The organism is Vibrio sp. T9, from assembly GCF_003123985.1.
Classification (GTDB): Bacteria; Pseudomonadota; Gammaproteobacteria; order Enterobacterales; family Vibrionaceae; genus Vibrio; species Vibrio diabolicus.
In genome coordinates this window covers 516,169-573,839 of record NZ_NIGY01000001.1, presented here as the reverse complement: position 1 = coordinate 573,839, position 57,671 = coordinate 516,169, and the positions used below count along the sequence as shown (strand labels likewise).

The 57,671-nt window shown below is 44.5% G+C and carries 55 protein-coding genes, 1 riboswitch and 1 other annotated feature (2 of these 57 only partly in view); of the genes, 40 read left to right on the top strand and 15 right to left on the bottom strand.

The annotated features are described in order from the left end of the window. From CBX98_RS02565 to CBX98_RS02555, 3 genes are all read left to right on the top strand, one after another. Window positions 1-65, top strand: the final stretch of a protein-coding gene (locus CBX98_RS02565) for an efflux RND transporter periplasmic adaptor subunit (protein WP_109168511.1). Its footprint begins 1,075 nt before the window's first position; 65 of the gene's 1,140 nt are visible here — the last part of the coding sequence; the start codon falls outside the window, past its left edge; its stop codon occupies window positions 63-65. A 2-nt stretch (window positions 66-67) separates the two neighbouring features. Further along, window positions 68-3,229: an efflux RND transporter permease subunit gene (locus tag CBX98_RS02560; RefSeq protein WP_109168510.1), complete on the top strand. Its 3,162-nt coding sequence runs from the start codon at window positions 68-70 to the stop codon at window positions 3,227-3,229. Window positions 3,230-3,421: 192 nt separating this feature from the next. After that, window positions 3,422-3,877, top strand: a complete 456-nt coding sequence (locus CBX98_RS02555; RefSeq protein ID WP_012841967.1) for a MarR family transcriptional regulator — start codon at window positions 3,422-3,424, stop codon at window positions 3,875-3,877. 46 nt (window positions 3,878-3,923) lie between these two features. Here the strand turns inward: CBX98_RS02555 and CBX98_RS02550 are convergent, their stop codons facing one another. Continuing rightward, entirely contained in the window at window positions 3,924-4,880 is a 957-nt protein-coding gene (locus CBX98_RS02550; RefSeq protein WP_109168509.1) for an AEC family transporter, read from the bottom strand. Between the two features lie 600 nt (window positions 4,881-5,480). Here CBX98_RS02550 and trpS point away from each other — a divergent pair. Continuing rightward, window positions 5,481-6,503, top strand: a complete 1,023-nt coding sequence (trpS, locus tag CBX98_RS02545) for a tryptophan--tRNA ligase (protein ID WP_109168508.1) — start codon at window positions 5,481-5,483, stop codon at window positions 6,501-6,503. Window positions 6,504-6,587: 84 nt separating this feature from the next. Here trpS and CBX98_RS02540 read toward each other — a convergent pair whose 3' ends face one another. Together CBX98_RS02540 and CBX98_RS02535 are read right to left on the bottom strand one after the other, a co-directional pair. Continuing rightward, a complete protein-coding gene (locus tag CBX98_RS02540) occupies window positions 6,588-7,544 on the bottom strand; it encodes an ATP-dependent dsDNA exonuclease (protein WP_109168507.1) in 957 nt (318 codons plus the stop codon). Further along, on the bottom strand, window positions 7,541-8,869 hold the full coding sequence (locus CBX98_RS02535; protein ID WP_109168506.1) for a sphingomyelin phosphodiesterase: 1,329 nt from the start codon (window positions 8,867-8,869) through the stop codon (window positions 7,541-7,543). Before CBX98_RS02535 ends, CBX98_RS02540 begins: the two co-directional genes overlap by 4 nt. A 292-nt stretch (window positions 8,870-9,161) precedes the next feature. Between CBX98_RS02535 and CBX98_RS02530 the strand changes: the two genes are divergently transcribed. Further along, window positions 9,162-9,428, top strand: a complete 267-nt coding sequence (locus tag CBX98_RS02530; RefSeq protein ID WP_109168505.1) for a hypothetical protein — start codon at window positions 9,162-9,164, stop codon at window positions 9,426-9,428. A 155-nt stretch (window positions 9,429-9,583) separates the two neighbouring features. Further along, on the top strand, window positions 9,584-11,212 hold the full coding sequence (locus CBX98_RS02525) for a methyl-accepting chemotaxis protein (RefSeq protein ID WP_109168504.1): 1,629 nt from the start codon (window positions 9,584-9,586) through the stop codon (window positions 11,210-11,212). A 129-nt stretch (window positions 11,213-11,341) separates the two neighbouring features. On the opposite strand, the gene CBX98_RS02520 is transcribed toward CBX98_RS02525, so the two are convergent. Together CBX98_RS02520 and CBX98_RS02515 are read right to left on the bottom strand one after the other, a co-directional pair. Beyond that, complete coding sequence (locus CBX98_RS02520; RefSeq protein ID WP_109168503.1) at window positions 11,342-12,112, bottom strand: tRNA isopentenyl-2-thiomethyl-A-37 hydroxylase MiaE; 771 nt, start codon at window positions 12,110-12,112, stop codon at window positions 11,342-11,344. A 97-nt stretch (window positions 12,113-12,209) separates the two neighbouring features. Further along, entirely contained in the window at window positions 12,210-12,974 is a 765-nt protein-coding gene (locus CBX98_RS02515; RefSeq protein WP_005390808.1) for a hypothetical protein, read from the bottom strand. A gap of 313 nt (window positions 12,975-13,287) precedes the next feature. Between CBX98_RS02515 and cysB the strand changes: the two genes are divergently transcribed. After that, window positions 13,288-14,262: an HTH-type transcriptional regulator CysB gene (gene cysB / locus CBX98_RS02510; protein WP_006742885.1), complete on the top strand. Its 975-nt coding sequence runs from the start codon at window positions 13,288-13,290 to the stop codon at window positions 14,260-14,262. 53 nt (window positions 14,263-14,315) lie between these two features. Further along, window positions 14,316-15,512: a methyltransferase gene (locus tag CBX98_RS02505; protein WP_104971490.1), complete on the top strand. Its 1,197-nt coding sequence runs from the start codon at window positions 14,316-14,318 to the stop codon at window positions 15,510-15,512. Window positions 15,513-15,619: 107 nt separating this feature from the next. On the opposite strand, the gene ald is transcribed toward CBX98_RS02505, so the two are convergent. Continuing rightward, window positions 15,620-16,744 carry an alanine dehydrogenase gene (ald, locus tag CBX98_RS02500; protein WP_005378241.1) on the bottom strand — a complete coding sequence of 375 codons (1,125 nt, stop codon included), beginning with the start codon at window positions 16,742-16,744 and terminating at the stop codon, window positions 15,620-15,622. Window positions 16,745-16,900: 156 nt separating this feature from the next. Between ald and lrp the strand changes: the two genes are divergently transcribed. From lrp to CBX98_RS02460, 8 genes are all read left to right on the top strand, one after another. Beyond that, window positions 16,901-17,395 carry a leucine-responsive transcriptional regulator Lrp gene (gene lrp / locus CBX98_RS02495; protein WP_005378234.1) on the top strand — a complete coding sequence of 165 codons (495 nt, stop codon included), beginning with the start codon at window positions 16,901-16,903 and terminating at the stop codon, window positions 17,393-17,395. Window positions 17,396-17,547: 152 nt separating this feature from the next. After that, the gene (locus CBX98_RS02490) at window positions 17,548-20,601 is read left to right on the top strand and encodes a DNA translocase FtsK 4TM domain-containing protein (RefSeq protein WP_109168502.1); all 3,054 of its coding nucleotides are present in this window, start codon (window positions 17,548-17,550) and stop codon (window positions 20,599-20,601) included. 74 nt (window positions 20,602-20,675) lie between these two features. Continuing rightward, complete coding sequence (gene lolA / locus CBX98_RS02485; protein ID WP_109168501.1) at window positions 20,676-21,302, top strand: outer membrane lipoprotein chaperone LolA; 627 nt, start codon at window positions 20,676-20,678, stop codon at window positions 21,300-21,302. Further along, window positions 21,303-22,658 (top strand): replication-associated recombination protein A, encoded by a 1,356-nt coding sequence (locus CBX98_RS02480; RefSeq protein WP_277949503.1) that lies wholly within the window; start codon window positions 21,303-21,305, stop codon window positions 22,656-22,658. A gap of 91 nt (window positions 22,659-22,749) precedes the next feature. After that, a complete protein-coding gene (serS, locus tag CBX98_RS02475; protein ID WP_109168500.1) occupies window positions 22,750-24,057 on the top strand; it encodes a serine--tRNA ligase in 1,308 nt (435 codons plus the stop codon). Window positions 24,058-24,263: 206 nt separating this feature from the next. Then, on the top strand, window positions 24,264-24,995 hold the full coding sequence (locus CBX98_RS02470; protein WP_085343595.1) for an ATPase: 732 nt from the start codon (window positions 24,264-24,266) through the stop codon (window positions 24,993-24,995). Beyond that, a complete protein-coding gene (locus CBX98_RS02465) occupies window positions 24,989-25,429 on the top strand; it encodes a hypothetical protein (RefSeq protein ID WP_109168499.1) in 441 nt (146 codons plus the stop codon). Before CBX98_RS02470 ends, CBX98_RS02465 begins: the two co-directional genes overlap by 7 nt. Before the next feature lie 137 nt (window positions 25,430-25,566). Further along, window positions 25,567-25,833 carry a DksA/TraR family C4-type zinc finger protein gene (locus CBX98_RS02460; RefSeq protein WP_109168498.1) on the top strand — a complete coding sequence of 89 codons (267 nt, stop codon included), beginning with the start codon at window positions 25,567-25,569 and terminating at the stop codon, window positions 25,831-25,833. 40 nt (window positions 25,834-25,873) lie between these two features. On the opposite strand, the gene bioA is transcribed toward CBX98_RS02460, so the two are convergent. Next, window positions 25,874-27,154: an adenosylmethionine--8-amino-7-oxononanoate transaminase gene (gene bioA, locus CBX98_RS02455; protein WP_109168497.1), complete on the bottom strand. Its 1,281-nt coding sequence runs from the start codon at window positions 27,152-27,154 to the stop codon at window positions 25,874-25,876. Between the two features lie 130 nt (window positions 27,155-27,284). Between bioA and bioB the strand changes: the two genes are divergently transcribed. From bioB to bioD, 4 genes are read left to right on the top strand one after another with little or no spacing between them, the layout of a single operon-like run. Next, window positions 27,285-28,337, top strand: coding sequence for a biotin synthase BioB (gene bioB, locus CBX98_RS02450; protein WP_047008583.1), 1,053 nt, complete (start codon window positions 27,285-27,287; stop codon window positions 28,335-28,337). Further along, complete coding sequence (gene bioF, locus CBX98_RS02445; RefSeq protein ID WP_172605910.1) at window positions 28,324-29,475, top strand: 8-amino-7-oxononanoate synthase; 1,152 nt, start codon at window positions 28,324-28,326, stop codon at window positions 29,473-29,475. The genes bioB and bioF overlap by 14 nt, the downstream gene beginning before the upstream one ends. Further along, the gene (gene bioC, locus CBX98_RS02440; protein WP_046874764.1) at window positions 29,475-30,281 is read left to right on the top strand and encodes a malonyl-ACP O-methyltransferase BioC; all 807 of its coding nucleotides are present in this window, start codon (window positions 29,475-29,477) and stop codon (window positions 30,279-30,281) included. Before bioF ends, bioC begins: the two co-directional genes overlap by 1 nt. Continuing rightward, window positions 30,278-30,964 (top strand): dethiobiotin synthase, encoded by a 687-nt coding sequence (bioD, locus tag CBX98_RS02435; protein ID WP_005390831.1) that lies wholly within the window; start codon window positions 30,278-30,280, stop codon window positions 30,962-30,964. The genes bioC and bioD overlap by 4 nt, the downstream gene beginning before the upstream one ends. A gap of 76 nt (window positions 30,965-31,040) precedes the next feature. Here the strand turns inward: bioD and CBX98_RS02430 are convergent, their stop codons facing one another. Next, the gene (locus CBX98_RS02430; RefSeq protein ID WP_162860661.1) at window positions 31,041-31,244 is read right to left on the bottom strand and encodes a hypothetical protein; all 204 of its coding nucleotides are present in this window, start codon (window positions 31,242-31,244) and stop codon (window positions 31,041-31,043) included. 471 nt (window positions 31,245-31,715) lie between these two features. Between CBX98_RS02430 and htpX the strand changes: the two genes are divergently transcribed. The 9 genes from htpX to CBX98_RS02385 all read left to right on the top strand — a co-directional run bounded on the left by htpX (window position 31,716) and on the right by CBX98_RS02385 (window position 38,949). Next, the gene (gene htpX, locus CBX98_RS02425) at window positions 31,716-32,585 is read left to right on the top strand and encodes a protease HtpX (protein ID WP_005390832.1); all 870 of its coding nucleotides are present in this window, start codon (window positions 31,716-31,718) and stop codon (window positions 32,583-32,585) included. Window positions 32,586-32,809: 224 nt separating this feature from the next. Continuing rightward, window positions 32,810-33,229 (top strand): nuclear transport factor 2 family protein, encoded by a 420-nt coding sequence (locus CBX98_RS02420; RefSeq protein ID WP_005390833.1) that lies wholly within the window; start codon window positions 32,810-32,812, stop codon window positions 33,227-33,229. Further along, a complete protein-coding gene (locus CBX98_RS02415; RefSeq protein WP_109168495.1) occupies window positions 33,226-33,951 on the top strand; it encodes an SDR family oxidoreductase in 726 nt (241 codons plus the stop codon). Before CBX98_RS02420 ends, CBX98_RS02415 begins: the two co-directional genes overlap by 4 nt. A 12-nt stretch (window positions 33,952-33,963) precedes the next feature. Continuing rightward, complete coding sequence (locus CBX98_RS02410) at window positions 33,964-35,274, top strand: NAD(P)/FAD-dependent oxidoreductase (protein ID WP_109168494.1); 1,311 nt, start codon at window positions 33,964-33,966, stop codon at window positions 35,272-35,274. A gap of 1 nt (window position 35,275) precedes the next feature. Then, window positions 35,276-36,094 carry a DUF1365 family protein gene (locus CBX98_RS02405; RefSeq protein ID WP_074191109.1) on the top strand — a complete coding sequence of 273 codons (819 nt, stop codon included), beginning with the start codon at window positions 35,276-35,278 and terminating at the stop codon, window positions 36,092-36,094. Further along, window positions 36,088-37,344 carry a cyclopropane-fatty-acyl-phospholipid synthase family protein gene (locus CBX98_RS02400; RefSeq protein WP_109168493.1) on the top strand — a complete coding sequence of 419 codons (1,257 nt, stop codon included), beginning with the start codon at window positions 36,088-36,090 and terminating at the stop codon, window positions 37,342-37,344. The genes CBX98_RS02405 and CBX98_RS02400 overlap by 7 nt, the downstream gene beginning before the upstream one ends. Before the next feature lie 6 nt (window positions 37,345-37,350). Continuing rightward, complete coding sequence (locus CBX98_RS02395; RefSeq protein WP_109168492.1) at window positions 37,351-37,863, top strand: DUF2878 domain-containing protein; 513 nt, start codon at window positions 37,351-37,353, stop codon at window positions 37,861-37,863. Then, window positions 37,823-38,416 carry a chalcone isomerase family protein gene (locus tag CBX98_RS02390; protein WP_046874770.1) on the top strand — a complete coding sequence of 198 codons (594 nt, stop codon included), beginning with the start codon at window positions 37,823-37,825 and terminating at the stop codon, window positions 38,414-38,416. The genes CBX98_RS02395 and CBX98_RS02390 overlap by 41 nt, the downstream gene beginning before the upstream one ends. Window positions 38,417-38,427: 11 nt before the next feature. After that, the gene (locus CBX98_RS02385; RefSeq protein ID WP_104975083.1) at window positions 38,428-38,949 is read left to right on the top strand and encodes a DUF3833 domain-containing protein; all 522 of its coding nucleotides are present in this window, start codon (window positions 38,428-38,430) and stop codon (window positions 38,947-38,949) included. 116 nt (window positions 38,950-39,065) lie between these two features. Here CBX98_RS02385 and purB read toward each other — a convergent pair whose 3' ends face one another. The 3 genes from purB to mnmA form a co-directional block, all read right to left on the bottom strand. Beyond that, window positions 39,066-40,436 (bottom strand): adenylosuccinate lyase, encoded by a 1,371-nt coding sequence (gene purB / locus CBX98_RS02380; protein ID WP_005390853.1) that lies wholly within the window; start codon window positions 40,434-40,436, stop codon window positions 39,066-39,068. Between the two features lie 148 nt (window positions 40,437-40,584). Beyond that, window positions 40,585-41,202 carry a high frequency lysogenization protein HflD gene (gene hflD, locus CBX98_RS02375; RefSeq protein WP_046874772.1) on the bottom strand — a complete coding sequence of 206 codons (618 nt, stop codon included), beginning with the start codon at window positions 41,200-41,202 and terminating at the stop codon, window positions 40,585-40,587. Window positions 41,203-41,212: 10 nt separating this feature from the next. After that, entirely contained in the window at window positions 41,213-42,337 is a 1,125-nt protein-coding gene (gene mnmA, locus CBX98_RS02370) for a tRNA 2-thiouridine(34) synthase MnmA (protein WP_005390857.1), read from the bottom strand. 188 nt (window positions 42,338-42,525) lie between these two features. Between mnmA and CBX98_RS02365 the strand changes: the two genes are divergently transcribed. Together CBX98_RS02365 and CBX98_RS02360 are read left to right on the top strand one after the other, a co-directional pair. Continuing rightward, window positions 42,526-42,795, top strand: a complete 270-nt coding sequence (locus tag CBX98_RS02365; RefSeq protein ID WP_005390859.1) for a hypothetical protein — start codon at window positions 42,526-42,528, stop codon at window positions 42,793-42,795. A gap of 117 nt (window positions 42,796-42,912) precedes the next feature. Then, window positions 42,913-44,217, top strand: a complete 1,305-nt coding sequence (locus tag CBX98_RS02360; RefSeq protein ID WP_005390861.1) for an inosine/guanosine kinase — start codon at window positions 42,913-42,915, stop codon at window positions 44,215-44,217. Between the two features lie 127 nt (window positions 44,218-44,344). Here the strand turns inward: CBX98_RS02360 and CBX98_RS02355 are convergent, their stop codons facing one another. Then, the gene (locus CBX98_RS02355; RefSeq protein ID WP_005390863.1) at window positions 44,345-44,752 is read right to left on the bottom strand and encodes an H-NS family nucleoid-associated regulatory protein; all 408 of its coding nucleotides are present in this window, start codon (window positions 44,750-44,752) and stop codon (window positions 44,345-44,347) included. A gap of 582 nt (window positions 44,753-45,334) precedes the next feature. Beyond that, window positions 45,335-45,517: riboswitch (Lysine riboswitch) on the top strand. A gap of 109 nt (window positions 45,518-45,626) precedes the next feature. On the opposite strand from CBX98_RS02355, the gene tet(35) reads away from it, so the two are divergent. After that, window positions 45,627-47,228: a tetracycline efflux Na+/H+ antiporter family transporter Tet(35) gene (gene tet(35), locus CBX98_RS02350; RefSeq protein ID WP_005390865.1), complete on the top strand. Its 1,602-nt coding sequence runs from the start codon at window positions 45,627-45,629 to the stop codon at window positions 47,226-47,228. A gap of 326 nt (window positions 47,229-47,554) precedes the next feature. Here tet(35) and CBX98_RS02345 read toward each other — a convergent pair whose 3' ends face one another. After that, window positions 47,555-48,508, bottom strand: a complete 954-nt coding sequence (locus tag CBX98_RS02345) for a sigma-54 dependent transcriptional regulator (protein WP_005390867.1) — start codon at window positions 48,506-48,508, stop codon at window positions 47,555-47,557. 365 nt (window positions 48,509-48,873) lie between these two features. Further along, window positions 48,874-49,011, top strand: a sequence feature (His leader region). Between the two features lie 53 nt (window positions 49,012-49,064). Between CBX98_RS02345 and hisG the strand changes: the two genes are divergently transcribed. The 8 genes from hisG (at window position 49,065) to hisIE (ending at window position 56,235) form a co-directional block, all read left to right on the top strand. Then, window positions 49,065-49,961: an ATP phosphoribosyltransferase gene (gene hisG / locus CBX98_RS02340; protein WP_005390869.1), complete on the top strand. Its 897-nt coding sequence runs from the start codon at window positions 49,065-49,067 to the stop codon at window positions 49,959-49,961. Between the two features lie 5 nt (window positions 49,962-49,966). Then, window positions 49,967-51,259: a histidinol dehydrogenase gene (hisD, locus tag CBX98_RS02335; protein WP_109168491.1), complete on the top strand. Its 1,293-nt coding sequence runs from the start codon at window positions 49,967-49,969 to the stop codon at window positions 51,257-51,259. A gap of 18 nt (window positions 51,260-51,277) precedes the next feature. Next, window positions 51,278-52,318 (top strand): histidinol-phosphate transaminase, encoded by a 1,041-nt coding sequence (hisC, locus tag CBX98_RS02330; RefSeq protein WP_006743044.1) that lies wholly within the window; start codon window positions 51,278-51,280, stop codon window positions 52,316-52,318. A gap of 65 nt (window positions 52,319-52,383) precedes the next feature. Beyond that, window positions 52,384-53,457, top strand: a complete 1,074-nt coding sequence (gene hisB / locus CBX98_RS02325; protein WP_109168490.1) for a bifunctional histidinol-phosphatase/imidazoleglycerol-phosphate dehydratase HisB — start codon at window positions 52,384-52,386, stop codon at window positions 53,455-53,457. A 26-nt stretch (window positions 53,458-53,483) separates the two neighbouring features. After that, window positions 53,484-54,098, top strand: a complete 615-nt coding sequence (gene hisH / locus CBX98_RS02320) for an imidazole glycerol phosphate synthase subunit HisH (RefSeq protein ID WP_006743042.1) — start codon at window positions 53,484-53,486, stop codon at window positions 54,096-54,098. 12 nt (window positions 54,099-54,110) lie between these two features. Next, the gene (hisA, locus tag CBX98_RS02315; RefSeq protein ID WP_009698177.1) at window positions 54,111-54,848 is read left to right on the top strand and encodes a 1-(5-phosphoribosyl)-5-[(5-phosphoribosylamino)methylideneamino]imidazole-4-carboxamide isomerase; all 738 of its coding nucleotides are present in this window, start codon (window positions 54,111-54,113) and stop codon (window positions 54,846-54,848) included. Further along, complete coding sequence (hisF, locus tag CBX98_RS02310) at window positions 54,830-55,603, top strand: imidazole glycerol phosphate synthase subunit HisF (RefSeq protein ID WP_004749837.1); 774 nt, start codon at window positions 54,830-54,832, stop codon at window positions 55,601-55,603. Before hisA ends, hisF begins: the two co-directional genes overlap by 19 nt. Further along, the gene (hisIE, locus tag CBX98_RS02305; protein WP_005390893.1) at window positions 55,600-56,235 is read left to right on the top strand and encodes a bifunctional phosphoribosyl-AMP cyclohydrolase/phosphoribosyl-ATP diphosphatase HisIE; all 636 of its coding nucleotides are present in this window, start codon (window positions 55,600-55,602) and stop codon (window positions 56,233-56,235) included. The genes hisF and hisIE overlap by 4 nt, the downstream gene beginning before the upstream one ends. 283 nt (window positions 56,236-56,518) lie before the next feature. Here the strand turns inward: hisIE and CBX98_RS02300 are convergent, their stop codons facing one another. Then, on the bottom strand, window positions 56,519-57,034 hold the full coding sequence (locus CBX98_RS02300; RefSeq protein WP_109168489.1) for a YchJ family protein: 516 nt from the start codon (window positions 57,032-57,034) through the stop codon (window positions 56,519-56,521). 80 nt (window positions 57,035-57,114) lie between these two features. Further along, window positions 57,115-57,671, bottom strand: partial view of an EAL domain-containing protein gene (locus CBX98_RS02295; protein WP_109168488.1) — the end only. The gene runs 658 nt beyond the window's last position; the window shows 557 of its 1,215 coding nt (coding positions 659-1,215); the start codon falls outside the window, past its right edge — the gene reads right to left on this strand; its stop codon occupies window positions 57,115-57,117.

Here is a 57,671-nt window from a genome sequence, read left to right as displayed (position 1 = left end):
CTGCTGGGCTACAAAAGGTAGGTCCAGGCAGTCCTGTAACTATCCAAAACGGTGAACAGGAGTAATCATGGCACGATTTTTTATCGATCGTCCGGTATTTGCTTGGGTTCTCGCGATTCTAACGATGTTGGCGGGGGTAATGTCATTATTCAATTTACCCGTCTCGCAATACCCAACGATTTCACCGACAACGATCACCATCAGTGCACGTTATCCAGGTGCATCAGCGAAAACCGTTGAAGACTCGGTAACGCAGGTTATCGAGCAAAATATGACGGGATTAGATTATCTTCGCTACCTATCATCGAGCAGTGATGCATTCGGTAATGCGACAATTACCCTGACGTTTGATAGCGAAGCTGATCCTGATATCGCGCAAGTACAGGTGCAGAACAAGCTGCAATTGGCCTTGACGTCATTGCCGATGGAAGTACAAAACCAAGGTATCGTCGTGAATAAATCCAATACGGCATTTCTCATGGTTGTCGCGGTTTATTCTGAAGATCCTGACTTTACAGAAAACGATATCGGTGACTTTGTTGTAACGAATATTCAAGACCCGATAAGTCGTGTAACTGGCGTAGGACAAGTGCAGGCGTTTGGTGCGCAGTATGCGATGCGAGTCTGGCTGGACCCATTTAAGCTTACGCAGTTCAACTTGACCGCAATCGACGTAGCAAATGCTATCAGTGAACAGAACGCGCAAGTTTCTTCAGGTCAACTTGGTGCAGCACCTGCGCAGGAAGACCAGCTGTTGAATGCAACGATTTCGTCTGCAAGTCGTTTGAGCAGTGTGGAAGAGTTCCAAGACATCATTCTTAAGTCTGACGCCAGCGGTTCGAATGTTTATTTGAAAGATGTAGCTCGCGTTGAACGTGGGGCAGAAAGTTACGACATTCGAGGCCAATATAATGGCTTCCCAGCATCGGGTTTAGGTATTTCATTAGGTACTGGTGCAAATGCGCTTGAGACAGCCAATGCGGTGAAAGAGCGTTTAGAACAACTGAGTGCAACGTTCCCAGAAGGGTTGCAGATTGCTTACCCATTTGAAACGACGCCATTCGTCAAAGCCTCGATTCAAGAGGTGGTTAAAACGCTGTTAGAAGCCATTCTTCTTGTGTTCTTAATCATGTACCTGTTCTTGCAGAACTTCCGTGCGACGATCATTCCAACGATCGCAGTGCCTGTCGTATTGCTCGGAACCTTCGCTATTTTGTACGCGACTGGATTTAGCGTAAACACGTTAACCATGTTCGCGATGGTTCTGGCTATCGGTTTGCTGGTGGACGATGCCATCGTTGTGGTGGAAAACGTCGAGCGTGTGATGCATGAGGATGGATTAGAGCCCAAAGAAGCGACCAAAAAATCGATGGGGCAGATCACTGGTGCTCTGATTGGTGTGGGTCTGACGCTTTCTGCGGTATTCGTCCCTATGGCGTTTATGTCTGGTTCTACAGGGGTTATTTACCGTCAGTTCTCGATAACGATTGTGGCGGCGATGACACTTTCAGTTTTGGTAGCGATAATTCTGACTCCAGCATTATGTGCAACATTACTGAAAAAAGGCGATGCTGAACTTCTAGAAAAGAAAGGCTTCTTTGGCTGGTTTAACCGCAAGTTTGATGCGATGACAGCTAGCTATGAAACCGGCGTTGCTAAACTCCTCAAGCGCACAGGTCGTATGTTGGTTGTATTCTTGGCAATGAGTGCAGGTGCGGGCTGGCTGTTTATGAACCTTCCGACGTCATTCTTGCCGGATGAAGACCAAGGCACGGTATTCTCAATGGCCATTTTGCCGCCTAACTCAACGCAAGAGCAGACGGAAAAAACACTTGAGAAAATGCGCGACTTTTACCTTGTGGATGAGAAAGACAACGTGAAATCCGTCTTCTCCGTTGCGGGCTTTAGTTTTGCAGGCCAAGGCCAAAACATGGGGATGGCATTTATCGGTCTGAAAGATTGGTCAGAGCGTGAAGCGCCGGGTGCTGATGCAGCTTCCATTACGGGTCGAGCGATGGGGTACTTCTCAACCATCAAAGAAGCACTGGTGTTTGCATTTGCACCTCCTGCGATTCAAGAATTGGGTAACTCGACAGGCTTTGATTTCTATCTTCAAGATTCGTTGAACAAAGGTCACGACGCATTAGTCGCTGCGCAAGGTCAACTGCTTGGCATGGCTGCACAAAACCAGAAACTTGTCGGTGTTCGTCCGAACGGCCAAGCAGATGCGCCAATGTACAAAGTGAACATTGACCACGTTAAACTGCGTGCTCTGGATGTTAGCATTAATGACGTCAACCAAATCCTGTCAGCTGCATGGGGCGGAGCGTACATTAACGACTATATTGATCGCGGTCGAGTGAAAAAAGTCATGATGCAAAGTGATGCGGAATACCGTATGCAGCCAAAAGACTTCGATTCGTGGTACGTGCGCAACTCAAAAGGTGAGATGGTGCCTTTCTCTGCCTTTGCGAGCGGAGAGTGGACGTATGGTTCACCTCTTTTGCAGCGTTTTGATGGTTTGCCAGCGATGAATATCCAAGGCGGCGCAGCTCCTGGCGTCAGTACTGGTGAAGCCATGGCAGAAATTGAAGCAATGGTAGAAAAATTACCAGAAGGCTTTACGGTGAACTGGAATGGTATTTCGTATGAAGAGCGCCTTTCCGGAAACCAAGCGCCAATGTTATATGCGCTGTCTATCCTCGTCGTATTCTTAGTTCTCGCCGCTTTGTATGAAAGTTGGTCAGTACCTTTCGCCGTGGTGTTAGTTGTGCCTCTTGGTGTGCTTGGTGCTGTGCTCGCGGTAATGACGCGAAGTATGGACAACGATGTATTCTTCCAGGTGAGCTTATTAACGACGGTCGGCTTGGCAACTAAAAACGCCATTCTGATTGTTGAGTTTGCGAAAGATTACTACGAGAAAGGCGCTGGCCTTATCGAAGCTACCCTGCATGCCGTTCGTGTTCGTCTGCGCCCTATTATTATGACATCGCTTGCCTTTGGTCTAGGTGTAGTACCGCTTGCTATCAGCTCTGGCGTGGGCTCAGCAGGTCAAAATGCGGTAGGTACTGGTGTACTTGGTGGCATGATCAGTGCGACGATCTTAGGTATATTCTTTGTGCCAATCTTCTTTGTGGTGGTTGAGCGATTGTTTGATCGACGTGCGAGAAAAGAATCGGAGGCAGAGCTGTCAGAGACTAATCCTAAACCGGCTCAGCAAAGCGAGTAAGACTTGGCTGCTGTAACTGAGTTATACTGGTGATAATAAACACGATAAAAGGGCGCTTCGGCGCTCTTTATTTTATGTTTTCACTTGGTGGTTACCGTCTTTGACGCAAACTTGAAGGGGGAGCGTTTTGCCTTATGCAGAATCTGCTTACTCCTTCCGACCGAATGAAAGCCTAAAGAAGAACAAACGACGATGAAAGATCAGAAAATCTCCCCAATTTCCGTTTTGGATCAAAGCCCTATGTTTGTCTGCGGTGTGATGCAGCGAATGTATCGCAACCGTGCTCAAGCTGAGCTCTCTCGGCAAAATTTAATGACACTCGAGATGGCAAGTGCACTGGCCGCTTTGGAAGAGTTTCAACCCATGAGTCAGCAAGCGCTGGCTGACGCGGTTCGAACTGAGCGAAGTGTAGCAAAGCGAATGGTGGATAATTTGGAAAAGCGAGGGTTTGTTCAAGTTTCTAAAAGTAAATCGAATCAGCGTCTCAAAATGCTCAGCATGACAAAAGAGGGGGCAAACGCTTTAAAGCAAGTGCATCAAATCATGACGAACTTACAGAAAGAATTTTTTGCTTGTTTGTCTGAATCAGAAGCGAGTGAGTTTTTTCGTTTGGTAAGAAAGCTCACTTTTGCAAATCACGACCAGTAGCTTATCTTAATGCTATCTAACGCGCCTTTACTTTATCGGTGATCAATTATATTAAGTCGTAAAACTTAAGAAATAGAATGCCCAACGTACACGTGATGGTAGAAAGTACCGTAGTGAGTGCGATGATATTTGCGGCTAATGTGGCATTGCCTCCCATAGAACGTGCCATGACATAACTGGCTGCTGCCACTGGGGAAGCGTTCATAAAGAAAAGAATACCTAACTCAATTCCTCGAAAACCTACTAAGTAAGCACCAATAGTGATCATTACGGGTGCCACGATCAGCTTGTAACTGCTTGCAAACCAAGATGAACCTTTCTCTTTTCTCATCAAGCTAAAATCGAGTGAGCCGCCCGTACACAACAGCGCTAAAGGTAATGTCATTTTGGACAAGTAGTCCCCTGCATCAATAACAACATTCGGTACTGGAATAGAGAGCAAATAGAAAGCCATCCCTAGGACGATTGAGATTATCAGTGGATTCCTCGTCAGTGTTCGGCCCATCATTTTTGCGGCTTGTGGGACAGAAGTTGCGCCCTTGGGAGATAAGCAAATAACCGCTTGGACGTTATAAAGAAACGTGGTGACCGCGACATAAAGCGCTGCTAACGCCACACCTTGAGAACCATACGCATTGGCAACGTAAGCGATGCCAATAATACCTGTGTTTGCTCGAAACCCACCTTGGATAAGAACACCTTGGTCAGGCGATGCTTTGAACAGAAGCTTGACCGAAAGGTAGGTGAAAATGAAAAACGAAATGCTAGCGATGACGCCGAAATTGACAAAGCCACTCGCCGCGGAAAAATCGTGTTCTGAAGCCACAATACTGACAAATAACATCGCAGGTAGCGTAACTTGAAACACCAGTTTAGAGCCCACTTCGATAAAATTATCGTTGATCAGTCCAATGCGTTTGAACACCACGCCAAGTATTAACATCAAGCAGATAGGGCCGGTTATCGACAAAGAGAATTGCAACTGATGTAGAACAGCTTCCATGTAAGTACCCGCAGCAAAAGAAAAATATTCCTGCTGTCTATTAAGCCATAAACTCTGGGAGACAGGACAGAAAAGTGATGAAATTTTCCTCTTTTGTTGGTTCCAGAACCATTTGCATTCCAAGTTATGGACGAGGTCCCAGTTTAACAAAGCTGCACTGGTTCTATGCGCGATATGTTGGTTTACTACTTATCGTGATGCATCCACATGCGTATTAAATAAAAGGGTTGGTCATTGTGGTTATGGATAGGAGTTCATCGATGAAAAGGAAACACAACAAAACCGTACTTTGTGCATTTGTCTCAGGTTCGGTGTTTGGTGCAGCTTTAGTCATTGCGATGTCTTTACCAATGTAATCGTTTCTGTAGGCTCTTTGAATACTTACGCTAATTCAATACAAAAACAGATTGAGTTCAGCTTGATGTACTGTTAGTTTGAAAACATGAAAATACACGTTAGCCCTTCATCAACAGTCTTCTTTTGGTGGCGCTCTAAATAGAGCGGCACGGAATACTCACATTCTTAAGCTGCTGGATGGTAGCTAAGAGTGTTTGATCTTTTTATCTCCAGTAGCGATCTATTAAATACTTGGAGATAAATATGAACACCATTCAAAGTACATCACAACGTGAAATTATCCTGACCGGCGATCGAGCGACAGGTCCGTTACACCTCGGGCACTATGTCGGTTCATTGCAACAACGAGTCAAATTGCAAACGGAGCATGAGCAAACGATCTTGGTCGCGGACATGCAAGGGTTGACGGATAACGCGCATAACCCATCAAAGGTATCCTCTAATATTCTCAATGTCGTTGCAGATTATTTGGCTGTTGGTATCAACCCCGCTCAAACTACGATCACGTTGCAGTCTCAAATTCCAGCGTTAGCAGAGTTAACGATGTATTACAGCAATCTTGTCTCTATTGCGCGTTTAGAGCGTAATCCCACGGTTAAAAATGAGATACAGAGTAAAGGCTTTGAACGCTCTATTCCTGCTGGCTTTTTAACGTATCCAATTTCTCAAGCTGCCGATATTACGGGGTTCCACGCGACGTTGGTTCCGGTAGGTGATGACCAACTGCCGATGTTGGAGCAAACTAATGAAATCATAAGAAAAATAAACCACCTAGGTGGAAAAGAGGTTCTTAGAGAATGCCGTCCATTACTTAGTGATGCACCTCGTTTGCCGAGTACTGATGGCAAAAATAAGATGTCTAAAAGCATGGGGAATGCAATCAACCTAGGGGCGTCTGAAAAAGAGATTTCTGCGGCGGTGAAATCTATGTATACCGACCCCAATCACCTGAAAATTGAGGACCCTGGCCAAGTCGAAGGTAATATAGTATTTACCTACCTCGATGCTTTTTATCCTGATAAAAATTATGTCGAACAGCTAAAAGAGCATTATCGACGCGGTGGGTTAGGTGATGGTTTGACCAAGAAAGTGTTAGAAGAATGCCTACAAGAGATGCTTCGTCCTATTCGAGAAAAGCGTGCCATGTATCTAAATGACAAAGCACAGCTGATTGATATTTTAAAACAAGGCAGTCAGCGTTCTCGTGAGAAAACTGAACAAGTGCTATTTGATGTGAAAGATGTATTTGGTTTGAATTTGTTCTGAATTAAAAGTAGAGAGTTGAACATAAGGCACGATGACTTATTAGCAACGTGCCTTTTTTAGCTCCCAGTCAGTCAAAGCTGATTGTTAAGAAGAAAAAAATTCACGACGAAAATCCGCTACTTCTTGTTGGTAATAGCTTTGCCATTCCGGTTCTGACAAATTCGAATGGCTTGTGGCTCTCTCTTTTCTGAGTCTGGACTCAAGTTGTTGCAATGCTTGTTGGTAATCTCTGACTTGCTCTTTTTGCTGGGCAATTTGTTGCTGACGATCGTGAATCTCTTCGCTTTCGTCCTTCGTTAAGTAAGTTTTTTGCAGCTCTGCGATGATGGTTTGGCGATCTGGAAAGCTCATGCTATTGGGTATTAGGGCGACTGCACGCTCATATTTTGCTTGGTCGTTTGTAAGCCCGATAGCCTCTGTATTTTCTTGCCAGTCTATGATGAGTTGCTCGAAAGCTTGCAAAAAGCTTTCTGGACTTTGCGTGTTGAGCTGTTGGGCCTCTAAATTGAAATCGTATAGGGCGAACTCATCCGCGAAAATAACATCAGCCAACTCGCCCCAAATGCCTCTTGCCTCGGCTTTAAGTTGTGCAATACGTGAGGCTAGTGGTTGTTGCTCATCAAACAACAAATTACCCACACTTTCTTGCCATTGACTGTTGAGTTGATGGTAGCTCGCCAAAAGTTGAAATCGTGCTGAAGATAAATAAGGCTCGAGCAAGGCTAACTGTTCCTCACAGTCGCGGTTCGACATGCACTCATGCCAAAATGACTCAAGCTCTGCGACGAGTTCTCTCCCTTTGAGCAGAGTTAATCTCTCAGTCGTTATTTGAACCGCGGAAGGGAGCTCTGCGGTCTGTGGTGAAGCATCTGCACTGGGAGCGATATTGCTTGTTTTTAGTGATGTACTGGGGACGTTCTTATTTTTTGTCTTTGGAGCAGAAGCGGACACGGCTGCTTCTTGCTGCCCATCTTGACTGAAAGTTAAAAACATCATGCCCGCCATAATGGCGGACATGATTATCAACGCGATTTTCTTCATGGCTTGATTGTTGCGCTTACTGGGAAATGGTCAGAAAGGTTGTAGTGTTTCCATAAACTCTCTGCGGTTGTGCGCGGCACGTCTACACGGTTGTCATTGAATGATTTCACCCCGTATTCACTACTCACCATGACATAGTCAAGGTATTCCACGTTTTCGCCGCCTGATAACGCTTCACCTGCGAAGTTATTGATACGGGGATCAAAGGTTGACTCCGTGTAACCTGAATACTGAGGTTCGATGGCGCTTAAGTTGGCGATCATTTGTTGGTAGTCACCAGGGAACTTTCTTTTGTTTACGTTAAAGTCGCCGCTGTATACCACCGTTTCGCTTGAAGGAATGTTGAGAGATTTAGCGAGTGCACGGATTTGTTTGAACTGGCGCTGACGATACTCGCGAGCGGTGTCTGTATCGAAAGATGCGGTATGGGTAGCAAACACATGGTAAGCCTGACCACCTTTAATAATTTCCGCATAATTAACGCCTTTGTCGGCAAAGCAGTCTGTGCCAGAGCAGTCGGGGAAGACGTATTGCGCTTCATTCACGATAGGATAGCGACTGACAATGATCACCCCACCATCATGAATATTAACGCCTGCTTTATCTAACATCTCAGTTTGGTACGGATATTCCTTAGCTAACTCACGTAGGAATGCTTCACGACCGCTTGCAAACACTTCTTGCAGCGCTAATACATCATAACCTTTGACGTATTGAGGAATCAGTTCGTAACGATCACCGATGTGCGATGCAATAGCCGTAAGAGCCCAGATGTTGTATGTCATCAACTTAAGGTTTTGTTCTTCGTTATCGACGGATTCATTTACTTTGCTTGGTGTGATGGTGTAATAAAGATCGTCGTATCGAGCGGTACTGTCTGACTTAAATGCCAGTTCGGTTTCTCGGATGCCAAAAGCGTTAGTGTTGGCACGATGAATATTACGATCATCTTTAAGAGATAAATCTACATCGGCCGCCGATAAGCCATATTCAATGGTTGAATTATACCAATGACCTTCCATGACCTGATTGAGTGTTATGCTTTCACCTTTAGGGCTAGAAACCACAGTTTCAAAACGGTAAGTTTGGTTGGATTTCACGCCTTCCCAACGATTGAAGCTCAATACAGGTTTGGTTTCCCACGGACCAAGTACTTGTACATGTTGCTGCCACTCTTCTCCGTATTGAAGTAAATCACTGCCTTCGTGCTTTACTTGAATAGTTAAAGGCTGATCAGAGTTATTGGTTAGATAAACATCTGTATCTGCAATGCTTGGCAATGCCACCAAGCCACTTAATAAAAGACCCCACTGCGATAATTTCATCTTATTTTTCCATCATTTGAACTAGAGCAATCATTCTTGTTTATAAATATTACTTGCACGTTAAATATGGATGACATCGAAGCCAGTACTGAAAATTGTTATCAGAATGTGATCTTTATTCAATGGTGAGGAGTCGGGGTAGAGAGTTAATGGCTGCCTAAGCGGCTGTAAATAATAGCGATGGTTAACGAATCGTACTCACTGCAATCAAGTTGTCATCTTTGCTCTATAAGTTGTGCGGCGTCATTCATCCAGCCACATGGCTAGAACTTAAATTGATAGATGGAGCACCATGGCTAGAGCAGTAAATCCAATCGATGAAACCATCATTAAATTACTACAAGAGCAAGGTTTGATTAGAAGCGAAGCAGAAGCTCGTTTAAAGAAAGAGGTATACCGCTTGCAGCCTAATGAGATTGAAAAAGTCAAAAATTATGCCCAGCACTTTGGCATCAACGCTAAAGAAAAACTCATCGATGAGATCTTAGAGTTGCGCCGGGAAGCGCTCATAAAAAAATGCAGACACAATACGGAGCATGCGAGCCTATCTCTAAAATAGCACGTGATAAAAATATCAATTACTGGTCAAGATTTGATCTCTCAGGCCGATGTATATAAGAGCGCTCAATGATATCGAGCGCAAAAAACAGTGTGTTTTAGAGGTTAAGCTTTCACTTAAGTGAGAGGTTTGGAAAGGCTGCAGGGAGAAAGTGCATGCGTATTAAAGACTTAAGTGTCGTAAAGAAAATATCGGTTAGTTATTTAACCGTTTTTGCCGTGTTTGGTTTAGTGTCAGTAATGTTGGTGCAAGGTTTGTTAACACTGAATAAAGACATCTCAGTGCTAACAGATAAAAGCTTACCTTCTGTTGCGATTTTGAAAGGTATCCAAGTTGATATTACTAAAGTGCGCAAAGATGAGTTCTCTTTATTGCCAAACGCAAATCACCCCAAAATTGGTGAGTGGTTAAAAGGCCTCGACCAATGGCGTTCTGATGTGCAGGCTGGTATTGCAGAATACGAAAAGCTCGATCTTAATCAGCGTGAAACGCAGTCTTTTAACGTTTTTAAAGAAACTTGGAATCAATACATCAAGGAAACGAAGACTTACAACGCACTGCTAAGCCAAGGTGATGCTGAAAGTGCAAATGATGTGATTTTATCGAGTTTCAATACTTACTCAAAAGCGTTGAGCAGCTTGGATGATACCCTCGCGTTGAACGATGAGTTGGTGAATTTGATTGGCGAAGAAGTACAAAATGAAGCGGCATTTACACAATACAGCGCTGCTGTTGGTGCGCTTGTCGTCGCATTGGTCATGGTGATGTCTGCCATGTTGCTTTCTCGAGTCATTTGCGGGCCTGTTGATCGAGCATTGGAATTCGCTTCTAAAATCGCCAAGGGTCAATTGAATAATCAAATCGACGAAAGTGAATTGAGCAAAGACGAGTTAGGAACGTTGCTCAAAGAGCTTGTCGGTATGCAAACAAACTTACATTCGCTGGTTTCTGAGATTAATGACTCAACGATTCAGCTAACGGCAGCAGTAGAGGAGGTGAGTGCTATTTCTTCTCAGACCGCTTCTGGTATGCAAAATCAACAAATTGAACTTAGCTCGGTGGCTTCTGCGATGACAGAAATGCAAGCTGCTGTAAGTGAAGTGGCACAAAATACCGAAGTTGGCGCGACCTCCGCTTACTCGGCAACGGAAGTGGCAAAGCAAGGAACGGCGACGTTACAACAAACTATTGCAGTAATTGAGCGTGTATCACATACGATCCAAGAGTCAGATGAACTGGCACGTGAGCTTGAATCTAGCTCAAACAATATCAATGTGGTCGTAGATGTGATCCGCGGGATTGCGGAGCAAACAAACTTGTTAGCACTGAACGCCGCAATTGAAGCTGCTCGGGCCGGTGAACAAGGACGTGGGTTTGCTGTTGTGGCAGATGAGGTTCGTTCTCTGGCGCAACGCACTCAAGACTCCACTTCACAAATTGTGGAAATTGTTAATCAACTACAAGAGAGCAGCAGCAAAATAGGGCATTCAAGCCGTGATTGTCAGGAGGGTATTTCTCAGTGTGTTGAGCAAGTCAATGACGCTGATAACCAGATAAAAGAAATTGAACATTCTGTCGATAACATAGCGCAAATGAGCACACAAATCGCAACGGCGTGCAGCGAGCAGAATTCTGTATCCGAAGAACTGAATCGAAGTGTGGAGCATATTAATAGTGCTTCAACAGAGATGGCTGAGGGAGCTTCGCAAACGGCTGTAGCTTGCCAGCAGATCAGTAGCCTAGCGCACAACTTGAAAACTCGAATGGGTTCATTCCAGCTCTAGTTATTTTGTTTCAGCTTTATTCCTAACCTCATTGCTACAAAAAATAAGCCGGACGAAATATCCGGCTTATTTATTCTCTGTCTATATAAATAAGTTCAGAGCATGCTCAATCTTGGGAGAATATGCTCGCTAGGCTGGAATACCACTATGGAACTTAAAATCTGTATCTGGCGTAGAAATTAAATCCGCCTCAACTCGGCCAAAATAGGTTATGCGTTCGCTGATGTCTTTGCCCGCGATTTGCTCTGCCAATACTAGATAATCTTGATAGTGGCGTGCTTCTGAGCGCAGTAAAGAAACGTAGAATTTTGCGATATCGTCATCCATATGTGGTGCTAGTTTGGCAAAACGCTCACAAGATCGGGCTTCGATGTACGCACCAATGATGAGCTTATCGATCAGCGTTTCCGGTTCATGAGTCTTCATATGCGAAATGAGCCCTTTAGCATAGCGACTTGCTGGAATATTTTTATACTCAATTCCACGACTTTCCATGATCTCTAAAACTTGATAAAAGTGGTGTAACTCCTCTTTAATCAAAAGCACCATTTTATCGATCAAATCTTGGCTGTATGGTGAGTTTGACTTAGCCATGATCGCTTTGGAAATATTGCTCTTACCTTTTAAAGTTTCTAGTGAGCCTACATTGCGATAAGCAAAATCTTCATAGGGTTTAAACCAGTCAAGTAGAGCATGTGAACTGGATTGGTCAACGGCATACTTACGAATTAAAAACATCGCAGATTGGCCAGCTTTTAGCTCACACAGTAGGTGGTCTAATAAAATGGTTTGAAGGTTTTCTGGTTTCTTTGCTTCCTCTACCCATTCATCAGGTGTGCTGCATTGCAGAAATTGGTTAATGGGAGCAAGAAGATCTTGATAGGCGTCTAGATTCATCATTTTAGTTTTAGTACTTCACATTCTAATTGGGCATATCCGCTATCTTACGGATAGAAAAAAGGCTGCGATTGCAGCCTTTATTGACCTTAAGTGAATGTTACCACTTTTTCTTCTCGCCGAAGAGTGCTTCCATGTCATTGTCGCGCTCTTTATCGGCGATCTGCTGCATTTCAGCATCACTTTTATCTTGGCGTTTTTTATCTAGGTCGCCCAACATGTCTTCAAGCTTCTGTTTCGCTTGAATCGAGTAGGGATCGCTCTTTGTACTCAATGCATCGATACCTTTGCGTAGCAGTTGAAGTGCTGTGCCAGGTTGACCTCGAGCAATAGAGTCGTTTGCTCTTTTGATGACGTTTTCGATGTTGATACGAATCTGCATCGTTTCTAAACGCGCATTTTCAGCGACATAAGTCTGGGTGTCGATACGGCCTTTATTGTGTTCGTTACGGATAGTATCGCGAAGGCGCTTCACCAACTTAAGCATGACGATGGCTTGTTTATCACTGCTCGGCATTTTGAACGTGGTACTCTCGCCAGTGGGACCATTCTCTTTCAGTTGATCAATCTGTTGCTTCATGTTTTCGATACGTTGAGCAAGCTGCTTATTCTTCGGGTCAAGCTCATGCATGCTTTCTAGCGCGTCAAGAATACGATTGTTTAGACATAGCAACAGCTCCTTGCTAAAAGGGATATGGTGCGCATGACCAATCAACTCTTCAGTGCCATCAATCAAGGCAACATAGCGTGCGGACTCCTGTCTTTTCGCAGTCTCTACCTTGACCTTATACTGCAACATAATGTTATAGCCTAGGATCAACACCAGTAGGATGGCTACCAAAGCGATTATTAAACCAATATTCATATCTTTGCGTCTGCTTTACTTTTCTACGGCTAGCGTTAAAGAATACATGAATCTTATCTTACTCGGCACCCTATTTGTTTGATTATTTTGTCTCTCCCACGTTTTAGCTACTGATAGAAGTCACATCATAGAACTTCAGTCATTTATTGGCTCAACTTTGTGCATATTGTTTCTATGTTGAGGATTATCAGTATGTGATTGAGGTATAAGTTAGAAATTACTGTTCATTTCGATTTGAACGCGTTATAACTAATTATTATATCGCTCGTCCGAGTGGCCAATAAATTATCTCATGAACAAGTAAGGGATTACGATGAAACTGCAGCAGCTGAAGTATATTGTTGAGGTTGTAAACCATAATCTGAATGTATCCGCAACGGCAGAAAGCTTGTATACCTCTCAGCCAGGTATCAGTAAACAGGTTCGGTTGCTGGAAGATGAGTTAGGCATTCAGATTTTTGAACGTAGCGGTAAGCACTTAACACAGGTGACACCTGCTGGTGAAGAAATTGTACGTATTTCCCAAGAGATTCTGGCTCGCGTAGAAAGTATCAAAGCTGTAGCAGGGGAGCACACCCACCCAGAAATGGGGACACTGAATATCACTACGACACATACGCAAGCGCGTTATGCTTTGCCGGATGTCATCAAAGGTTTCACTTCTCGCTACCCAAAAGTGTCATTACACATGCATCAAGGTACGCCGTCACAAATGTCTGAGGCGATTGCCAAAGGTACGGCGAACTTTGCGATTGCGACAGAAGCGCTTCACTTATATCAAGATGCCATCATGCTGCCTTGTTATCATTGGAACCGTTCAATTGTCGTGCCTAAAGATCATCCATTAGCGAAGAAAGACAAAGTAACGATCAGCGATCTTGCCGCTTATCCATTGGTCACTTATGTGTTTGGTTTTACGGGCCGTTCAGAGTTAGATACCGCATTTAATCGTGAAGGTTTAACCCCGAGAGTGGTATTCACTGCAACTGATGCGGATGTTATTAAAACGTATGTTCGCATGGGTATTGGTGTCGGCGTAATTGCTAGCATGGCTGTGGATGAAGAGCAGGACAGCGATTTAGTCGCAATAGATGCGAGCCATTTATTCGGGGCTAGTACGACAAGTATTGGTTTCCGTCGCGGTACATTCCTGCGCTCATACATGTTCGATTTTATGGAACGCTTTGCTCCTCATTTAACTCGCCCAGTGGTAGAGCAGGCGATTTCGTTGAAATCTAATGCAGAAATCGAAGAGATGTTTAAAGACATCGAGCTCCCGGTGAGATAACACTTCATTGATGCTTCGATTCCCTCTACAATGCGCTCGTTGTAGGGGGAGCTATGAAAACGCAATTTCAATTTATTAATGACTGTTTATTGGAAAACGAATCGCTATGGCGGTTTGAACCATTTAAAAGTAGCATCCACATCTCATTACCTTGGCAAGAGCAACACCCTCAGTTGTGCCAGTGGTTAGTGTCTCTTTCTCCCTCTCAAATCGAAGAGTATAAAGCGGAACCTGAACTCGCCTTAAAAGCGATAAGCGCGTTCGTGCCTCAACTCGAACAACTCGCTTATCACACGCGTTTAGAGTCTTTAACCTTAAATGGTTTGGCACTTGCTCGTGGTTTAGACAACGGCATTCCCGGACGTAAGCTGGAGCAAATCAGCTCGATGGGTGAAGCTGCAATTCAACAACACTGTGGCGAAGAATGGTTAGAGTGGTGTTCAGGGAAAGGTTATTTAGGACGAATCCTGGCAACACAAACCGATCAGCCTGTGACCAGTTTCGAATATCAACAAGCACTGTGTGATTCGGGGCAACAAGCTGCGAATGAACACCATTGGAAAATGACGTTTATTCAAGGTGACGCGTTCGATAGCAAAGCAAAAGCGGTATTCAAGCCAACGCAACACGCGGTGGCACTGCATGCGTGTGGCGACCTCCATGTTCGTCTAATGCAGTACGGCAGTGAGAATGGGATTGCTGCGATGACCATCTCACCTTGTTGTTATCACTTGATTCAGTCGGAACAATACCAGCCGATGTCGAAACCGGGGAGGGTTTCTTCTCTCTCATTGTCTAAGCAAGAACTGCGTATCCCGTTACAGCAAACTGTGACAGGGGGAGAGCGTGTACGTCGCCATCGTCAGCAGGAAATGGTGTTTCGTCTTGGCTTCGATTTGATTACTCGACGAGCGTTAGGCATGGCAGAGTACCAACCTGTCCCCAGTATTCGTAAGTCGCAATTAAGTGAAGGCTTTGAATCTTTGTGTCGCTGGGCGGCGGAGCAGAAAGGTATCGTTCTTTCTCAAGAAATCGATTTCGATCATTTTGAAAAGTTAAGCGAACAACGTTTCTGGCAAATGGAGAGAATGAGCTTAGTGCAACTGGTTTTTCAACGTCCATTGGAGATCTGGCTCGCATTGGACAAAGCACTTTATCTTGAAGAACGTGGTTATCGTGTTAGATTGTCAGAGTTTTGCCCTAAATCAGTTACACCTAGAAATATTTTAATTTGCGCATATAAGAATTAGTTATTTTTTATAGCTAAACGCTCTATATGAAAAAGCCCACTTATACGTGGGCTTTTGTAAACAAAACGTGACAAATTGTGTTTTATTTTTTGTGTTTTATTTTGTCATTAATTGAACATAGCGATAGCTTGAGTTGGTTCAACGTATTCCAAGTCAAAGCTTTCTGCTACTTCTTTACATGTTACTTTTCCGTGAATAACGTTTAGACCTTCAAGGAAGCCTTTGTCTTCTAGAAGTGCCTCACGGTAGCCTTTGTTTGCGAGTTTCACAATGTAAGGGAGTGTTGCATTGTTCAATGCGAAAGTTGAAGTACGTGCAACCGCACCAGGCATATTTGCTACGCAGTAGTGAACCACTTCATCCACGATGTAAGTTGGATCTGCGTGGGTTGTTGCGTGAGATGTCTCGAAACAGCCACCTTGGTCAATAGCCACGTCAACCACTGCCGCACCAGGTTTCATCTTAGCAATGTGCTCTTTTGTTACCAGCTTGGGCGCTGCTGCTCCAGGAATTAGAACTGCACCGATAACAAGGTCAGCTTCTAGAACATGCTTCTCGATAGCGTCTTCAGTAGAATAAACCACTTTAGCGCGACCTTGGAATTCTTCGTCAAGCTTACGAAGTGTATCTACGTTGCGGTCTAGAATGGTTACGTCAGCGCGAAGACCAACAGCCATACGAGCTGCGTTTGCACCAACAACACCACCACCAACGATGACGACTTTCGCTGGCTCAACACCAGGTACGCCACCTAGTAGCAGACCACGACCGCCGTGTGATTTTTCCAATGTTTGCGCGCCAGCTTGGATAGACATCCGACCTGCCACTTCTGACATTGGTGCTAACAGTGGCAAACGACCCATATTATCTGTTACAGTCTCATAGGCTATACAGACAGCTTTGCTCTTGATTAGCTCATCAGTTTGTGGAAAATCTGGTGCTAGGTGTAAATAAGTAAATAAAATTTGCCCTTCGCGGAGCATTGCTCTCTCTACTGCTTGGGGTTCTTTTACTTTTACAATCATGTCTGCTTGCGCGAATACGTCTGCAGCATGAGGGAGAATGGATGCGCCGACAGCGATGTAATCATCGTCTGAAAAACCAATGCCGGCACCTGCATTGGTCTCAACTAAAACTTGGTGACCATGTGAGATGAGTTCTCTCACGCTTGCTGGGATCATACCAACACGATATTCGTGGTTCTTGATTTCCTTAGGTACGCCAATGATCATCCTGTATCCTCTTTCTATAATGGTTGTATTAACTGTTTGTAGGGTGTTATTGTCGAATTAATAACTAGTATAGTTATAGATTTGTAAAATTTGGCACCAAATATTAAAAAGTTGTAGTATATTTTTTTGCAAGGAAGTAATAAGGTGGAATAAAAAATGGCAGACAACTATAAAAAGCCGTCCAAGGAACTAGACCGTATCGACCGCAACATTCTTAATGAACTGCAGAAAGACGGTCGTATTTCAAACGTTGAGCTTTCAAAACGTGTGGGACTTTCTCCAACGCCATGTTTGGAGCGTGTACGTCGCTTAGAGCGTCAGGGTTACATCACAGGATACACTGCATTATTGAATCCGCAGTTCCTGGATGCGTCACTATTAGTATTCGTTGAGATTACACTAAACCGTGGTGCGCCGGATGTATTTGAGCAGTTTAACTCAGCTGTTCAAAAGCTAGACGACATACAAGAGTGTCATCTTGTATCAGGTGACTTTGACTATCTTCTTAAAACCCGTGTATCAGATATGGGTGCTTACCGCCGACTATTGGGCGATACGTTACTACGCCTACCTGGCGTAAATGACACTCGCACATACGTTGTAATGGAAGAAGTGAAACAATCTAACCAGCTTGTGATCAAAACTCGTTAATTTCTTGCAAAGAAAGCGGTATATGCTTCCGCTTTCGCCAGAGAGTAATTGGGTTTTTCTCTTTGATATGGTTAAATCAATTTACCGAGCGGCTTGATGCCGCTCGGAATGTTTTGCAATTTCCTATTTCATTTCCATATTCAAGTTGATTTATGTTCAAAGAGAACGCAAAGAAAGTCGAAACCATTATCAAAACCAGTGAAGAGCCCCAGTCTTCACGCTTAAATGGCTTCCAACGCTTAAAAGAGTGCTGCTTTATCGTTGGCGTTCTTAGCTCGGTATTGCTTGCGGTTGCACTATTTACCTTCAGTCCGGCCGATCCTTCCTGGTCCCAAACCGCATGGGGAGGGGAGATCGACAATGCTGGTGGCCTTTTCGGCGCTTGGCTTGCGGACACACTATTCTTCACATTTGGCTCTCTCGCTTATCCAATCCCTTTCTTGCTAGCTGCGGCTGCATGGGTGATTTGCCGTAAACGAGGAGAAGATGAGCCAATTGATTTCATGTTATGGGGTACGAGGTTACTCGGCCTTGTCGTCCTTATAATGACTAGCTGTGGTCTAGCCGATATTAATTTTGATGATATTTGGTATTTCTCGTCCGGTGGGGTCGTCGGAGATGTGTTGTCTAGCCTAGCTTTACCTACATTGAATGTACTTGGCACGACATTGGTACTGCTGTTCTTATGGGGAGCGGGTTTTACTCTCTTTACTGGCATCTCATGGCTTAACATCGTTGAGTGGCTTGGAGATCGTGCATTAGCGCTAATTGCGGCGCTTGCAAATAAGATAAGAGGCTCTGAGCAAGAAGTTTTAGAACCTCAGCTAGATGAGTTCGTGGAAGATAAAGTCTCTACGCCTAGACATAACGTAGACCATGACATTGATGATGAGCCGCTTCCTCATTTAACGGCGTTCGATGTCGATGAGCCGAAAGAATCGGCGCCTGCACATGAGTATCCTATTTATATGCCGCAAGCTAAACCTGAGAAGCCAGCGGAACAAATGATGGTGGAACCAACGCCACCACAATGCAAGGCTACGGTTAATGCTGCGCCAGTTTATGCTCAACCTGAGCACCAAACGCAACCTGTCCATGCGGTGAATACTGATAACGTTGATCCGCTTCTGGAGCGTACCAAGCAGCTGAATGTCACGATAGAAGAGCTTGAAGCTGCAGCGCAACAAGCAGATGACTGGGGAACTGAAGAACAGGTAGCCCCATCATTTGCAGACACTTACTCTTCCTATGTAGAGCAACATACAGCTACAGAAGAACCGAACAGTGTTGAACCAGATTATGCGGAGTACGAACAATTTGAAGCAGAGCAAGTACAGCAGCCAAGTATTGAGCATCCTGTGCATGAAGAGCCTGTAATTGATTCCGCTGCGCTAGATAGCATCACGGAGCAAACAGAATCGAGTCAACACATTGAACCTACGATCTCTGATTTTGACGTGTTAGACGATGAAGACGAAGTGGAGTCACAGTCTGTACAACAAGTACAGCCAGCTCCAGCAACACCTCATCAGCAAGTGGCAACACCTTCAACAACATTTGAACCTGCACTTCAAAAAGCGGAGGTTGAAGAGGTTCAAGACGGCGACGAAGATGTAGCGGCATTCCAAGACATGGTGTCTAGTGCGCAAGCCAAAGTAGCAGCGACACAGAACCCATTTTTGGTACAGAAAGAAGAAAACTTGCCTGTTCCAGAAGAACCACTTCCAACGCTCGAGTTGCTTTACCATCCAGAAAAACGCGAAAACTTTATCGACCGTGATGCGCTAGAGCAGGTCGCTCGATTGGTTGAGAGCAAGCTAGCGGACTACAAAATTAAAGCCGACGTGGTGGGGATTTATCCTGGTCCAGTGATCACTCGTTTTGAGCTTGATTTGGCGCCGGGGGTAAAAGTAAGCCGTATTTCTGGTCTTTCAACTGACTTAGCGCGTGCATTGTCTGCAATGGCTGTACGTGTTGTAGAAGTAATCCCTGGCAAGCCTTACATCGGTTTGGAACTGCCAAACATGAGCCGTCAGACGGTCTATTTATCTGATGTAATCAGTAGTCCTCAGTTTGAGCAAGCAACGTCACCCACAACGGTTGTGTTAGGTCAAGACATTGCGGGCGAAGCTGTTGTGGCCGATCTTGCGAAGATGCCTCACGTGCTAGTAGCAGGTACAACTGGTTCTGGTAAGTCGGTGGGTGTGAACGTGATGATTTTGAGCATGCTATATAAAGCAGGTCCAGAAGATGTGCGCTTCATCATGATTGACCCGAAAATGCTAGAGCTTTCTATTTACGAAGGTATCCCTCATCTTCTTTCTGAAGTTGTGACTGATATGAAAGACGCATCAAACGCTCTACGTTGGTGTGTGGGTGAGATGGAACGTCGTTATAAATTGATGTCGGCATTGGGCGTTCGTAATGTGAAAGGCTTTAACGAGAAGTTGAAGATGGCGGCAGAAGCGGGTCACCCAATTCATGATCCATTCTGGCAAGAAGGCGACAGTATGGATACGGAACCGCCATTGTTAGAAAAACTGCCTTACATCGTTGTTGTTGTCGATGAATTTGCTGACCTGATGATGGTGGTTGGTAAGAAGGTAGAAGAACTGATTGCACGCTTGGCACAAAAGGCGCGTGCGGCAGGTATTCATTTAATTCTTGCGACTCAGCGTCCATCGGTGGATGTTATCACTGGTCTGATTAAAGCGAATATTCCAACTCGTGTTGCGTTTACGGTATCGACTAAAACAGACTCCCGTACGATTCTAGACCAAGGTGGTGCAGAATCACTGCTTGGTATGGGTGATATGTTGTACTTACCACCAGGCTCAAGCCATACGACTCGTGTCCACGGTGCATTTGCATCAGATGATGATGTTCATGCTGTTGTAAACAACTGGAAAGCGCGTGGTAAACCGAACTACATTGAAGAGATCATCAGCGGAGATCAAAGTCCAGAAAGCTTATTGCCAGGTGAGCAAATGGAAGCGGATGAAGATGTGGATCCACTCTTCGATCAAGTCGTTGAGCACGTAGTTCAGTCACGTCGAGGCTCTGTTTCTGGTGTACAGCGTCGATTTAAGATCGGTTACAACCGTGCCGCCCGTATTGTTGAGCAACTCGAAGCGCAAGGTATCGTGAGTGCACCGGGTCACAACGGTAACCGCGAAGTTTTAGCTCCTGCGCCGCCAAAAGATTAATGAACTTGTTTTACTCACTTCAGTCCAACTGAGGTGAGTAACTTTAGGTCTTTGACCCTCTGATAGGTATCTGAATGAAAAAACGATTTTCAGCGAAACTTTTCTCAGCGCTAGTTTTAAGCGTTTCTTTCTTCTCAGCTGCGAATGCAGCATCTCCCAAAGATGAACTCAATAAACGTCTCGCAATGAACGAGGGCTTCAGTGCCGATTTCTCCCAGCAAGTGATCAGCCCTGAAGGTGAAACGGTAATGGAAGGTGAGGGCACGGTTGAAATCGCTCGTCCAAGTTTGTTCCGTTGGAGTACAACATTCCCTGATGAGAACCTACTGGTTTCTGACGGTAAGACATTGTGGTACTACAGCCCATTCATCGAGCAAGTGAGCATCTACTGGCAAGAGCAAGCAACAGAGCAAACTCCGTTTGTTTTGCTAACGCGTAACCGAGCAAGTGATTGGAATAACTACAAAATATCTCAAAAAGGTGACCAGTTCACTCTCATTCCTACCGCAGTAGACTCCACACAAGGTCAATTCCAGATTAATATTGATGCAAAAGGCGTAGTGAAAGGCTTTAACGTCATTGAGCAAGATGGTCAGAAAGGGCTGTTTACTTTTAGTAATGTTAAGCTTGGTAAACCAAAGGTAGACAGATTTACATTCACAATTCCAGATGGCGTGGAAGTGGATGACCAAAGGAATTAATTGGTAGTGAGTAATTACACGTTAGATTTCTCAGGGGACGAAGATTTTCGTCCCCTTGCTGCTCGTATGAGACCACAAACTATCGAACAGTATATTGGACAGCAGCATATTTTAGGTCCGGGTAAACCCCTACGCCGAGCGCTAGAGGCCGGACACATTCACTCGATGATTTTGTGGGGACCACCTGGCACAGGTAAAACGACATTAGCGGAAGTGGCAGCAAACTATGCCAACGCCGAAGTTGAGCGTGTATCTGCGGTGACGTCTGGCGTTAAAGAGATCCGGGCTGCGATCGACAAAGCGCGTGAGAACAAAATGGCAGGTCGCCGCACTATCTTATTCGTGGATGAGGTGCATCGCTTTAACAAATCGCAGCAAGATGCGTTTTTACCGCATATTGAAGACGGTACGGTTACGTTTATCGGTGCGACCACAGAGAACCCTTCGTTTGAGTTAAACAACGCATTACTCTCGCGTGCTCGCGTTTACAAGTTGACTTCTCTTGGCCAGAGCGAAATATCGCTGGCGCTTGATCAAGCGATTAACGACAAAGAGCGCGGCTTGGGTAATACACCAGCACATTTCGCCGACAACGTTCTAGATCGCTTAGCAGAGCTAGTGAACGGCGATGCTCGCATGTCTCTTAACTACCTTGAGCTGCTATACGATATGGCAGAAGACAATGCGCAAGGTGAAAAAGAAATCACGCTTAAGTTGCTTGCGGAAGTGGCGGGAGAAAAGGTCTCTCGCTTCGATAACAAAGGTGATATCTGGTACGACTTAATCTCTGCGGTTCACAAATCTATTCGTGGATCAAACCCAGATGCCGCTTTGTATTGGGCTGCTCGTATGATAGCTGCAGGTTGTGATCCACTTTACATTGCCCGTCGATTACTTGCGATAGCATCGGAAGATGTCGGCAATGCGGACCCTAGAGCCATGCAAGTTGCACTCTCCGCGTGGGACTGTTTTACACGCGTTGGTCCAGCAGAAGGTGAGCGTGCGATTGCTCAAGCTATTGTTTATCTCGCGTGCGCTCCAAAGAGTAATGCGGTTTACGTTGCTTGGAAACAAGCGCTCACAGATGCTCATAACTTACCTGAATATGAAGTGCCGCATCACCTTCGAAATGCCCCCACCAGTTTGATGAAAGACATGGGTTATGGCGCAGAATATCGATATGCTCACGATGAGCCGGGTGCCTATGCAGCCGGTGAGCAATATTTGCCACCAGAAATGGCGGATCGTAAGTACTATCAGCCAACAAATCGCGGTCTAGAAACCAAAATCGGCGAAAAGTTAGATTACTTGGCTAAATTAGACGCAAATAGCCAACAAAAGCGCTATGAAAAGTAGGCGTTTTTGGATACATTTGTTCAGTAAATTTTTTTAACGCGTACGCTTGGAAAGTGCGCGTGATTTCACAACAAAAAGCATAGGATTAACAATGCTGGATTCTAAATTACTTCGTACAGAGCTGGATGAAACAGCTGCTAAACTGGCGCGTCGTGGCTTTAAGCTAGACGTAGAGACTATTCGTAAACTTGAAGAACAACGTAAGTCCATTCAAGTAGAAGTAGAAAATTTACAATCCACGCGTAACTCCATCTCCAAACAAATCGGCCAAAAAATGGCGGCTGGCGACAAAGAAGGCGCAGAAGAGATCAAGAAACAAATCGGTACTCTAGGTAGCGATCTTGATGCGAAGAAAGTTGAACTTGAGCAAGTAATGGCTCAACTAGACGAATTCACGCTTTCTGTACCAAACATCCCGGCAGATGAAGTGCCAGATGGCAAAGACGAGAACGACAACGTTGAAATCTCTCGTTGGGGTGAACCAAAGGCTTACGACTTCGAACTGAAAGATCACGTTGACCTAGGTGAAATGGGTGGCGGTCTAGACTTCGCAAGTGCAGTTAAGATCACTGGTGCACGTTTCATCGTGATGAAAGGCCAATTTGCTCGTCTACACCGTGCAATCGCTCAGTTCATGCTAGATCTTCACACAGAAGAACACGGCTACACAGAAATGTACGTACCTTACCTAGTAAACTCTGACAGCCTATTCGGTACTGGTCAGCTTCCTAAGTTCGGTAAAGACCTTTTCCACACAGAGCCTCTAGCGGAAAAAGTAAACGACGAAGAACCACGTAAACTGTCGCTAATTCCTACGGCAGAAGTACCTGTAACGAACCTAGTTCGTGACACGATTTCTGACGAAGCGGATCTACCAATTAAGATGACAGCTCACACGCCATGTTTCCGCTCAGAAGCGGGTTCTTACGGTCGTGATACTCGTGGTCTGATTCGTATGCACCAGTTCGACAAAGTTGAGCTAGTACAAATCACTAAGCCAGAAGATTCAATGAACGCGCTAGAAGAGCTAACTGGTCACGCCGAGAAAGTTCTACAACTTCTAGAGCTTCCTTACCGTAAAGTGGTTCTATGTACAGGTGACATGGGCTTCGGCGCTCGTAAGACTTACGACCTAGAAGTTTGGGTTCCAGCTCAAGAAACTTACCGTGAGATCTCTTCATGTTCTAACATGTGGGACTTCCAAGCTCGTCGTATGCAAGCGCGTTTCCGTCGTAAAGGCGAGAAGAAACCTGAGCTTGTACACACGCTAAACGGTTCTGGTCTAGCTGTAGGTCGTACCATGGTTGCTATCCTAGAAAACAACCAAGAAGCAGACGGTCGCATTGCAATCCCTGCAGTACTTCAGAAGTACATGGGCGGCGCAACGCACATCGGTTAGTGCATTAGCCACTAGAACACCAAAACCCAGCCATAGTGCTGGGTTTTTTGTTATTTGCGTCGAGTGAAAATACGTTGTTATGTAATTAGCACACGCAATAGTGAAGAGCTCGCCCAGAATCTGGCAGTACGAGACAAATGATATTTTTCTAAACGGTTTTTCACGTGACAAGCTAATGGCATCATTTGCCCTTGTTGTTAAACGTTATGCCAGTAAATCATCTTTCATTGCTTGTTATTTTTGCGCTTACTTTGCTCGTTAGTAAGAGTGTTATCGCAAGTGAACTTATTCAGCCTCAATACTTAGATAGTGAGCGAACCGATCGCTTTTTCGCGCGCGAAATAGCGCAACCTTCCAAAGAAAATATGCAACTTCGTAACTCACTCGATTGGGGCTATGAACTTGAATTGAAACGTGCATCTGATGAAGAAAAACTAGTATCTAATTGCCAAGACTTAGCTACGGCAAACTCTACGGGCTTTACTGCGGCAAAAGCCTATGAATACGGCGCGTTTAAAGCATATTTAACTCAGTGCCAAACATGGAGTGAGATGGCAAAGTTAGCTGCCTCTAAGCGCTCATTTATATCAGACTTTAAGTTAGACGATACCTTTCCTAATTTCGCTCCAAGTGCACTTGCTTTTGTTATTTCTGACGAAAGTGCAGAGAAAGCAACGACACTATCAACGTGGGATGAAGCAGACCATATCCAAAGAACTCAGGTCATCAGTGAAGTCAGAGCAGAGTATTACGATTCGACTGATGGCTTTCAGGTTATTACCGTTACCGCAAAAGGTGATTACAACGCTGACGGCATCGAGGATATCGTTATTGAGAAAGAGAATAGTGTACTCAGTGGCTCGTATTCATCTTCACACGGCTATGTATTAACCCGTATGTCTGAACAAGCGCTATTTACAGTGTTGGCTGAATGGTAATGAAACGATTGGCAGTCACTTTGGGTTTAAGTGTGGCGATGATGAGCACGTTTGCTGTTGCTAACACCTCGCCCAGAAAAGTCTTTGAATGCTCAGTGAACCAAACTATGAACTTTAGTATTTTTATAGAGCAAGGCAAAGGTGGGCTTATCTTTAATGAGTCCATTGAGAATCAAAGCTCTGTTTTACAGCGGATAAAACCTCAAGATTATCGTATCAAACATTACCATCGAGCGTTGGTCGATGAGAAGTCTTTGGAATTTAGTATTGGTGAGCGCGTCATATTAGTCAGTGAGTACTTTAGCGAGGAGTTTGGTGAGGTAGAGAAGATACTCAGTGTTACTTTGAGAGAGCCTGAGCAAACGCAGTACTTTGAATGTGAGGAAGGGAGTATGAGTAACCTTGCATTGCTTTTCCATGAGAGTGCCGAATAATCGATTACAGAATAATTATTACCAAAACGTAATAGTGTTTTCGAATTTACCCTAATTATCTTGTTATTTGTAATCGATATAATCATCCACCTTACCACGGTAAGTAGATTTTCTCATTCAAGTAACGAGGAGGGCTTATGGCCGTAGGGTGGGCAAACGACGATAGCGTCAGCCAACAAATTCAAAACACAATAGACGACGAGATTTCCCGTGTTCGTGGCAGTATCACAGAGGGTGAGAGCGCCCATTACTGCGATGAGTGTGGTGATGAGATTCCGGAAGCGCGTCGTCTTGCAATGAAAGGCGTTCGTTTGTGTATCGAATGCCAGTCAACAATCGAATTGACATCTCAACGCCAAGTATTATTCAATCGACGCGCGAGTAAAGACAGTCAACTTCGATAGCTTTGCTTTTCTTGTAAATAAAGAGACGGTTTGAGTTGAACTATGAAGCGAAGCAGTCGTTACGTTGCAACGCTGCATCAATCGCATTCACTAGCTTCTCAATTTCGTCTGGTTTGCTGATAAACGGTGGCATCATATAAATCAGCTTGCCAAATGGGCGAATCCAAACTCCGTGTTCAACAAACAAGGCTTGGATGGTTTCCATATTCACTGGACGATGCGTTTCCACAACGCCAATGGCACCTAACCAACGGGTGTTTTTCACCAAGTCGTATTTTTCAAGTTTTGGCAGTAGTTCAGAAAACAGCGTTTCAATTTGCTGGGTTTGCTGCTGCCAGTTGCCTTGTTCTATCAATTCTAAACTTGCGGTGGCAACGGCGCAGGCGAGCGGGTTACCCATAAAGGTTGGACCATGCATGAAACAACCAGCATCACCACCACAAACAATATCCGCGACGTGTTTGCTCGCTAGGGTTGCAGAGAGCGTCATGTAGCCGCCAGTGAGTGCTTTCCCGACACACAAAATGTCTGGCTGGATATCTGCGTGTTCGCAAGCAAACAGTTTACCGGTACGCCCAAATCCGGTTGCGATTTCATCTGCAATCAATAACAAGCCGTATTTGTCGCAAAGCCTACGCACGCCTTTGAGAAATTCTGGATGATAGATACGCATGCCACCTGCGCCTTGAACGATAGGCTCTAGGATCACTGCAGCGAGTTCTTGATGATGTGTTTCAATCTTGTGCTCAAAGTCAGCAAGATCTTCAGATTTCCACTCATCCCAAAAGCCACAAGTTGGTGACTCCGCAAAGATATGCTCAGGCAAAAAGCCTTTGTAGAGAGAGTGCATTGAGTTATCAGGATCGGTAACCGACATGGCCGCAAACGTATCGCCGTGATAACCGTGTCGCAAAGTAAGAAACTTCGGTCGGCGTTCGCCTTTTGCATGCCAATATTGCAGTGCCATTTTTAAGCTGACTTCTACGGCAACGGAACCTGAATCGGCAAGGAATACATGTTCAAGATTACTTGGTGCTAAGGACAGCAACTTCTTACACAAATTGATTGCTGGCTGATGGGTAATCCCGCCAAACATCACATGAGAGACCTGATCGATTTGCTGGTGAGCCGCTTGATTTAAGTGCGGATGATTATAGCCGTGGATTGTCGACCACCAAGAAGACATGCCATCGACAAGCTCAGTACCGTCTTCCAATTTAATGTGAACACCACTTGCTGATTCTACTGGGTAGCAGGTCAGAGGTGTTAATGTCGAAGTGTAAGGATGCCAGATATGCTGGCGGTCGAAGGCGAGATCCATGTGCGATTCCAATAATAATTAAGATTAAAAAATAAACAGGTGTAAACTTTGTTGTTTTATGTTGTGTTGACAGTTTATCGAGACTCAGTAGACTGTCAACACAACAACAAAAGTGACTAAAGGAATACACGTGGAAGTTCGTCATAACTGGACGCATGCTGAAGTGCGCGATCTCATGGAAAAACCATTCATGGATCTCCTATTCGAAGCGCAGCTTGTACATCGTCAATATCAACAAACCAACCATGTTCAAGTAAGCACGCTTCTGTCGATTAAGACAGGTGCTTGTCCAGAAGATTGTAAGTACTGTCCTCAGAGTGCTCGTTACACCACAGACATCGAAAAAGAGCGTCTGATGGAAGTAGAACGCGTACTCGATGCTGCGCAAAAAGCCAAAAATGCTGGTTCTACTCGATTCTGTATGGGGGCAGCATGGAAAAACCCGAAAGAGCGTGACATGCCGCATTTGACCGACATGATCAAAGGCGTGAAGGGCATGGGTTTAGAAACGTGTATGACATTGGGCATGTTGACGCCAGATCAAGCAAAGCAATTGGCAACCGCTGGTCTGGATTACTACAACCACAACCTAGATACCTCACCTGAGTTTTACGGCAACATCATTACCACACGTACCTACCAAGACCGTTTAGATACGCTTTCTCACGTTCGTGATGCTGGTATGAAGATTTGTTCCGGTGGCATCATCGGCATGGGTGAGAGTGCCAATGACCGAGCTGGTTTGTTGGTTGAACTGGCTAACTTGCCGGTACACCCTGAAAGCGTGCCAATCAACATGCTGGTTAAGGTGAAGGGTACACCATTAGAAGAAGTGGACGACGTTGAGCCGTTCGACTTTATTCGTCTGATTGCAATAGCACGAATCATGATGCCTCAATCAGCCGTTCGTTTATCCGCTGGCCGTGAAAACATGAACGAACAAATGCAAGCGCTATGTTTTATGGCGGGTGCAAACTCCGTCTTCTATGGCTGCAAACTTCTGACGACACCAAATCCTTCTGAAGATAAGGACATGATGCTGTTTAATAAGCTTGGCATTAACAGACAAGAAGTGTCTCAAAAACCTGATGAAATCGAAGAAAACGAGTTGCTGGATCGCGTCGTAGAGCGCGTTGCTGCTCGTCCGACAAAAGACGACCTTTTCTACGATGCCAGCGTTTAAATCTCGTATCGAGTCCGCCCTTGCCGATCGTAAAGCGCAGGGGCTGAATCGTTCTATGAATGTGGTGTTTTCCGGCAACCAATCGATTTTGGAATACGAAGGCAGACGCTACATCAACTTCTCAAGTAATGATTATTTAGGCTTGGCCAATGACCAAGCGCTCGTTCGTGCTTGGCAGCAAGGCTTGAGTGTATACGGCAGTGGCAGTGGTGCATCTCCAATGGTTACAGGTTTTAGTGCCGCGCACAGCAATTTAGAAGCGGCACTAACAGAATGGTTGAGTTACGAAAGGGCAGTCCTGTTTGGCTCTGGATTCAGTGCTAACCAAGCTTTGTTATTCACCTTGCTAGAAAAATCAGACGTATTGATCCAAGACCGTTTGAACCATGCCTCACTAATGGAAGCGGGGATGTTGTCACCAGTTAAGATGAAGCGTTTCAAGCACAATGACATCGAGCACCTAAAGTCGCTGCTGAATAGCGAAGACAATCACTTAGTCGTGACTGAAGGGGTGTTCAGCATGGACGGTGACTGTGCCCCACTTGCTGATATCGCTGACGTCACCGGTAATCATTATGCATGGCTTGCTGTAGACGACGCTCATGGTATCGGTGTTCTAGGGGAATCTGGCGGTGGCTCATGTGAATTAGCGGCGGTTAAGCCTGAGATACTGATCGTTACTTTCGGCAAAGCGTTTGGTATGTCTGGCGCGGCTATTTTATGTGACCACGCAACGGGGCACTTTTTAACTCAGTTTGCTCGTCACCATGTGTATTCCACGGCGATGCCTCCGGCACAAGCCTATGCGCTCACGCATGCTGTCTCGATGGTTCAAGAGCAGTCTTGGCGACGTGAAAAGCTCACAGAGTTAAGTGAAGTGTATCGAGATAGCCTCAACGACGTTGAGGGCTTTGTTGAGACTCAAACTTCGATTAAGCCGTTTGTGATTGGTGAATCTGATTTGGCTTTGCGAGTAGCAGGTGCTTGTCGCCAAAACGGTATTTGGGTTACTGCTATTCGTCCTCCAACAGTTCCGAAAGGGACGTCTCGTCTTCGAATCACACTCACTGCTAATCACACTAACGAACAAGTTAAAACGCTTTCAATGGCATTGAAGCAAGCATTAGGAACGCAGTAATGGATAATGCAGAGCAAATGAAGTTGGATTGCTTACTGCCTAATAAACAAGCGATCGCTGCTTCCTTTAGTAAAGCAGCTAACACGTACGACAAACATGCCGCTTTCCAGCGTGATGTCGGCCATCGCTTACTAGACAAACTTCCGAATGACTTAACTCATAAACGTGTTTTGGATTTAGGATGTGGTACGGGCTATTTTTCTCAACTTCTTCAAGAGCGTGGCGCTGAAGTGTTTTGTGTGGACATCTCTCAAGAGATGTTAAGCAAAGCTATGGTGCGCTGTGGCCATGAACGAATGAATTATGTGCTAGCCGACGCAGAAAACTTGCCTTTCGACGATACAAGCTTCGACTACGTATTCTCTAGCTTGGCTTTGCAATGGTGTGCCGATTTAAGTTATCCCCTGAGAGAAGTTCGTCGTGTACTAAAAGCTAATGGGAAGGCGGCTTTTTCTACCCTAGCTGAAGGGTCACTGTGCGAGTTGCGAGCATCATGGAAAAAAATTGATGCATATCAACACGTCAATAACTTTCTATCGCTCAATCAGGTAAAAATTGCGTTAGCGCAATCTCGATGTGACAACCATCAACTAGACTTGACCACCATCACAGTTTGGTACGACTCAGCATTTTCAGTTATGCGTGACCTCAAAGGTATAGGTGCAAATCACGTAAGCGGGCGCTCACATGGTTTAACCAGTCGAGAGACTTTGTTGCAAGTTGAGCATGAGTACCAAGCGTTTAAAAATGATCAAGGTCTTCTACCTGCAAGTTATCAGGTTTGTTTTGGAGTAATACATCTATGATTGATGCTTTTTTTATTGCTGGTACGGATACTGATGTAGGAAAAACGGTAGCGTCTAAAGCCATTTTGCAAGCGTTGGCAGCAAAAGGACTAAACACTATTGGTTATAAACCAGTGGCAGCAGGGAGTGATAAGACTGAAGCTGGATGGCGTAACTCTGACGCCTTACATTTACAAGCGGCCGCGACACTTGATGTCGCTTATGATGATGTGAATCCATACGCTTTAGAATTGCCTGCTTCTCCTCACATCGCGGCAAAACATGAACATGTCGAAATAAAATACGAACTCCTCAGTGAAAAGCTGGCTCAACACAAGCAGCAAGCTGATGTCGTTCTCGTTGAGGGCGCTGGTGGTTGGCGTGTGCCTGTGTCAGATACCGACTGTTTATCTACTTGGGTACAAGCAGAGCAGTTACCCGTGGTCTTGGTGGTTGGTATTAAATTAGGTTGTTTGAGCCATGCTTTACTCACGGCAGAAAGTATTAAAGCAGATGGCTTGAATCTTGTTGGTTGGGTGGCAAACCGAGTGAACCCTGGCACCGAGCACTATGCTGATATTATCGAGATGCTTGAAGCGCGTATTGGTGCGCCTAAGCTTGGCGAAATCCCATACATTCCAAGTGCTAAGCGCAAAGAGCTAGGCAAGTACATTAATGTCGAGCCTTTGCTAAATACTGACTGATTGTGTTTAAAATACTAAAAACCAAAGGGCTGCGTAATGCAGCCCTTTTTTTATTGGTGTAATCTATAACATCAGATTACTTATCTTGGCTAAGCCCCATCAATGCTTGCTGAGTTTCTGCAACACGCTGAGACATATGATGATCGGTTGAAATACCAAGTTGTTGCTTCGCCTCATCCTCTGAGATGCCTAGATGACAACGTAGTAAATCAATAGCCATTTGATAGTCGTTAGTTTCTACCATGGTTTTTCCCTCAATACATGGAAGTTTTGAGCTCACCTAATGCACCTTTTCATGTACTTAGAGTGGCTCTGTTTTGTTCATCTCACTTGAATCTAGCATGTCCATGTCGCCGCACAATAAGACCAAAGTCTATAGCGGGGCTAACATACTGTTTTTGGTCTAGTAAAATATTTCTAGCTAAGTTACCCAGAGGTGATAGATTTAACATCAAGGTCATCCATTGATAGATGAGGTGCGATTCAAAGTGCTTTTTATCACGGTAAGGAATGAATATGAATGGAGGTAATGGCTTTTATCAGAATGTGCCTAGAAATCGCTTGAGCATGATCTTTCAGTCTCGAAAACAAATGTTGCAATTTATTGCTTAACCTTGTTTTTATCGCGGATAGACTATATCTATAACGCACGGAGCATGAAACTTAGCGGAATTGGCTTTTACAGCGATTACCACCTGTTCCTTATAACAATCCGTTTTAAAAAAACGATAAGCTTCCTCGGAGAAAAGTAATGAAGCGAATTATGTTATTCCTAGCAACTAACCTAGCTGTCGTGCTAGTGCTTAGTGTTGTTCTGAATATTGTTTACGCTACCACTGGAATGCAACCTGGCAGTCTTTCTGGTTTGCTAGTTATGGCCGCCATATTTGGTTTTGGTGGTGCACTTATTTCGTTGATGATGTCAAAGGGCATGGCACTGCGCTCGGTTGGCGGTATGGTCATTGAAAGTCCGCGTAACGAGACTGAGCATTGGTTAGTCGAAACTGTGGGTCGTCAAGCTCAGCAAGCGGGTATTGGTATGCCAACGGTGGCTATTTATGACTCACCAGATATCAATGCATTCGCGACGGGGGCAAAGCGAGATGACTCTCTTGTCGCGGTTTCCACTGGCCTTTTACACAATATGACTCGTGATGAAGCAGAAGCGGTACTGGCCCACGAAGTGAGCCATATTGCAAATGGTGACATGGTCACGATGACATTGATGCAAGGCGTTGTGAACACGTTTGTTATCTTCCTATCCCGTTTTATCGCCAATATTGTGGCATCGAACGATGATGAAGAAGGTCAAGGTACAAACATGATGGTTTACTTCGGTGTATCTATGGTGCTTGAGCTAGTGTTTGGTTTCTTGGCAAGCTTTATTACCATGTGGTACAGCCGTCATCGCGAATTCCATGCCGACGCAGGTGCTGCTCACTTAGTTGGTAAAGAGAAAATGATCGCGGCATTGGAACGTTTGAAGATGAGTCACGAATCTCAACTTGATGGCACAATGATGGCATTCGGTATCAATGGCAAGCAGTCATTGACTGAGCTACTGATGAGCCACCCTCCGCTAGATAAACGTATTGCAGCGTTACGTAGTCAGCAATACTAGTTGTAAAAAACTGACAGCGCACACGAAAGTAATCGTTAATTTCCTGAAAAGGCTTGGTTTTGACCAAGCCTTTTTTTGATCGATTGATCGCTTGCGAGATTCATCACGTATCTACCTACAGAAACAAAGTTATACAAAATAATTTTTGTACAACTTTTAAAGAATGAACTATCTTGTACATATAATAATTTTGTACAACTTGATGGGCATGTAGGAGTAAACACATGGACATACAGTCTGTTGGCAATATCTATCAAAAGCTGAATAAAGCGAACTTACATCTGCTTAAAGACGTATATCACCAAGATGTCGTCTTTGAAGATGCTGCCCATCGTTTAGAGGGGTGGCCTGCACTTTCAGATTACTTCACATCATTATATGCCAACGTCATAAGCTGTGACTTTGTTATCCACGAACATCAACAAGTCGGAGATACTGGCTTCCTAACGTGGACCATGGATCTTCAGCATCCCAAACTTCAGAAAGGTGCACCTATCCTCGTTAATGGTGTGTCGCATCTTAAATTCAGCGAAGGCCAAGTTATTTATCACCGAGATTACTTTGATCTCGGAGAAATGCTTTACGAAAACTTACCTTTACTTGGCTCAGTTGTAAAAACCATCAAGCAGAGGTTAGGACAATGAACAATACTATCTTAATCACTGGCGCTACCTCCGGAATAGGGAAGCAACTGGCTTTAGATTACGCGAACTCTGATTGGAGTGTTATTGCTTGTGGGCGAAACAAAGACGTTCTTGCTGAATTGGGGGCTGCTTCTTCTAATATCCATACATTGCGGTTTGACGTGACAAACCATGAACAAACTCAGCAGGCGCTGTCCAGTTTGCCTTTCACACCGAGTACCTGGGTTTTTAATGCTGGGGATTGTGAGTATATGGACAACGGTGTGGTTGACGCGAAACTCATGGCGCGTGTGATGAATGTAAACGTCGTTGGTGTTGCCAACTGCGTAGAAGGTTGCCAACCACACTTAGATAAAGGGCATCGCATCGTTATCGTGGGTTCTATTGCTTCAGAAGTCGCGTTGCCAAAGGCTGAAGCCTACGGCGCTTCTAAGGCCGCTGTGAGCTACTTTGCTCGCACATTAGCTGTTGATTTGAAGAAGAAGGGCATTCAAGTGGTGACCGTGTTCCCAGGCTTTGTGGAAACCCCGTTAACTGACAAAAATGACTTCGAAATGCCGATGATTATTTCTACGCAGCAAGCCTCGAACTCTATCAGAAAACAGTTGGCTGCCAACAAGACTCACATCTATTTCCCCGCGAGGTTTACCAGTATTTTACGTTTTATCTCGTTACTTCCATACAGTTGGCAAGCTCGCCTAACTGCTAAACTCGTGTCATAAGAAGGAATAAAAATGAAAACAGCAGGAAGAAAGAAGATAGCGATTGTGGGAACCGGAATTTCTGGCCTTACGTGTGGTTACTATCTACATAAAGAGCACGATGTCACCGTATTTGAAGCTAACGATTACATTGGCGGGCACACCGCGACGGTGGATGTAAAACTCGATGGTAAAGAATATGCGATTGATACGGGCTTTATCGTTTACAACGATCGCACTTATCCTAATTTCATCAAAATGATGAACGAGATTGGTGTCGATGGATTGCCAACCCAGATGAGCTTCAGTGTAAGAAACGACGGCAATGGTTTGGAATATAACGGTCACACCGTGTCGACATTATTTGCTCAAAAGCGTAATTGGGTAAATCCTAAGTTCTATCGTTTTATCTTCGAGATCCTTCGTTTCAACAAACTTGCCAAAAGCGTCGCTAGCAAACAATCGAGTCATTCTCAGACGCTAGGTGAGTTTCTTGATGAGCACAACTTCAGTACTTTCTTTTCAGATAACTACATTTTGCCGATGGGCGCTGCAATTTGGTCTTCGACTTTAGCGGACATGCGCGCATTTCCGCTGATGTTTTTCCTTCGCTTTTTCTTAAATCACGGATTGCTTGATGTCACTAACAGGCCGCAATGGTATGTAGTTAAAGGTGGCTCTCGTGAGTACATTCCACCTTTGACTCAAGGTTTTATCGATAAAATTCGACTCAATAGTCCGGTAGAAAAAGTGCTCCGTAGTGAGAATGGTGTGGGTTTAAAAGTTAACGGTGAAATGCACTGGTTTGATGATGTCATCTTTGCTTGTCACAGTGATCAAGCGATGAACATGTTAGGTGACATTAGCCCAGTCGAGCAAGAGGTGCTGGGTAATATGGCTTATCAAGCGAATGAAGTCGTGCTTCACACTGATACGAGTTTACTTCCAAAGCGTAAAGCGGCGTGGGCTTCGTGGAACTACCTACTGGAGGGCAGTGAAGACGAACAGCAACGTCTCCCTTCGCTCACTTACAACATGAATATTCTCCAACATGTTCAATCTGAGCACACATTCTGTGTCACGCTAAATAGCACTGAGCAGATCGAACCGAGCAAAGTATTACGGACGTTTACCTATCACCATCCAGTGTTCTCCACCGACTCTATCGCTGCACAGCAACGTAAAGAAGAGGTGCAAGGGTTGAACAATACTTGGTTCTGCGGCGCTTACTGGTACAACGGTTTCCATGAGGATGGCGTTCGCAGCGCGTTGGACGTAGTGAGAGGGCTTGAAGAGAAATATCGCGTTCAAACTGCTGTCAACTTGGAAAAAGGTGCAGCGTGATATGGATAGCCAAATGAACAGCCAGTTGTTTGTTGGCAACGTTCGACATCGCAGGTTCACGCCGATAAAACATGAATTGAACTACTCATTGTTTATGCCAGCTATTGACGTCGATGAGCTAAAAAAACTAGAGGAAAAAGTTTGGGGATTTGGCTCTCGTTGGTGGCATTGGGCACGCTTTAAACGCAGTGACTATGTTGGTGAGGGCTGTTTAAAGGTGGCCGTACACGACAAAATTGAAGAGTTAACAGGTGTTCGTTGTACCGGTAAAGTCATCGCTGTTTGTCATTTGCGCTATTTAGGACTTTATTTTAGTCCGGTGAATTTCTACTACGTTTATAACAAAGAAGGGGAATGGAAATACCTCTTAGCTGAAGTCAGCAATACACCTTGGAACGAGCGTCATTACTACGCAGTCGCTGCTGAGCAAAACGATGAAAACTTTGGATGGGAACAAGAGAAAGCCTTTCATGTTTCTCCGTTTAATCCAATTGACCAACAGTATCACTGGAAGATTAAACCACTGACGGACAAGTTAAGGATTCATCTTGAATGCCACAAAAGCGAAAAGCACTTTGATGCGACGATGACAATGAAAGCTCAAGTGTTTTCGAGCAAAAGCTTATTGAAGTGTTTGATCGTTACGCCAATACAGACGGTAAAAGTAATGGTTGGTATTTATTGGCACGCATTAAAACTTTGGGTGAAAGGCGCGCCTTTTTATTCTCATCCTAAATATTCAACACACGACGAAATAGAAGCCGACACTAAAAAAACAGACAAAAAAAATAAAAAGCACAAGGAGAATTCTGCATGTTAAATACCAGTTCTATGACATTGCCGCGCAAATTGACGACAACACAAAAGGCGGCTCGCGGAGTTATTTTTCAATGTCTGCAAAAAATGGAAATCGGCTGCTTAACTGTTATTGAAAGCTTTAAGACGGAAACGAAAGAAAGAAGCGAGCGCTTTAATGCGCCCAACGGTGAATACAGAGGTCAGCCTGTTGTGGCGACGATTGAGGTAAAGCATCCTGGCTTTTACTCGCGAATCTTGCAAGGTGGCAGCATTGCGGCGGGTGAGGCTTATATGGATGGTTGGTGGGACAGCCCGGATCTAACCTCGTTAATGAAACTTATGGCTCTCAATATGCGCGCGCTAGATAAACTTGAAGAGAAAGGAAGTTGGCTGACTAAAATACTGTACAAGTTCAGTCATTGGACCAACCGCAATTCTCAAGAGAACTCTCGTAAAAACATTCATGCGCATTACGACTTGGGCAACAATTTGTACGAGTCATTTTTAGACGACAACATGCTGTACTCATCGGCCTTATATGCGCAACACAACGACACTTTGGAACAAGCGCAAATCAACAAAATGGATCGTTTGTGCCAGCAGCTTGATCTTCAACCATCCGATCGAGTGATTGAGATCGGTACAGGGTGGGGGGCTATGGCCATTTACATGGCAGAGCAATATGGTTGTCATGTAACGACAACGACGATTTCTGAAGAGCAGCATGCTTACGCTGAACAAAAAATTAGAGAGCGAAATTTGGGTGACAAGATCACTCTATTAAAACAAGACTATCGAGACCTTTCGGGTCACTACGATAAGCTAGTCTCGATAGAAATGATCGAAGCGGTTGGAAAACAATTTTTGCCTTCCTACATCAAGCAATGCCAATCATTACTCAAGCCGGGTGGTTTAATGGCAATTCAAGCCATCACTATCGCTGACCAGCGTTATGATTACTACAGTAACAACGTTGACTTTATCCAGAAATACATCTTTCCAGGTGGTTTTTTACCTTCGGTTACATCTTTAACTCAAGCTGCGACCAAAAACAGTGACTTGGTGGTGAGAGACTTATTTGATATTGGCTTGGACTATGCGAAAACCTTGAGCGAGTGGCACTCTAGATTTAATCAAGCTGAAGAGCACGTACGCTCTCTCGGTTATGACGACCGCTTTGTCCGCATGTGGCGCTATTACCTGAGCTATTGTGAAGGCGGCTTTTTAGCTCGAAGTATCAGTGCCGTTCACATGACATTCCAGCGACCTTAAACCGTTATGAAGTTGCTGATTGCCTCTACATGGTTCCAGCTCTGTTGGTTCTCTGCAGTGCTTGGGACCTATCAATGGCAGTGGTTAACACTGATCTTAACATTTATTACTCTTGTCTATTGTTGGAGGACGGACGCTTCTGCCTTGAAGCACATCGCGAGTATCGTTTTGGCGGGTGTAGTGCTCGATACGCTCAATCAACAGTTTTCTGTTTTTGTCTTTCCAACAAAATGGTTACCCATTTGGTTGTTGTGCCTTTGGGTTCTGTTCTCTTGGTATGCCTATCAGCTCAAGCCTGTTTTGTACCGTTTCCCAAAAATCTACGTATCAATTGTAGGTGGCGTTGGAGGAACCGTCAGTTACTACGCCGGTTACAAGCTCCAAGTCGTTGAATATGGATTTAATACCAGCGTTACGTTGGTCATTCTATTTGCTGAATGGTTTGCCATGACGCTTTTGATACTCAAGGTATACGGATATGAAAAGCTTGAAGAGAGATTTAACCCAGAGGCTGATTAAGGTAGTTGCTTCTCTAGTAGTTATGGGCTCCTTTGCTCTACAAGCTCAGCCAGTTGGAAACAGTGAAAACGCAGATAAGATGTCGAGTTGGGAGGGGTGGAAAACTGTCGGTGAGGCACAACTCACATGGTTCATCTTCGATATATATCAGTCTCGACTAAAAGCACCCGATGGAAAGTTCATTGTAAATGGCGATGTATCACCACACCCTCTGGCATTGGAAATTAACTATCAAAGAGACATCAGCAAGCAGCAGTTGCTTGATGTAACTGATGAGCAATGGGCAAAACTTGGTTTTACTGAATCATATCGAAAAAGTTGGATCAGTGAACTAAACCGTATGTTCCCTGATATAAAAAAAGGGGATGAGCTTACTTACTTAACCGATGGTAAAACTGGTCAGCTTCTTTACCGACAAGCTGGCATTGCACAAATCAAGACAGTCGGCTTTGTTCAAGATGAGCGAATGAACGATGCGTTTTTGTCTATATGGTTGTCACCTAATACAGAGTTCCCGAAACTTCGAAAACAATTAATAGGGCAGGTTAGATAGTGCTTAAACGAATTTTAAAATCAGTCGCCTTGGCCGCTGCGGCCTTACTTTCAGCATGCTCAGCAGATATCGATAATTATCAATCTTCTACACCGACTTTTGATTTATTCGGCTATTTTGAGGGCGATACAAAGGCGTGGGGGATGGTCCAAGATTACACTGAACAACAAACTCGTCGTTTTGAAGTCGACATAGTGGGTACTGTGGAAGGTAACACGTTGACGCTGGTGGAAGACTTTGTGTTTGATGATGGAGAGGTTGACCAGCGAATTTGGGTTATTACCAAATTAGAAGATGGACGCTATGAAGGTAAAGCAGAGGATATTATTGGTGTAGCAACAGGGGCTGAGCAAGGCAATGCGTTGCAGTGGCGGTATGACTTTGAGTTGCAAATGGATGACTCAACAGTAACGGTCGCTTTTGATGATTGGCTTTATCGTCAGGACGAGAAGCATGTTTTCAACCTCACCAAAATTAAAAAGTTTGGTATAGAGGTCGGGACAATAACCTTATTCTTCCAAAAACAGCCATAATAGTTGAAGGATTTATCCTCTTGCATTACTACCAAATAACCGAAATTATTTCTTCCTAACTAAAAAGGTTGACGCTTTCACGTCAACCTTTTCAATTGCAGATCATCAAGGTGTGATTACAGCTTATCTGTCAGCTCAACCGCTTGACCAATGTAGTTCGCTGGCGTCATCTCTTTCAGACGTGCTTTCTCGTGCTCAGGGAGCTCAAGACCGTCGATGAAGTTGCGCATTGCTTCGCCGTCTACACGCTTACCACGAGTTAGCTCTTTTAGCTTCTCATATGGCTTCTCGATGCCGTAACGACGCATAACTGTTTGTACTGGCTCTGCTAGTACTTCCCAGTTTTTATCTAGTTCAGCAAGAAGCGCTTCACGGTTTACTTCTAGCTTGCTGATGCCTTTAAGCGTAGAAGTGTAAGCGATAATAGCGTAGCCAACACCAACACCAAGGTTACGTAGAACCGTTGAGTCAGTTAGGTCACGTTGCCAACGAGAGATAGGCAGCTTTTGTGCTAGGTGGCCGAATACTGCGTTCGCAAGACCTAGGTTACCTTCAGAGTTTTCAAAGTCGATTGGGTTAACTTTGTGCGGCATTGTTGAAGAACCGATCTCACCAGCAATGGTTTTTTGCTTAAAGTGGCCTAATGCAATGTAACCCCAAACGTCACGATCGAAGTCAATCAGGATAGTGTTGAAACGAGCGATAGCGTCGAACAGCTCAGCGATGTAATCATGCGGCTCGATTTGTGTTGTGTAAGGGTTCCAAGTTACGCCTAGAGACTCTGTAATGAATTCTTCAGAGAACTTGTGCCAATCTAGCTCAGGGTAAGCAGAAAGGTGTGCGTTGTAGTTACCTACTGCACCGTTGATTTTCGCTAGGATCTCAACGTTTTCGATTTGCTTGAATTGACGCTCCATACGGTACGCCACGTTTGCCATTTCTTTACCCATTGTAGATGGAGAAGCAGGCTGGCCGTGTGTACGAGATAGAAGAGGAATGTCGCGGTATTCAACTGCGAGTGCTTTGATAGCGTCAATTAGGTTACGGATTTCTGGAAGAATCACTTGCTCACGTGCTTCTTTTAGCATTAACGCATGAGAGGTGTTATTGATGTCTTCAGAAGTACATGCAAAGTGGAAGAACTCATTAACAGCGTGCAGTTCAGGAACGTCTGCTACTTTCTCTTTTAAGAAGTACTCAACCGCTTTAACGTCGTGGTTAGTTGTACGCTCGATTTCTTTAATACGGCGTGCATCTTCTTCAGAGAAGTTAGCAGCAAGGTCGTCTAGGAATTGGTTAGCTTCTGCGCTGAATGCTGGCACTTCTGCAATTTCAGCAGTAGCAGCTAGCTTCTGTAGCCAACGAATTTCTACGATAGTACGGTATTTTAGTAGACCGTACTCGCTGAAAATTTCGCGTAACGCAATCGTCTTACTTCCGTAACGGCCGTCTACTGGTGAAACAGCAGTCAATGCTGACAGTTCCATGATGTTCTCCTGAATTGGGTTTCTAAATTTCGTGAGCGTTATACCAATAACTGTGGCAATTGTCACGAATATTGCGCAAACGTTTGCGCGGGATTTGTTTTATTCGAAAAAAAAGTAGCTCGCGATAAACGCGAGCTAGCAGAGTATTCTACATTCTGGCTAACAGGATTTGAGCCTGTTCGACCATTTTCTTTCGGCCAAAAATTAGATGACGACGTTTACCGCCTACTTGGCGCCACAGAACAGCACTACGAATACCAGATAGCAGTAGAGCACGGACTTTGTGTTGGCTTGCCGTTTGTTGCAGTACAGAAGGCGTGCCTGTTACTTGAATGCGTGGTCCAATAGGGCTAACAACATCCAAGTAGATGCTTGCTAAATTGCTGATCATTTGATCATCTAGCAGCTCAAAATGCTCTGACTGACGTTTGGCCATTTGGATACGGTCACCAAGCTGGGACATGGCATCGTTGCGAGCGCTTAACTTACGCTCTAGCGCCATTAAGCTAATGATGTAACGAGTGATCTCACTGCCTGATGGGGTGCTATCAATCCCTTTAACCAGACACTCCAGACCGAGCTTTAGATCGGCTTCGCGACCGAATACGCCAACGGTGTTAGCAGGGTTTGTGTTCAAAATAGCGTTGATTGATGTTTCAAAAGCATCTTGATCACAATGCCCGTTTCTCGCAACTTGTTGAACCAAAGCGACAGCTTGGCAAATACCAGCGAAAGCGATAGTACGGTCATAAAGTGTATTCGCCACGTAACGACTCCTAAGCTTGAGAATATTTAATGCGTTGCTCGATGATGCCGCCACCTAGACATACGTCATCTTTATAAAACACTGCTGATTGACCCGGCGTCACTGCAATTTGTGGTTCATCAAAGATCACTTTAATGTTTTCATCATCGATCGGGATGATTGTACAAGGAATATCTTCCTGACGGTAACGAGTTTTCACTGTGCACTTCATAACATCGCGAATTGGCTCACGATCTACCCAGTGAAGTTGTGACGCAAGTAGACCTTCTGATTTTAGCATCGGGTGGTCTTTACCTTGGACTGCGATTAGCACGTTACGCTCTAGGTCTTTTTCACCAACAAACCACGGCTCTTCGTTACCACCGCCGCCTTTACGGCCACCGATGTGTAGACCTTTACGCTGACCTAGTGTGTGGTACATCAAACCTTGGTGTTGACCGATCACTTCGCCTTCCGGCGTTTCGATATTACCAGGCTGAGCAGGAAGGTAACGGCCTAGAAAGTCGGTAAATTTACGCTCACCGATGAAACAAATACCTGTCGAGTCTTTCTTCTTCGCTGTTACTAAACCTTGCTCTTCCGCAATACGGCGTACTTCAGGCTTCTCTAAATCACCAACAGGGAAGAGGCTACGGCCAATTTGTTCGTGGCTTAGTGTATATAGAAAGTAGCTCTGGTCTTTGTTGCCATCTAGGCCACGCAACATCGCTGGTTTCTCACCGTTATCCGGGAAAGAGCGACGTACGTAGTGACCCATTGCAATGTAGTCAGCATCAAGCACTTCATCAGCGAATTCTAGGAACGCTTTGAACTTGATTTCTTTGTTACAAAGAATGTCAGGGTTCGGTGTACGACCCGCTTTGTATTCAGCAAGGAAGTACTCAAATACGTTATCCCAGTATTCGGCAGCAAAGTTGATGGTGTGTAGATGAATGCCTAGCTTGTCACATACTGCCTGAGCATCAGCAAGATCTTCTGCTGCTGTACAATATTCTTCGTTGTCATCTTCTTCCCAGTTCTTCATGAACAGGCCTTCTACTTGGTAGCCTTGTTGCTTGAGAAGATACGCAGAAACAGATGAATCAACGCCGCCGGACATACCGACGATGACTTTCTTTTGGCTGTTATCAGACATTACTAAACACCACTTAAATAAACGGGATGCAGATTCTATCAGAATCCACAGACCGGTGACAGATCCGAGATCGAAATCACAATTCGTTTCGCTGCATTTTTCTTCAACAGAAATTCGAACGGGCAATTTCGCAAGTATAGAAGAGGTATATATGGCATAGTTGGCAAAAATCCAAGAGGAAAGTCCAAATGACCGAAGAAAACCAGTTTATGCAAGAAGCCGAGTTGATTGAAATTGTTGAAAACCAACTTGAGGACGGCAATCCATTAAAAGTTAAAGAGACGCTAATGCGCTTAATGATGACAGGGACACCTAGAGAAGAAGCGGTTGCAATGATGGCATGTGCCATGTCGATTGAAATTTTCGATGTGATGAAAAATGAAGGTGAGTTCAACCTAAAGCGTTACTGCGAGCACCTTGAGCAACTGCCAGATCTAAGTTTTATGGAAGGTGAATAAGGAGTCTAGAAGAAAAAAGTGGCTAGCAAACGTTTGCTATAATTGCTTTTATTGCCGCTTTATTATTAGCGGTATAGAATCCGTTCTCCTTTTCATCCCCTTACTCAGACTGACAATATGAAATTTCCTGGACAACGCAAATCGAAGCACTATTTTCCTGTTCATGCTCGTGACCCGCTGGTGAGCCAAGCACAAGAAAGCAAGAAGATGACGCGCACTCACATCATTGGTATTGACCAAACTTTGGTTGATATTGAAGCTAAAGTTACAACGGATGTGATTGAAAAGTACGGTCTGAGTAAAGGTCACTCTTTGGTTATTGATGACGAAAGAGCAGAAGAGTTGTACCAGCAACTTAAAGAAGAGAACTTAATTACCAATGAGTATGCGGGTGGCACAATTGGTAACACGCTACACAACTACTCTGTGCTAGCAGATGATCGCTCTACGCTGCTTGGAGTGATGAGCCAGGATATCAAAATTGGCAGCTATGGCTACCGTTACCTTTGCAATACATCAAGCCGCATGGACTTGAACTATCTACAAGGTGTTGATGGCGCTATCGGTCGTTGTTTCGCTCTTATCACTGAAGATGGTGAACGTACTTTTGCGATCAGTGAAGGGCAAATGAACCAACTGCATCCTGATAGCATTCCAGAAAAAATCTTTAAAAATGCATCGGCGCTTGTACTAACGTCATATTTAGTACGTTGTAAAGAAGGCGACCCAATGCCTGAAGCAACAATGAAAGCGATTGAGTACGCGAAAAAGAATGATGTACCTGTTGTTCTGACTCTTGGGACGAAGTTCGTTATTCAAGATGACCCGAAATATTGGCAAGAATTCATTCGAGATAACGTTTCAGTCGTTGCGATGAATGAAGATGAAGCAGAAGCTCTGACGGGTGAGTCAGACCCACTTGCTGCATCTGATAAAACACTGGAGTGGGCAGATCTAGTATTGTGCACCGCGGGGCCTGTAGGCCTATTTATGGCGGGTTATACGGAAGATAGCGCGAAGCGCGAAACTTCTTTGCCATTACTTCCGGGGTCAATCGCTGAATTTAATCGCTATGAATTTAGTCGTCCGGCGAAAAAAGATACATGTGAAACACCAATAAAAGTGTACTCACATATCTCGCCATATATGGGTGGTCCAGAAAAAATCAAGAATACCAATGGTGCAGGTGATGCTGCGTTATCTGCTGTTCTTCATGATATGGCGGCAAACAAATACCATAAAGAAAATGTGCCTAATTCAAGCAAGCACAGTAACGAATATTTAACTTACTCTTCTTTTTCTCAAGTATGTAAATACGCAAACCGCGCGAGCTACGAAGTTCTCGTGCAACATTCTCCACGTTTGTCACGTGGGCTTCCTGAGCGAGAAGATAGCCTAGAAGAAGCATACTGGGAACGTTAATACACAGTAGTTTAATTAACCATTCTATAACTAAAGTAAAAGGCGCATTAAAAAATGCGCCTTTTTTATTTGTAATGAACCAAATAAAAAAGGCTCCCATTGGGAGCCTTTTAAAAATAGCGCGGATTTAGATCAGGAAATCATCCAGAGATTTACCTGCATCAAGTTGCTCTTGAATTGCAGAAGGTGTACGACCTTGGCCTGTCCAAGTCTTCTCATTACCGTTTGAGTCTGTGTATTTGTATTTAGCTGGACGAGGTGCACGCTTCGCTTTGCCTTTCGTCTTAGTTTCGCCAGATAGCGCAGTAATAAGCGCTTCTACGTCAATACCGTCTTGAGCAATTTTCTCTGCGATCTCTGCTAGCTTAGCTTCTTGCTCAGCTTGTGCTGCACGTTCTGCTTCTTCTGCTTCACGACGCTCTTCTACAACAGTAGTTAGTTTATCTAGAGCTTCTTCCAATTGTTCTAGAGTCAGCTCACGAGAAAATGCACGAAGGCTACGGATATTTAGAAGGGTTTTAGTCAGCTCTGACATAACGATTCCTATTAAAAGGTTAATGTGTTGGGCACTTTTTATCGTTACGATTAAATAATGCCAATCTATAAATAAACAAAGAGTCCTTATATTTAACTTTATCTTTTCCTTATGTGCAAATACTAAATCAAGATTTTGTTTAAATTTAGCTATTTTTTTAAAGCAATAAATATTATTACACTCGAAATAAATCTTATTAGATGAGAATTGAAATCAACACTCGTTATTGTATAGAGATAGAGCCAGCTTGGTTTTTATAAAAAAAGTTGAGTTATTACTTAAAAATATGAAGCGTCCATCTTTGATGGAGTGTCATATATCCTTAATTTATTGATACAAGATAAACCATGATATTTTTAAGGTAGTAATAATGTTTCATAAATAACAAAATTGATGTGATTTCAGTTGCACAAAACTAACTTGAAGTAGACAAGGTTTATAAATTATCTCAGTCATTATTTATTTGTTTAATTTAGTTTGATGTGTTGCATTGACTCTCATCATAAGTACAATGGCTGCTACCTGATGCAATATTGCAGACAATTTGTTGTTAATTTGTACAGTTAGTGGTTAATTGTTTGTTGTTGCCGTAGAGGCGCGGTCTCGAAGAGTAGCTATTATTGGGGTGATGCCAATGAATAATAGTGGAAGGCGAAGATTGCCGAAGTAAGTAACTCATCAAAGTTACTTGCTGGGGTTGTATCTGAAAGGAACAACACTGCCATAGTATATATTCACATTAAACTATGGAGCGCTACTGTAGGGTTGGGTGGAGTGTTCGCTTCCCTGTCGCTAAGTTCAACATGAGCACGTATCGTATGCTACGTGACTTGTCTGCAGTAGATCTCTAGCCAAACTTTGGTTTTTGAAGATCATGAATTTAATAGATTTTTCTAGTTCTCCTGTTTCATTATTGCCACCTATTGTCGCTTTGACTTTGGCGATTCTGACTCGACGTGTATTAGTTTCCTTAGGTGTAGGTATCGTGCTGGGTGCGGTTCTACTTAATAGCTGGTCTATCGGTGATACCGTTAGTTACGTGAGTTCTCAAGTTTCTTCTGTCTTTATTGAAGATGGCGGAATTAACACTTGGAACATGAGCATTGTTGGTTTCCTAATCTTATTAGGTATGACAACTGCATTATTAACGCTATCTGGTGGTACTCGTGCATTTGCCGAATGGGCACAATCTCGAGTGAAGAGTAAACGCGGCTCCAAACTTCTTGCTGCCTTTTTAGGCGTATTCATTTTTGTCGACGATTACTTTAACAGTCTTGCTGTTGGTGCCATTTCTCGTCCAGTAACCGATCGTTTTTATGTGTCTCGCGCGAAGCTTGCATACATTCTAGACTCAACTGCTGCACCAATGTGTGTGATCATGCCTGCTTCTAGCTGGGGTGCTTACATTATTACGATTATCGGCGGTATCTTAGTCTCACATGGGATCACTGAGTATTCGGCTCTTGGCGCGTATGTTCGTCTTATTCCAATGAACTTCTACGCAGTTTTTGCACTGCTTATGGTGTTTGCTGTGGCGTGGTTTGGCCTCGATATCGGTAAGATGCGTGAGCATGAAATCTCTGCATCTCAAGGCCGCGGCTTTGATAAAGACAAAGAAAACGACTCGCAAGAAGCGCATGATCTAAACGAAGAGCTAGATATCCGTGAAAGCGAAAAGGGTAAAGTGTCAGACTTGGTACTTCCTATCGTGACGCTGATTATTGCGACTATCGCTTCTATGCTTTACACGGGTGGCCAAGCATTGGCTGCTGACGGCAAAGAGTTTGCGCTTCTAGGTGCGTTTGAAAATACAGATGTAGGTACATCACTAATCTACGGTAGCTTGCTTGGCTTAGCTGTCGCATTATTTACTGTTGTGAAGCAAGGTCTTCCAATGGGTGAAATTGCACGCACACTATGGATTGGTGCTAAGTCTATGTTTGGCGCGATTCTAATCCTAGTATTTGCCTGGACTATCGGTTCGGTTATCGGTGATATGAAGACGGGTTCTTACCTTTCTACAATGGCTCAGGGCAATATCAATCCACATTGGCTACCGGTTATCCTATTCTTGTTGTCTGGTCTAATGGCATTTTCAACAGGTACTTCTTGGGGTACGTTCGGCATTATGCTTCCAATCGCGGGTGATATGGCTGGTGCAACCGATCTTGCGCTAATGCTCCCAATGCTAAGTGCAGTTTTAGCCGGTGCCGTTTTTGGTGACCATTGTTCACCTATCTCCGATACCACTATTCTGTCGTCGACTGGTGCACGTTGTAATCATATTGATCATGTATCGACCCAGTTGCCTTATGCATTGTCCGTGGCGCTAGTTTCCTGTGTTGGCTTCATTACTTTGGGGATGACTGCGTCAATTGCATTCTCATTCATCGCTGCATCAATCACATTTATTATTGTATGTGGAGCACTTTCTTGGTTGTCGAAGTCTAAAATGGCATCGTGCCAAAATGTCTAGTACAGCTCAGTATTTTTAATAAAGAGGAAGCTCCGCTAAATTTAGCGGAGCTTTTTTTTAACGCGATTTAGGTGAGGGGGGCAATCGCGTTTTTGGGGATAATCGTTTCGTGTTAAAAGCGAGCTATTTGTGTTCTGAGCACTCCTTTCTGTGCTGTGATAGAAAATCTATCAACCGACTTCTTCTTAGCTCTAAGCAAAGACTATGCCTAGTTTAAGTTGTTGATTTTAAAGGCGGTAATATCAAGAGGTTTATGATGAGGGGCTAAGTAAATGATATATGATGAGTTGTCTGTTACACAGTGTCACGTTACACCTGTACAGCAACTAAACATTTAAGTTGTATTTCTTTATTAGACGATAAAGCGTTGTTCTTGAAATACCAAGATGACGTGCAGCCGCACTCATATTGTGCTTATTTTCTTCGATAGCTTGCAGTAGGTAGTCGAGATCAATTTGGTCCACTGAAGGGAGTAATTGCCTTTCATTATTATCAAGGCCCAAGTCAGCGACGAGAAGCGTGTGATCTTCACACATGACAATCGCTCGTTGAATTACATTTCGCAGTTCTCTTACGTTACCTGGCCAACGATGCTTGAGGAGCTTGGCTTTCACTTTATCCGACATTTTTTGTACCTGACCATGAGACAAATCTGTCAAGAAGTGTTCTGATAACATAAGGATATCTTTCCCACGCTTTCTCAGTGGAGGAATAGTTAATGGCAAGATATTAAGCCGATAGAATAAATCTTCACGGAATCCACCTTGTACAACCTCATTTTTCAAATCCACGTGGCTCGCAGCAATGACTCTACAGTCGACGTCAATGAATTTATCAGCGCCGACTTTATGGATTTGCTTACTCTCTAAAAAGTGCAGAAGGTGGATTTGTAGATCCGGCGGCATATCACCAATCTCATCTAGGAATAGGGTACCTTTATGCGCTTTTTGAATAAAACCGATACGATCTGAAATCGCTCCTGTAAATGCTCCTTTTTCGTGACCGAAAAGTTCGGACGCAATAAGACCACTTGGAATTGCGCCGCAGTTAACTTCAACAAAAGGTGCCGAGTGTCTGTTCGACAACTGATGAATAAGACGAGCACAGAGACCTTTGCCCACCCCTGTTTCACCCTGAATGAGTACTTCAGCATCACATTGAGCGTACTTTTGGATTGCCGTGCGAAGTTCTTGGATACATGCACTATTGCCGATTAATGGGTATAGTGTTGTATCGCTGAAATCCACAGCTTGTTTGTTACTACCGTTACGCAGTTTCATGGTTAATCACTATTTTTTGCCCCACTAAAATAATAGTTTTGAATGAGTCGTCTCAAACGTGAGTGGATGTCTCTTTATTGAGAATGATGTCAATTACTAAGGGCGGTGAGATCTAAATAGTTGTTTTGATGAAAATTCATACTATTCTTCTTTTTCTTTAAGAATAGGGTTGAATAGAAACCTAATTTCTACCCTGATACTCAACTGAAATTAAATTTAAATCCTTTAAAATCAAATAATTATAAAAAATAGTTAGAAAATGCTAAATTCAGTATTGAAAAATATAGAATCCTTGGTTAGTGTGGTTACTAACGAAGCAACTCAATAGAGCCTTAAATAAGTATGCGTAATTTTGCAATGAACATTCATCACCATCATCACCCAATCTAGTCTTTCGGGCGATGTACGCATACCCGGGAGGCAGGAAACTCCCGGAGGTGAAATCAAAGTAAAAGCAGATTTTAAACCCTCGGGAGACTCCAATCTCTCGAGGGTTTTTTAGTTTTATTAATTCAAAAATTACTTAGATATCAAAATCTTGCACAGGGAAAAAGCAATGCAAACACAACGCTTAAGAATCGCAATTCAGAAAAAAGGTCGCCTTAGCAAAGAGAGCCAAGCTCTGCTAAAACAGTGCGGCGTAAAATTTAATGTAATGGGTGAGCGTTTAGTGGTTCACTCGGAGAACATGCCAATTGATTTGCTTTTGGTTCGTGACGATGACATCCCTGGCTTGATCATGGATGGCGTGGTTGACCTTGGTTTCATCGGAGAAAACGAACTAGAAGAAGTTCGTCTTGATCGCAAAGCTTTGGGTGAGCCATGTGAGTTTGTTCAACTTCGTCGACTGGATTTTGGCGGTTGTCGCTTGTCTATCGCTATCGACAAGGATGAAGAGTACAACGGTCCACAAGACTTAGCTGGTAAGCGTATTGCCACAACTTACCCTCAACTCCTAAAAGCTTACATGGATGAAGCAGGTGTTCCATTCTCCACATGTATGCTAACTGGCTCTGTAGAAGTTGCACCTCGCGCAGGTCTAGCTGACGCTATTGCTGATTTGGTATCTACTGGCGCAACGTTAGAAGCGAATGGCTTAAAAGAAGCGGAAGTGATCTTTAAATCTAAAGCGACGCTGATTCAACGTATCGGTGAGTTTGATGCAGACAAAACAGCACTGATTGAAAAACTACTGACTCGCATGCAAGGCGTACAACAAGCGAAAGAGTCTAAGTACATCATGCTTCACGCACCAGCTGAAAAGCTCGATCAAATCAAAGCACTACTTCCTGGTGCTGAGGATCCTACGGTTCTTCCTCTTTCTGCAGATAAGCAGAAAATGGCTGTTCACTTAGTGAGTTCTGAAAACCTGTTCTGGGAAACCATGGAACAGCTAAAAGAGTTAGGCGCTAGCTCAATCCTAGTGCTACCAATTGAAAAAATGATGGAGTAAACATCATGAGAACAGTCGTTTGGCAATCTTTAAGTGAAGAGCAGCAAGATTCGATCTTAGAACGTCCTGCTATTGCAGAAGGTGCAAATATCACTGCAGCAGTGTCTGAGGTTATCGCTAAAGTTAGAAATGAAGGCGACTCTGCTCTCAACGAGCTGACAGAAAAGTTTGATCGCGTCAAACCTGAGTCCATTCGTGTTTCTTCTCAGGAAATTAAAGCCGCTTCAGAGCGCTTGTCTGAATCAATGAAAAACGCATTAGAGCAAGCTTATGCCAATATTTCTAAATTCCACAAAGCGCAAAAGCCACAGCCAATTAAAGTCGAAACTCAACCGGGTGTGCTTTGTGAACAGGTAACACGTCCAATTCAAAAAGTGGGTTTGTACATTCCTGGTGGTAGCGCGCCATTGCCATCGACGGTTTTGATGCTTGGCGTGCCTGCGAAAATTGCTGGCTGTCGTAAAGTTGTGCTTTGCTCTCCGCCTCCAATCGCTGACGAGATCCTTTACGTAGCAAAATTGTGTGGCATTGATGACGTGTACAACGTCGGTGGTGGTCAAGCTGTTGCTGCAATGGCATATGGTACAGAGACCGTATCAAAAGTTGATAAGATTTTTGGCCCGGGTAACGCTTATGTGACGGAAGCAAAGCGCCAGGTGAGCAATGATTTCCGTGGCGCAGCGATTGATATGCCAGCGGGTCCTTCGGAAGTTCTTGTGATTGCGGATGAAACAGCGGACCCAGATTTTATTGCGGCGGACCTCCTAAGCCAGGCAGAGCATGGACCTGACTCTCAAGTTGTACTTGTGACGCCATCAGCCATTATTGCAGATCAGGTGACAGATGCCGTTCGTCGTCAATTGAAAGAGTTGTCTCGTTCAGAGATTGCAGAAAAAGCGCTCGCATCGAGTTTAATCATTATTGCTGAATCGATCACCCAAGCGATCTCTATTTCTAATTATTATGGCCCTGAGCACTTAATTGTTCAGACTAAGAACCCTCGCGAGCTTCTTCCTCTATTAGATAACGCAGGTTCGATCTTCCTTGGTGATTGGTCGCCTGAATCTGCAGGTGATTACGCATCGGGCACTAACCACGTTCTTCCTACTTACGGTTACACACGGACATATTCAAGCTTAGGTTTGGCTGATTTTTCTAAACGAATGACGGTTCAAGAGCTTTCAGCTGACGGTCTTAAAAATCTTGCGCCAACGGTTGTCACCATGGCTGAAGCAGAAGGTCTGGACGCCCACAAACGTGCTGTTACTATCCGTGTAGAAAAATTAGCAAGTAAGTAAGAATAAGAGAGTAAAGAGATGGAAAAGCTAGCGCGTAAACAAGTCCAACAACTAACACCTTATCTTTCGGCTCGCCGAATTGGTGGTACAGGTGACGTATGGCTGAACGCCAACGAATCGCCATTCAACAATGAATACAAAACAGACTTTGCTCGTCTTAATCGTTACAGCGAATGCCAGCCGAAAGAACTGATTTCTGCTTACGCCGCGTATGCTGGAGTGAAGCCAGAACAAACGCTGACTTCTCGCGGTGCAGATGAAGGTATTGAGTTATTGATTCGTGCTTTCTGTGAACCGGGTGAAGACGCGATTTTATACTGCCCACCGACTTACGGTATGTACGCCATCAGTGCAGAAACCATCGGTGTAGAGCGCAAAACGGTGCCGCTAATGTCAGATTGGCAACTAGACCTTGCAGGCATCGAAGCGAATCTAGATAACGTAAAACTGGTTTTCGTATGCTCGCCAAACAACCCAACGGGTAACTTAGTTAAGCGTGACGATATTGTCTCTCTGCTTGAGATGACAAAAGACCGCGCAATCGTGGTCATGGACGAAGCGTACATCGATTTTTGTCCAGAAGCGTCAACAGTAGATTTATTGGCAGAATATCCAAATCTAGCGATTCTGCGTACTCTGTCGAAAGCTTTCGCGCTTGCTGGTCTTCGTTGTGGATTTACGCTAGCAAACGAAGAACTGATTAACGTCCTTCTTAAAGTGATCGCACCATATCCAGTACCGGTGCCAGTTGCAGAAATTGCTACTCAAGCGCTCTCAGAAGCAGGATTAGCGCGAGCGAAGTTCCAAGTTCTCGATTTGAACGCGAACCGAGCTTACTTACAAGTTGGTTTGTCGATGATTCCGGGTCTGGAGGTTTTTGAAGGGTGGGGTAACTACTTATTGGTGAAATTCCCAGATGGCGATGCTCTTTTCAAAGCCGCTTGGGATACGGGCATTATCCTGCGTAACTCGCCAATTGAGAACTGCGTGCGTATCAGTGTTGGTAACCGCGACGAGTGTGAAAAGACACTGGGTTTCATTAGAAACTACTATTCATAAATAGAATTCTCAACGTTCTCGGTTTATGCCGAGAACGAAACAAGATTAGTAATAAGGAAGTTCGAGTGAGCAAGCAACAAAAAATCCTATTTATCGACCGAGATGGCACGCTGATTGTTGAGCCACCGATTGATTTCCAAGTTGACCGCTTGGATAAGTTAAAACTAGAGCCATTTGTTATCCCAAGCCTGTTGTCGTTGCAGGATGCTGGATACCGTCTAGTGATGGTCACTAACCAAGATGGTTTGGGTACTGACAGCTACCCACAAGCTGATTTTGATGCACCGCACAACATGATGATGGAGATCTTCGAGTCTCAAGGTGTGAAGTTCGATGACGTGTTGATTTGTCCTCACTTTGAAGAAGATAACTGCTCTTGCCGTAAGCCTAAGCTAGGCATGGTGAAAGAGTTCCTTCAAGGTGGCAAAGTTGATTTTAAAAACTCTGTTGTGATTGGCGATCGTCAAACCGATCTTCAACTTGCAGAAAACATGGCAATTCGTGGTATTCAATACAACCCAGAAACCATGGGGTGGAAACAGATCTTGAAAGATCTAACGGTGAAGGCACGCGTTGCTGAAGTTATTCGTACCACGAAAGAAACGGACATCAAAGTTGCGGTTAATCTTGATGAGCAAGGCGGTAACGATATCTCAACGGGTCTTGGTTTCTTCGACCACATGTTGGATCAAATTGCGACGCACGGTGGATTCCAGATGGTGTGCAAAGTAGAAGGTGATCTACACATTGATGATCACCACACGGTCGAAGATACCGCTCTTGCGTTGGGTCAAGCATTGAAAGAAGCACTGGGTGACAAACGTGGTATTGGTCGCTTTGGCTTTAGCCTGCCAATGGATGAGTGCTTGGCACAATGTGCACTAGATCTATCTGGTCGTCCTTACCTTAAGTTCGACGCGCAGTTTAGTCGTGAGCAAGTGGGGGACCTTTCAACAGAGATGGTGGTTCACTTCTTCCGTTCTTTAACTGACACACTAGCGTGTACACTGCACCTTTCTTCTGCGGGCAACAATGATCACCACATCATTGAGAGCCTATTTAAAGCGTTTGGTCGTACTCTGCGCCAAGCAATCAAAGTAGAAGGCACTGAGCTACCGAGTAGTAAAGGCGTACTTTAAGGCTAACGTTAGCAAGGAGAAAAACAGTGACAGAACAGAAAGTTGTCATTATCGATACTGGCTGTGCCAACGTTTCTTCGGTGAAGTTCGCCATTGAACGCCTAGGCTATGACGTAACTATTTCAAAAGATCCGCAAGTTGTATTGTCGGCAGATAAGTTATTCCTACCGGGAGTGGGAACCGCCAGCGAAGCGATGAAAAACCTAGAAGAGCGTGACCTTATCAGCTTGGTAAAACAGGTAGAAAAGCCGCTATTAGGTATCTGTTTAGGCATGCAGCTGTTGGGCAAAGTGTCTCAAGAAAAAGGCCAGAAAGCCGACGAGTTAGTTGAGTGTCTTGGACTTTGCGATGGCGAAGTGAAGCTGCTACAAACTGGCGACTTACCGCTGCCGCATATGGGTTGGAATACCGTTTCTGCAAAAGCAGGCAATCCGTTGTTCAAAGGCATTGAAGAGGGTGAGTACTTCTATTTTGTGCACAGCTTTGCGATGCCAGTTGGAGACTACACCATTGCTGAATGTGATTACGGAAATCCATTCACTGCTGCGGTTCAAAGCGGTAACTATTATGGTGTGCAATTCCACCCAGAGCGTTCTTCAAAAGCGGGCGCGAAGCTTATTCAAAACTTCTTAGAATTATAAAAGGGATTTAGTGTGATTATTCCAGCTCTTGATTTAATTGAAGGACAGGTGGTTCGCCTTTATCAAGGTGATTACGGCCAAGTAACCGAGTACAAAGTCGACCCAGCAGAGCAGTTCAACTTGTACCACCAAGCAGGTGCCAACTGGCTGCACTTGGTGGATTTAACTGGCGCGAAAGACACGACAGCACGTCAACTTGATTTGATTGCAAAGCTACTAGCAAGCACGCCAGCGAACATCCAAATCGGTGGCGGAGTGCGTACAGAGCAAGACGTGATTGATCTGTTAGAAGCCGGTGCTCAACGTGTTGTGGTTGGTTCTACAGCAGTAAAACAACCGGAGCTTGTGAAAGGTTGGATGGAAAAATACGGCGCAGAGAAAATCGTTCTCGCTCTAGACATCAACATCGATCAAGACGGTACACGTAAAGTGGCGATCTCTGGTTGGCAAGAAGATTCAGGCGTGACTATCGAAGCTTTGGTCAACGATTATCTGACGGTAGGCCTACAGCATGTGCTTTGCACGGACATTTCTCGTGACGGTACGCTAGAAGGTTCAAACGTTGAGCTTTACGTCGACTTATGTAAACAGTACCCGCAAGTGCAGTTCCAATCTTCAGGTGGCATCGGTTCATTAGCGGATATCGAAGCACTAAAAGGCAGCGGTGTTGCTGGCGTGATTGTTGGTCGTGCATTGTTAGATGGTAAGTTCACAGCAGAGGAGGCGTTTGCATGTTGGCAAAGCGAATAATTCCATGTCTTGATGTTCGTGATGGACAAGTGGTGAAGGGCGTCCAGTTTCGCAACCATGAAATTATTGGCGACATCGTTCCTCTGGCGCAGCGTTATGCTGAAGAAGGCGCAGACGAGCTTGTGTTCTACGATATTACCGCTTCAAGTGATGGTCGTGTCGTCGATAAAAGTTGGGTCGCTCGCGTTGCAGAAGTGATTGATATCCCGTTCTGTGTGGCTGGTGGCATTAAATCAGCAGAAGACGCGGCGCGCATTCTTGAGTTTGGTGCAGATAAGGTATCTATTAACTCTCCTGCCTTGGCGAACCCTCAGTTGATTACTGACCTTGCTGATAAGTTTGGTGTGCAATGTATCGTCGTTGGTATCGATTCATACTACGACAAAGAGACAGGTAAGTATCAGGTTTACCAGTTTACTGGTGATGAAGAACGCACCAAAGCGACCCAATGGGAAACCCGTGATTGGGTGCAAGAAGTACAAAAACGCGGCGCCGGTGAAATCGTACTTAACATGATGAACCAAGATGGTGTGCGTAATGGCTACGACATCGAACAACTGAATATGGTGCGCGAAGTATGTAATGTACCGCTGATTGCATCGGGTGGCGCGGGTGCTATGGAGCACTTCGCTGAAGCCTACCAAAAAGCCAATGTGGATGGAGCGCTTGCTGCATCGGTATTCCACAAACAAGTCATCAACATTGGTGAACTAAAGCAGTATTTGAAACAACAAGGCATTGAGGTACGACTATGAGTGTAAAAACCGCCGAAGTAAGTTCGCTAGCTGAGCGAATCAACTGGGAAAAGGTGGATGGTCTGGTACCTGCCATAGTACAAGATTTCCAATCAAGCCAAGTGCTGATGATGGGTTACATGAACCAAGATGCGTTGGCAAAAACGGGCGAAACGGGTCAAGTGACGTTTTTCTCTCGTACCAAGCAGCGTCTTTGGACGAAAGGTGAAACCTCTGGCAACGTATTGCAACTAGTGAACATGCAGCTAGATTGCGACAACGATACGCTACTGGTTAAGGTGAATCCCATTGGTCCTACGTGCCACTTGGGTAATACAACTTGCTGGGATGTGGACCCTCAAGAGGAGTCACAAATGGTGTGGCTTCATCAACTTGAGCAGCTACTGGCTGCCCGCAAGAGTGCCGACCCAGATTCCTCTTATACTGCCAGTCTTTATGCCCGTGGCACCAAGCGTATTTCGCAAAAAGTGGGCGAAGAAGGCGTTGAAGTCGCGCTTGCGGCGACGTCGGGCGATAAGGCGGAGTTAGTGTGTGAATCAGCAGACTTGATTTACCACTTAATGGTATTGCTTCAAGACCAAGGCTTATCGATGAATGACGTAGTGAACAAGTTGAAAGAGCGTCATAAGTAAACTTGCTTATAGATAAGTGAAAGCCCCTATGCTCTCAAGTCTAGGGGCTTTTTTTAATTTAGTGTTCTTGATTCGGGGGTAAAAACCGGCAACAGTGCTGGTGGCGATTAGATTCTGAATCACGCTCGTCCCTCGCTGTTCAGAATGACGGTATATTTTCTAATGGTATTTGAAGTCGCGTTATCTATTTCAAACGAAAGTACATATTCACGTTATTCCGACGAGCTTAGGTGAGATCAGGAATCTCATTAAAGTGAGCTCAATAAGCTAAGCGTGGATGCCTTTACCCACAACACTTCTTAAACTTCTTACCGCTTCCGCAGATACACGGATCGTTACGACCTAGCTTTAGGCTATTCACTGGCTGGCTCAAGCGTGGATCCTGTTCTGGTTCTTCTTCTGGCTCTTCTTCAGGAAATGTGCCGTCAATGTAGTACCAAAGCCCATTTTCTTTTACGAAGCGAGAACGTTCTGTCATACAGTAGCGTTTGCCGTCTTCATCAAAATAAGCGCTAAACTCGACAAAGCCTTCATTGTCATTACTGCCAGCTTCTGTTTTTAATACTTCAAGCTTGCACCAATCGCTGTCGATAGATTGGGCAATGCCTTCTCGTTGTTCTTCTGCATTACAGCTTGGGTGGTACGTGTTTACCACGTAATCTACTAGACCTAACACATGCGCACTGTAACGAGAGCGCATTAACTGCTCCGGAGTGGTAACGTCAGCATGGTTATTGTGGGCAATTTCACAACACTGTTGGTAGGTGCGGTTAGAGCCGCAAGGACAAGAAGAAGCCATAAAATGAAATCTCGATTAATTAAGCGGTAAAAACAAACAACCTCACAATAGCGAGGCTGGAGGTGAGGCATTATAGCGGTTTAGGGCGTTTGAGACAGCAGTTCTTGAGCCCACTCGGTAGATTGATTAAAAGCGTCTGCTAATTGAGGCTCGGTTAATTTAAGAACGGTGCAATACCGCTCAGCTAATTCCCAGTCTGCTTGTTCGTAGGCGATCGTCATTGAAAGTAAGTGGCCAAGTACGCCTTTTCGACTGGTTAATGCGAGTTTTATATCTTCGTCAACGGGGATATCTTCAATGACATCCGAGAGCGGTTGATCGAGCAAAGATCCGAGTAAAGAAAACATGCCTGTTAAAAAAGCTTGTCCAGGATCGTACCTAGTGCTCATTTGACTAAGTAACAGTTCACACATTCTTGCACGCTGAATCGCCAAGGAGTAAAGAGAATCTGGTTTATCTTCTTGAACGGACGCAATGGCAACTAAGGAAATAAAGCGTCGTAGTCGCTCTTCACCCAGATAAATAAGCGCTTGTCTGAACGACTTAATCTTAGTCGTTAATGTATATCCTGAATTTACGTAAGTAAGCAGCTTGTATGACAGCGTCACATCAATCGAAAACAGACGTTCAACCTCAT

Excerpts from the sequence above, each read along its gene's own strand:
- CBX98_RS02560 (WP_109168510.1), top strand. The coding sequence starts at position 68 with ATGGCACGATTTTTTATCGATCGTCCGGTATTTGCTTGGGTTCTCGCG.
- CBX98_RS02555 (WP_012841967.1), top strand. The coding sequence starts at position 3,422 with ATGAAAGATCAGAAAATCTCCCCAATTTCCGTTTTGGATCAAAGCCCT.
- CBX98_RS02550 (WP_109168509.1), bottom strand. The coding sequence starts at position 4,880 with ATGGAAGCTGTTCTACATCAGTTGCAATTCTCTTTGTCGATAACCGGC.
- trpS (WP_109168508.1), top strand. The coding sequence starts at position 5,481 with ATGAACACCATTCAAAGTACATCACAACGTGAAATTATCCTGACCGGC.
- CBX98_RS02540 (WP_109168507.1), bottom strand. The coding sequence starts at position 7,544 with ATGAAGAAAATCGCGTTGATAATCATGTCCGCCATTATGGCGGGCATG.
- CBX98_RS02535 (WP_109168506.1), bottom strand. The coding sequence starts at position 8,869 with ATGAAATTATCGCAGTGGGGTCTTTTATTAAGTGGCTTGGTGGCATTG.
- CBX98_RS02530 (WP_109168505.1), top strand. The coding sequence starts at position 9,162 with ATGGCTAGAGCAGTAAATCCAATCGATGAAACCATCATTAAATTACTA.
- CBX98_RS02525 (WP_109168504.1), top strand. The coding sequence starts at position 9,584 with ATGCGTATTAAAGACTTAAGTGTCGTAAAGAAAATATCGGTTAGTTAT.
- CBX98_RS02520 (WP_109168503.1), bottom strand. The coding sequence starts at position 12,112 with ATGATGAATCTAGACGCCTATCAAGATCTTCTTGCTCCCATTAACCAA.
- CBX98_RS02515 (WP_005390808.1), bottom strand. The coding sequence starts at position 12,974 with ATGAATATTGGTTTAATAATCGCTTTGGTAGCCATCCTACTGGTGTTG.
- cysB (WP_006742885.1), top strand. The coding sequence starts at position 13,288 with ATGAAACTGCAGCAGCTGAAGTATATTGTTGAGGTTGTAAACCATAAT.
- CBX98_RS02505 (WP_104971490.1), top strand. The coding sequence starts at position 14,316 with ATGAAAACGCAATTTCAATTTATTAATGACTGTTTATTGGAAAACGAA.
- ald (WP_005378241.1), bottom strand. The coding sequence starts at position 16,744 with ATGATCATTGGCGTACCTAAGGAAATCAAGAACCACGAATATCGTGTT.
- lrp (WP_005378234.1), top strand. The coding sequence starts at position 16,901 with ATGGCAGACAACTATAAAAAGCCGTCCAAGGAACTAGACCGTATCGAC.
- CBX98_RS02490 (WP_109168502.1), top strand. The coding sequence starts at position 17,548 with ATGTTCAAAGAGAACGCAAAGAAAGTCGAAACCATTATCAAAACCAGT.
- lolA (WP_109168501.1), top strand. The coding sequence starts at position 20,676 with ATGAAAAAACGATTTTCAGCGAAACTTTTCTCAGCGCTAGTTTTAAGC.
- serS (WP_109168500.1), top strand. The coding sequence starts at position 22,750 with ATGCTGGATTCTAAATTACTTCGTACAGAGCTGGATGAAACAGCTGCT.
- CBX98_RS02470 (WP_085343595.1), top strand. The coding sequence starts at position 24,264 with ATGCCAGTAAATCATCTTTCATTGCTTGTTATTTTTGCGCTTACTTTG.
- CBX98_RS02465 (WP_109168499.1), top strand. The coding sequence starts at position 24,989 with ATGGTAATGAAACGATTGGCAGTCACTTTGGGTTTAAGTGTGGCGATG.
- CBX98_RS02460 (WP_109168498.1), top strand. The coding sequence starts at position 25,567 with ATGGCCGTAGGGTGGGCAAACGACGATAGCGTCAGCCAACAAATTCAA.
- bioA (WP_109168497.1), bottom strand. The coding sequence starts at position 27,154 with ATGGATCTCGCCTTCGACCGCCAGCATATCTGGCATCCTTACACTTCG.
- bioF (WP_172605910.1), top strand. The coding sequence starts at position 28,324 with ATGCCAGCGTTTAAATCTCGTATCGAGTCCGCCCTTGCCGATCGTAAA.
- bioC (WP_046874764.1), top strand. The coding sequence starts at position 29,475 with ATGGATAATGCAGAGCAAATGAAGTTGGATTGCTTACTGCCTAATAAA.
- bioD (WP_005390831.1), top strand. The coding sequence starts at position 30,278 with ATGATTGATGCTTTTTTTATTGCTGGTACGGATACTGATGTAGGAAAA.
- htpX (WP_005390832.1), top strand. The coding sequence starts at position 31,716 with ATGAAGCGAATTATGTTATTCCTAGCAACTAACCTAGCTGTCGTGCTA.
- CBX98_RS02420 (WP_005390833.1), top strand. The coding sequence starts at position 32,810 with ATGGACATACAGTCTGTTGGCAATATCTATCAAAAGCTGAATAAAGCG.
- CBX98_RS02415 (WP_109168495.1), top strand. The coding sequence starts at position 33,226 with ATGAACAATACTATCTTAATCACTGGCGCTACCTCCGGAATAGGGAAG.
- CBX98_RS02410 (WP_109168494.1), top strand. The coding sequence starts at position 33,964 with ATGAAAACAGCAGGAAGAAAGAAGATAGCGATTGTGGGAACCGGAATT.
- CBX98_RS02405 (WP_074191109.1), top strand. The coding sequence starts at position 35,276 with ATGGATAGCCAAATGAACAGCCAGTTGTTTGTTGGCAACGTTCGACAT.
- CBX98_RS02400 (WP_109168493.1), top strand. The coding sequence starts at position 36,088 with ATGTTAAATACCAGTTCTATGACATTGCCGCGCAAATTGACGACAACA.
- CBX98_RS02395 (WP_109168492.1), top strand. The coding sequence starts at position 37,351 with ATGAAGTTGCTGATTGCCTCTACATGGTTCCAGCTCTGTTGGTTCTCT.
- CBX98_RS02390 (WP_046874770.1), top strand. The coding sequence starts at position 37,823 with ATGAAAAGCTTGAAGAGAGATTTAACCCAGAGGCTGATTAAGGTAGTT.
- purB (WP_005390853.1), bottom strand. The coding sequence starts at position 40,436 with ATGGAACTGTCAGCATTGACTGCTGTTTCACCAGTAGACGGCCGTTAC.
- mnmA (WP_005390857.1), bottom strand. The coding sequence starts at position 42,337 with ATGTCTGATAACAGCCAAAAGAAAGTCATCGTCGGTATGTCCGGCGGC.
- CBX98_RS02365 (WP_005390859.1), top strand. The coding sequence starts at position 42,526 with ATGACCGAAGAAAACCAGTTTATGCAAGAAGCCGAGTTGATTGAAATT.
- CBX98_RS02360 (WP_005390861.1), top strand. The coding sequence starts at position 42,913 with ATGAAATTTCCTGGACAACGCAAATCGAAGCACTATTTTCCTGTTCAT.
- CBX98_RS02355 (WP_005390863.1), bottom strand. The coding sequence starts at position 44,752 with ATGTCAGAGCTGACTAAAACCCTTCTAAATATCCGTAGCCTTCGTGCA.
- CBX98_RS02345 (WP_005390867.1), bottom strand. The coding sequence starts at position 48,508 with ATGAAACTGCGTAACGGTAGTAACAAACAAGCTGTGGATTTCAGCGAT.
- hisG (WP_005390869.1), top strand. The coding sequence starts at position 49,065 with ATGCAAACACAACGCTTAAGAATCGCAATTCAGAAAAAAGGTCGCCTT.
- hisD (WP_109168491.1), top strand. The coding sequence starts at position 49,967 with ATGAGAACAGTCGTTTGGCAATCTTTAAGTGAAGAGCAGCAAGATTCG.
- hisC (WP_006743044.1), top strand. The coding sequence starts at position 51,278 with ATGGAAAAGCTAGCGCGTAAACAAGTCCAACAACTAACACCTTATCTT.
- hisF (WP_004749837.1), top strand. The coding sequence starts at position 54,830 with ATGTTGGCAAAGCGAATAATTCCATGTCTTGATGTTCGTGATGGACAA.
- hisIE (WP_005390893.1), top strand. The coding sequence starts at position 55,600 with ATGAGTGTAAAAACCGCCGAAGTAAGTTCGCTAGCTGAGCGAATCAAC.
- CBX98_RS02300 (WP_109168489.1), bottom strand. The coding sequence starts at position 57,034 with ATGGCTTCTTCTTGTCCTTGCGGCTCTAACCGCACCTACCAACAGTGT.